This is a genomic window from Thiorhodovibrio frisius (genome assembly GCF_033954835.1).
GTDB lineage: Bacteria > Pseudomonadota > Gammaproteobacteria > Chromatiales > Chromatiaceae > Thiorhodovibrio > Thiorhodovibrio frisius.
The window spans coordinates 5,261,723-5,317,883 of record NZ_CP121471.1 but is presented as its reverse complement, the minus strand read 5'-3'; the positions used below and the strand labels follow the sequence as shown (position 1 = coordinate 5,317,883).

56 protein-coding genes and 1 pseudogene (2 of these 57 cut by a window edge) are annotated in these 56,161 nt (G+C 61.6%); 36 read left to right on the top strand and 21 right to left on the bottom strand.

Annotated elements, in window-relative coordinates:
- From Thiofri_RS24975 to Thiofri_RS24150, 3 genes and pseudogenes are all read right to left on the bottom strand, one after another.
- Positions 1-262, bottom strand: a pseudogene (locus Thiofri_RS24975) (ATP-binding cassette domain-containing protein); its annotated part reaches 1,457 nt to the left of the window's first position; the annotation flags it as partial.
- A 125-nt stretch (positions 263-387) separates the two neighbouring features.
- Positions 388-1,482, bottom strand: a complete 1,095-nt coding sequence (locus Thiofri_RS24155; RefSeq protein ID WP_009149269.1) for an HlyD family secretion protein — start codon at positions 1,480-1,482, stop codon at positions 388-390.
- A gap of 114 nt (positions 1,483-1,596) precedes the next feature.
- Positions 1,597-1,728, bottom strand: coding sequence for a hypothetical protein (locus Thiofri_RS24150; RefSeq protein ID WP_390166150.1), 132 nt, complete (start codon positions 1,726-1,728; stop codon positions 1,597-1,599).
- A 172-nt stretch (positions 1,729-1,900) separates the two neighbouring features.
- Here Thiofri_RS24150 and Thiofri_RS24145 point away from each other — a divergent pair, with 172 nt between their 5' ends.
- Positions 1,901-3,082: a Fic family protein gene (locus tag Thiofri_RS24145; RefSeq protein WP_009149267.1), complete on the top strand. Its 1,182-nt coding sequence runs from the start codon at positions 1,901-1,903 to the stop codon at positions 3,080-3,082.
- A gap of 60 nt (positions 3,083-3,142) precedes the next feature.
- On the opposite strand, the gene Thiofri_RS24140 is transcribed toward Thiofri_RS24145, so the two are convergent.
- From Thiofri_RS24140 to Thiofri_RS24130, 3 genes are read right to left on the bottom strand one after another with little or no spacing between them, the layout of a single operon-like run.
- Complete coding sequence (locus tag Thiofri_RS24140) at positions 3,143-4,384, bottom strand: cation:proton antiporter (protein ID WP_009149266.1); 1,242 nt, start codon at positions 4,382-4,384, stop codon at positions 3,143-3,145.
- 22 nt (positions 4,385-4,406) lie between these two features.
- The gene (locus tag Thiofri_RS24135) at positions 4,407-4,709 is read right to left on the bottom strand and encodes a HigA family addiction module antitoxin (protein ID WP_009149264.1); all 303 of its coding nucleotides are present in this window, start codon (positions 4,707-4,709) and stop codon (positions 4,407-4,409) included.
- A 12-nt stretch (positions 4,710-4,721) separates the two neighbouring features.
- Positions 4,722-5,000, bottom strand: coding sequence for a type II toxin-antitoxin system RelE/ParE family toxin (locus tag Thiofri_RS24130; protein ID WP_009149263.1), 279 nt, complete (start codon positions 4,998-5,000; stop codon positions 4,722-4,724).
- Positions 5,001-5,210: 210 nt separating this feature from the next.
- On the opposite strand from Thiofri_RS24130, the gene Thiofri_RS24125 reads away from it, so the two are divergent.
- From Thiofri_RS24125 to Thiofri_RS24915, 3 genes are read left to right on the top strand one after another with little or no spacing between them, the layout of a single operon-like run.
- Positions 5,211-5,441 carry a DUF433 domain-containing protein gene (locus tag Thiofri_RS24125; protein WP_009149262.1) on the top strand — a complete coding sequence of 77 codons (231 nt, stop codon included), beginning with the start codon at positions 5,211-5,213 and terminating at the stop codon, positions 5,439-5,441.
- The gene (locus Thiofri_RS24920; RefSeq protein WP_223296741.1) at positions 5,438-5,719 is read left to right on the top strand and encodes a DUF5615 family PIN-like protein; all 282 of its coding nucleotides are present in this window, start codon (positions 5,438-5,440) and stop codon (positions 5,717-5,719) included. Before Thiofri_RS24125 ends, Thiofri_RS24920 begins: the two co-directional genes overlap by 4 nt.
- Positions 5,719-5,913 carry a hypothetical protein gene (locus Thiofri_RS24915; protein WP_223296740.1) on the top strand — a complete coding sequence of 65 codons (195 nt, stop codon included), beginning with the start codon at positions 5,719-5,721 and terminating at the stop codon, positions 5,911-5,913. The genes Thiofri_RS24920 and Thiofri_RS24915 overlap by 1 nt, the downstream gene beginning before the upstream one ends.
- Before the next feature lie 109 nt (positions 5,914-6,022).
- On the opposite strand, the gene Thiofri_RS24115 is transcribed toward Thiofri_RS24915, so the two are convergent.
- The 3 genes from Thiofri_RS24115 to Thiofri_RS24105 all read right to left on the bottom strand — a co-directional run bounded on the left by Thiofri_RS24115 (position 6,023) and on the right by Thiofri_RS24105 (position 7,844).
- The gene (locus Thiofri_RS24115; RefSeq protein WP_009149259.1) at positions 6,023-6,550 is read right to left on the bottom strand and encodes a restriction endonuclease; all 528 of its coding nucleotides are present in this window, start codon (positions 6,548-6,550) and stop codon (positions 6,023-6,025) included.
- Positions 6,531-6,785 (bottom strand): hypothetical protein, encoded by a 255-nt coding sequence (locus tag Thiofri_RS24110; RefSeq protein WP_051023872.1) that lies wholly within the window; start codon positions 6,783-6,785, stop codon positions 6,531-6,533. The genes Thiofri_RS24115 and Thiofri_RS24110 overlap by 20 nt, the downstream gene beginning before the upstream one ends.
- Before the next feature lie 78 nt (positions 6,786-6,863).
- Complete coding sequence (locus Thiofri_RS24105; RefSeq protein WP_040855933.1) at positions 6,864-7,844, bottom strand: MarR family transcriptional regulator; 981 nt, start codon at positions 7,842-7,844, stop codon at positions 6,864-6,866.
- A 440-nt stretch (positions 7,845-8,284) separates the two neighbouring features.
- Here Thiofri_RS24105 and Thiofri_RS24100 point away from each other — a divergent pair, with 440 nt between their 5' ends.
- The 15 genes from Thiofri_RS24100 to Thiofri_RS24025 all read left to right on the top strand — a co-directional run bounded on the left by Thiofri_RS24100 (position 8,285) and on the right by Thiofri_RS24025 (position 25,501).
- Positions 8,285-9,898: an N-6 DNA methylase gene (locus Thiofri_RS24100; RefSeq protein ID WP_453888768.1), complete on the top strand. Its 1,614-nt coding sequence runs from the start codon at positions 8,285-8,287 to the stop codon at positions 9,896-9,898.
- Positions 9,895-10,077, top strand: coding sequence for a hypothetical protein (locus tag Thiofri_RS24090; RefSeq protein ID WP_009149256.1), 183 nt, complete (start codon positions 9,895-9,897; stop codon positions 10,075-10,077). Before Thiofri_RS24100 ends, Thiofri_RS24090 begins: the two co-directional genes overlap by 4 nt.
- A gap of 190 nt (positions 10,078-10,267) precedes the next feature.
- Positions 10,268-10,660: a hypothetical protein gene (locus Thiofri_RS24085; RefSeq protein ID WP_009149250.1), complete on the top strand. Its 393-nt coding sequence runs from the start codon at positions 10,268-10,270 to the stop codon at positions 10,658-10,660.
- Positions 10,647-12,206 carry a type I restriction-modification system subunit M gene (locus Thiofri_RS24080; protein WP_009149248.1) on the top strand — a complete coding sequence of 520 codons (1,560 nt, stop codon included), beginning with the start codon at positions 10,647-10,649 and terminating at the stop codon, positions 12,204-12,206. The genes Thiofri_RS24085 and Thiofri_RS24080 overlap by 14 nt, the downstream gene beginning before the upstream one ends.
- Positions 12,203-13,759: an ATP-binding protein gene (locus tag Thiofri_RS24075; protein WP_009149246.1), complete on the top strand. Its 1,557-nt coding sequence runs from the start codon at positions 12,203-12,205 to the stop codon at positions 13,757-13,759. Before Thiofri_RS24080 ends, Thiofri_RS24075 begins: the two co-directional genes overlap by 4 nt.
- Positions 13,760-14,225: 466 nt before the next feature.
- A complete protein-coding gene (locus Thiofri_RS24070; protein ID WP_009149245.1) occupies positions 14,226-14,612 on the top strand; it encodes a KilA-N domain-containing protein in 387 nt (128 codons plus the stop codon).
- A gap of 81 nt (positions 14,613-14,693) precedes the next feature.
- Complete coding sequence (locus Thiofri_RS24065) at positions 14,694-15,959, top strand: restriction endonuclease subunit S (protein ID WP_009149244.1); 1,266 nt, start codon at positions 14,694-14,696, stop codon at positions 15,957-15,959.
- A gap of 16 nt (positions 15,960-15,975) precedes the next feature.
- Entirely contained in the window at positions 15,976-18,510 is a 2,535-nt protein-coding gene (locus Thiofri_RS24060; protein WP_009149243.1) for an AAA family ATPase, read from the top strand.
- 382 nt (positions 18,511-18,892) lie between these two features.
- Entirely contained in the window at positions 18,893-19,093 is a 201-nt protein-coding gene (locus Thiofri_RS24055; protein WP_009149242.1) for a hypothetical protein, read from the top strand.
- A complete protein-coding gene (locus Thiofri_RS24050; protein ID WP_009149241.1) occupies positions 19,080-19,598 on the top strand; it encodes a DNA-binding protein in 519 nt (172 codons plus the stop codon). The genes Thiofri_RS24055 and Thiofri_RS24050 overlap by 14 nt, the downstream gene beginning before the upstream one ends.
- Positions 19,599-19,603: 5 nt before the next feature.
- Positions 19,604-22,540, top strand: coding sequence for a type I restriction endonuclease subunit R (locus tag Thiofri_RS24045; RefSeq protein WP_009149240.1), 2,937 nt, complete (start codon positions 19,604-19,606; stop codon positions 22,538-22,540).
- Positions 22,541-22,544: 4 nt separating this feature from the next.
- Positions 22,545-22,868, top strand: a complete 324-nt coding sequence (locus Thiofri_RS24040) for a M48 metallopeptidase family protein (RefSeq protein WP_009149239.1) — start codon at positions 22,545-22,547, stop codon at positions 22,866-22,868.
- 86 nt (positions 22,869-22,954) lie between these two features.
- Positions 22,955-24,286, top strand: coding sequence for a glucoamylase family protein (locus tag Thiofri_RS24035; protein WP_040855923.1), 1,332 nt, complete (start codon positions 22,955-22,957; stop codon positions 24,284-24,286).
- Positions 24,287-24,389: 103 nt separating this feature from the next.
- Positions 24,390-25,139, top strand: coding sequence for a Crp/Fnr family transcriptional regulator (locus Thiofri_RS24030; protein WP_040856941.1), 750 nt, complete (start codon positions 24,390-24,392; stop codon positions 25,137-25,139).
- 107 nt (positions 25,140-25,246) lie between these two features.
- Positions 25,247-25,501 carry a hypothetical protein gene (locus Thiofri_RS24025; RefSeq protein WP_009149236.1) on the top strand — a complete coding sequence of 85 codons (255 nt, stop codon included), beginning with the start codon at positions 25,247-25,249 and terminating at the stop codon, positions 25,499-25,501.
- On the opposite strand, the gene Thiofri_RS24020 is transcribed toward Thiofri_RS24025, so the two are convergent.
- A complete protein-coding gene (locus tag Thiofri_RS24020) occupies positions 25,494-25,712 on the bottom strand; it encodes a YgaP family membrane protein (protein ID WP_009149235.1) in 219 nt (72 codons plus the stop codon). The genes Thiofri_RS24025 and Thiofri_RS24020 overlap by 8 nt on opposite strands.
- A gap of 111 nt (positions 25,713-25,823) precedes the next feature.
- A complete protein-coding gene (locus Thiofri_RS24015) occupies positions 25,824-26,237 on the bottom strand; it encodes a DUF1523 family protein (RefSeq protein ID WP_009149226.1) in 414 nt (137 codons plus the stop codon).
- A 650-nt stretch (positions 26,238-26,887) separates the two neighbouring features.
- Here Thiofri_RS24015 and hypB point away from each other — a divergent pair.
- The 12 genes from hypB to Thiofri_RS23955 all read left to right on the top strand — a co-directional run bounded on the left by hypB (position 26,888) and on the right by Thiofri_RS23955 (position 38,523).
- Complete coding sequence (gene hypB, locus Thiofri_RS24010; protein ID WP_009149220.1) at positions 26,888-27,787, top strand: hydrogenase nickel incorporation protein HypB; 900 nt, start codon at positions 26,888-26,890, stop codon at positions 27,785-27,787.
- On the top strand, positions 27,780-28,358 hold the full coding sequence (locus tag Thiofri_RS24005; RefSeq protein ID WP_223296739.1) for a DUF302 domain-containing protein: 579 nt from the start codon (positions 27,780-27,782) through the stop codon (positions 28,356-28,358). The genes hypB and Thiofri_RS24005 overlap by 8 nt, the downstream gene beginning before the upstream one ends.
- A 251-nt stretch (positions 28,359-28,609) precedes the next feature.
- On the top strand, positions 28,610-29,377 hold the full coding sequence (locus Thiofri_RS24000; RefSeq protein WP_009149218.1) for an MlaA family lipoprotein: 768 nt from the start codon (positions 28,610-28,612) through the stop codon (positions 29,375-29,377).
- 119 nt (positions 29,378-29,496) lie between these two features.
- On the top strand, positions 29,497-29,814 hold the full coding sequence (locus Thiofri_RS23995; protein ID WP_009149217.1) for a hypothetical protein: 318 nt from the start codon (positions 29,497-29,499) through the stop codon (positions 29,812-29,814).
- A gap of 46 nt (positions 29,815-29,860) precedes the next feature.
- Positions 29,861-30,928, top strand: a complete 1,068-nt coding sequence (locus tag Thiofri_RS23990; protein WP_009149216.1) for a V0D/AC39 family V-type ATPase subunit — start codon at positions 29,861-29,863, stop codon at positions 30,926-30,928.
- 205 nt (positions 30,929-31,133) lie between these two features.
- On the top strand, positions 31,134-33,014 hold the full coding sequence (locus tag Thiofri_RS23985) for a V-type ATP synthase subunit I (protein ID WP_040856933.1): 1,881 nt from the start codon (positions 31,134-31,136) through the stop codon (positions 33,012-33,014).
- 102 nt (positions 33,015-33,116) lie between these two features.
- Positions 33,117-33,563, top strand: coding sequence for an ATP synthase subunit C (locus Thiofri_RS23980; protein WP_009149213.1), 447 nt, complete (start codon positions 33,117-33,119; stop codon positions 33,561-33,563).
- A gap of 66 nt (positions 33,564-33,629) precedes the next feature.
- Complete coding sequence (locus Thiofri_RS23975; protein WP_009149211.1) at positions 33,630-33,971, top strand: V-type ATP synthase subunit F; 342 nt, start codon at positions 33,630-33,632, stop codon at positions 33,969-33,971.
- Positions 33,972-34,035: 64 nt separating this feature from the next.
- Entirely contained in the window at positions 34,036-34,677 is a 642-nt protein-coding gene (locus Thiofri_RS23970; protein ID WP_009149210.1) for a V-type ATP synthase subunit E, read from the top strand.
- 4 nt (positions 34,678-34,681) lie between these two features.
- Entirely contained in the window at positions 34,682-36,496 is a 1,815-nt protein-coding gene (locus tag Thiofri_RS23965) for a V-type ATP synthase subunit A (protein WP_009149208.1), read from the top strand.
- Positions 36,493-37,872, top strand: coding sequence for a V-type ATP synthase subunit B (locus tag Thiofri_RS23960; RefSeq protein ID WP_009149206.1), 1,380 nt, complete (start codon positions 36,493-36,495; stop codon positions 37,870-37,872). The genes Thiofri_RS23965 and Thiofri_RS23960 overlap by 4 nt, the downstream gene beginning before the upstream one ends.
- Before the next feature lie 30 nt (positions 37,873-37,902).
- Positions 37,903-38,523: a V-type ATP synthase subunit D gene (locus Thiofri_RS23955; protein WP_009149205.1), complete on the top strand. Its 621-nt coding sequence runs from the start codon at positions 37,903-37,905 to the stop codon at positions 38,521-38,523.
- A gap of 71 nt (positions 38,524-38,594) precedes the next feature.
- On the opposite strand, the gene Thiofri_RS23950 is transcribed toward Thiofri_RS23955, so the two are convergent.
- From Thiofri_RS23950 to Thiofri_RS23910, 9 genes are all read right to left on the bottom strand, one after another.
- Positions 38,595-38,837, bottom strand: a complete 243-nt coding sequence (locus Thiofri_RS23950) for a hypothetical protein (RefSeq protein ID WP_009149204.1) — start codon at positions 38,835-38,837, stop codon at positions 38,595-38,597.
- 146 nt (positions 38,838-38,983) lie between these two features.
- Positions 38,984-40,342 carry a peptide-methionine (S)-S-oxide reductase MsrA gene (msrA, locus tag Thiofri_RS23945; RefSeq protein ID WP_009149203.1) on the bottom strand — a complete coding sequence of 453 codons (1,359 nt, stop codon included), beginning with the start codon at positions 40,340-40,342 and terminating at the stop codon, positions 38,984-38,986.
- A gap of 236 nt (positions 40,343-40,578) precedes the next feature.
- The gene (locus Thiofri_RS23940; protein WP_051023871.1) at positions 40,579-41,310 is read right to left on the bottom strand and encodes an endonuclease/exonuclease/phosphatase family protein; all 732 of its coding nucleotides are present in this window, start codon (positions 41,308-41,310) and stop codon (positions 40,579-40,581) included.
- Complete coding sequence (locus Thiofri_RS23935) at positions 41,303-43,441, bottom strand: VTT domain-containing protein (RefSeq protein WP_009149201.1); 2,139 nt, start codon at positions 43,439-43,441, stop codon at positions 41,303-41,305. The genes Thiofri_RS23940 and Thiofri_RS23935 overlap by 8 nt, the downstream gene beginning before the upstream one ends.
- Entirely contained in the window at positions 43,438-43,671 is a 234-nt protein-coding gene (locus tag Thiofri_RS23930; RefSeq protein ID WP_009149200.1) for a response regulator, read from the bottom strand. Before Thiofri_RS23930 ends, Thiofri_RS23935 begins: the two co-directional genes overlap by 4 nt.
- Before the next feature lie 90 nt (positions 43,672-43,761).
- A complete protein-coding gene (locus tag Thiofri_RS23925; protein WP_040855918.1) occupies positions 43,762-44,172 on the bottom strand; it encodes a DUF1523 family protein in 411 nt (136 codons plus the stop codon).
- A gap of 114 nt (positions 44,173-44,286) precedes the next feature.
- A complete protein-coding gene (locus tag Thiofri_RS23920) occupies positions 44,287-44,778 on the bottom strand; it encodes a sll1863 family stress response protein (protein WP_009149198.1) in 492 nt (163 codons plus the stop codon).
- Positions 44,779-44,873: 95 nt separating this feature from the next.
- Positions 44,874-45,158, bottom strand: a complete 285-nt coding sequence (locus Thiofri_RS23915) for a sll1863 family stress response protein (RefSeq protein ID WP_009149197.1) — start codon at positions 45,156-45,158, stop codon at positions 44,874-44,876.
- 369 nt (positions 45,159-45,527) lie between these two features.
- Positions 45,528-45,737: a YhjD/YihY/BrkB family envelope integrity protein gene (locus tag Thiofri_RS23910; RefSeq protein WP_040855915.1), complete on the bottom strand. Its 210-nt coding sequence runs from the start codon at positions 45,735-45,737 to the stop codon at positions 45,528-45,530.
- 32 nt (positions 45,738-45,769) lie between these two features.
- Between Thiofri_RS23910 and Thiofri_RS23905 the strand changes: the two genes are divergently transcribed.
- On the top strand, positions 45,770-45,904 hold the full coding sequence (locus tag Thiofri_RS23905) for a BON domain-containing protein (RefSeq protein ID WP_083848476.1): 135 nt from the start codon (positions 45,770-45,772) through the stop codon (positions 45,902-45,904).
- A 7-nt stretch (positions 45,905-45,911) separates the two neighbouring features.
- On the opposite strand, the gene Thiofri_RS23900 is transcribed toward Thiofri_RS23905, so the two are convergent.
- Positions 45,912-47,915 carry a hybrid sensor histidine kinase/response regulator gene (locus Thiofri_RS23900; protein WP_009149194.1) on the bottom strand — a complete coding sequence of 668 codons (2,004 nt, stop codon included), beginning with the start codon at positions 47,913-47,915 and terminating at the stop codon, positions 45,912-45,914.
- A gap of 475 nt (positions 47,916-48,390) precedes the next feature.
- Here Thiofri_RS23900 and Thiofri_RS23895 point away from each other — a divergent pair, with 475 nt between their 5' ends.
- The 4 genes from Thiofri_RS23895 to Thiofri_RS23880 all read left to right on the top strand — a co-directional run.
- Positions 48,391-51,210: a type I restriction-modification system subunit M gene (locus Thiofri_RS23895; RefSeq protein ID WP_009149193.1), complete on the top strand. Its 2,820-nt coding sequence runs from the start codon at positions 48,391-48,393 to the stop codon at positions 51,208-51,210.
- A complete protein-coding gene (locus tag Thiofri_RS23890) occupies positions 51,210-52,550 on the top strand; it encodes a restriction endonuclease subunit S (protein ID WP_009149192.1) in 1,341 nt (446 codons plus the stop codon). The genes Thiofri_RS23895 and Thiofri_RS23890 overlap by 1 nt, the downstream gene beginning before the upstream one ends.
- A gap of 128 nt (positions 52,551-52,678) precedes the next feature.
- A complete protein-coding gene (locus Thiofri_RS23885) occupies positions 52,679-54,070 on the top strand; it encodes a Fic family protein (protein ID WP_009149190.1) in 1,392 nt (463 codons plus the stop codon).
- A gap of 124 nt (positions 54,071-54,194) precedes the next feature.
- Positions 54,195-56,161, top strand: partial view of a type I restriction endonuclease subunit R gene (locus Thiofri_RS23880; protein WP_009149188.1) — the 5' portion only. 1,615 nt of this gene lie beyond the right edge of the window; 1,967 of the gene's 3,582 nt are visible here — the first part of the coding sequence; the start codon lies at positions 54,195-54,197; its stop codon lies beyond the right edge, outside the window.

Here is a 56,161-nt window from a genome sequence, read left to right as displayed (position 1 = left end):
AGAACTGCAGGTTCTCCTCCACCGACAGGGTCGGATAGAGGTTTTTTCCCAGGCCCTGGGGCATGTAAGCGATATGCGGACAGACGCGGCGGCGATGACGGCGGCTGCCCATGTCACCGCCCAGGGCCTGCACCCTACCCTGCTGAACGGCACGCGCCCCGGCGAGCAGCGCCAGGAGGCTCGATTTGCCCACGCCGTCCGGGCCGAGCAGTCCGACTATGCGCCCGGCGGGGATGTCGAGCTTGATGTCGGCCAGCGCCACGACCTTGCCGTAACGCAGACTGACGTCGACCAGACTGGCCACTGGTTCGAGCGCATCCCGTCCCGGTTGATCGATCAGGGGCAGCACGGGCGGACTTGCGCTCAGTCTGGTGCTCAATCCGGCACTCAATCCGGAACCTTGATCGCCAGATCAGCCGGCCACGCCGCCTGCGTGTCGAGCTTGAGCCAGGCCATGCCGGGCAGGCCGGTCTTGACCAGCTTCAAATGACGTTGCAGCAGCGCAGGGTCGATCTGCGCCTTGACGCGGAACATCAGCTTCTGCCGCTCGCTGGCCGTCTCCACCGTCTTGGGCGTGAACTGGGCGGTGCTGGCGACATAGGACACCCGCGCCGGAATCAGATACTGCGGCGCGGCATCGAGCACGATATGCACCTCGCTGCCCAGCGCTACCCGACCGACCACCGTCTCGGGCAGGAAGAAAGTCATATAGACATCGCTCAAGTCGACCAGGTTGAGCACCTTGCCGCCGCTGGCCAGCACCTCGCCCGGCTGCGCGATGCGGTACTGCACGCGCCCGGCGCGCGGGGACTTGAGCAGACTGTCCTCGATATCGGCCTCGACGCGGGCAACCGTCGCCTCGCTCGCCTCGACGCCGGAATTGGCGCCGACGACCGCGGCCTGCGCGGCCGTGATCGCCGCCTGGGTGGCGGTCACCTGGGCCTCCGCACCGGCCAGCGTGGCCTCGGCGCCATGCACGCTGGCGCGGTCATCATCGAGCACCTGGCGGGTCGTCATCCCCGTCCCGGACAGCGTCTCGGAACGCGCATAGCGCCGCTGCGCCGCATCCAGTTCGCTCTCGCGCTGCCCCACCAGGGCCTGCGCAGCGAGCGTATCGCTCTCGCGCACGGCAACCTGCGCCTTGGCGCTGGCGACGGCGGTAACGGCCTGACGGGACAGTGCCATGGCCTCGTCATGTTGCGCGTCGAGCACCGCGATGCGCATCTGCGCCAGCGGCTGGCCCACCTCCACGAAATCGCCCTCGTTGACCATGATCTCCTGCACCCGCCCGGCGAGCTTGGTGGCGACGTCGATCTCGGTGGCCTCGATGCGACCGTTGCCCTTGACGAAGCCGACCCCTGGGCCAGAAGGCTGCAAGGCCACCCAGGCGAAGACGGTGATCGCCGCGAGAGCGGCCACGGCGCCCGCTAAGAGCAGCCGCTTTTTGATGTTGGGCGAAGCGATGGATGGTGTGTCAGTCATCCGTCGAGCGTACCGCGCGCAGGGCATCGCGTCCGTGCGGTGGCGAACATTGCGATGACCGGCGTCGCTTCATTAGCAGCGGATCGATCGCCGACCCCGGCAGGAGTCGCGAGATCAAGAAAAGTGAGTCGCGGGTGCGACGAGCATCAGGTTCTGCACCTGCTCCGGCATGCTCGCGCGCGCGGTCGCGTTGCCTGAGAGCAACGGAAGCAGAATCAGCAACGCGAGCATGCCGAACTGCGGCATCGGGCGCGCCCGCATAGCTATCAAGATGCCAGTGGCAGCGATAAGCGTGAGGCGCGCTCGACAGGTTGCGCCCGTCGTATCGCTCCCTATTTAAGAGCGCTTACTTTAGCTTGCCTCCTATTTAAGCCAAGTGGTCATTGCTTAAATAGGGTCGGGGCGTTATGTTGGGGGCATGGCTGAACCTCCGCCCAATTCCCGGCTAGGCCGCTTTGTCGAAACGCCCATTGCGGGCGAGATGGTGCGCGCCTTTGTGCCGCCGCCCTTGCCGCCGGAACCGTCGATCGACGTGCTGGCCCTGCTGGAACAGCTGAGTTTGGCAGAACGTGCCTTGGGGCGTCTGGACGGTATCACCATGTTGCTCCCGCGCGAAGAATTATTCCTCTACATGTATGTACGGAAGGAAGCCGTCCTCTCGTCGCAGATCGAAGGCACGCAATCGACCCTTTCGGACTTGCTCCGCTTCGAGACCGAGGCGCGAGCCGGGCAGCCTATCGACGACATTCGCGAAGTCTCGAACTACGTCGATGCCATGATCTATGGCCTGGAGAGGCTGGAAGATCTGCCCCTGTCATTACGTCTTATCCGCGAGATGCACGCGCGGCTGCTGCAAAGCGGGCGTGGCGGTACGAAGAACCCCGGCGAGTTTCGGCGTTCGCAGAACTGGATTGGCGGCACACGTCCGGGCAACGCGCTTTTCGTGCCACCACCGCCGACCGAGATGGATGCCTGTCTTGATGCGCTTGAGCGCTTCATGCACGAGGATGGCTCGCGCCTGCCCGCCCTGATCAAGGCCGGCCTGCTGCACGTTCAGTTCGAGACCATTCATCCGTTTTTGGATGGCAACGGGAGGATCGGTCGTTTGCTGGTCACGCTCTATCTCTGCGTCAACGGCGTGCTGCGCAAGCCGCTGCTCTATCTAAGCCTTTACCTCAAGACCCATCGCGCCGACTACTACCGCCTGCTTCAGGAAGTGCGCGAGCATGGCGCGTGGGAAGCCTGGCTCAACTTCTTCCTCACGGGCGTCGCGGATACCGCCAATCAAGCGTTCAACGCCGCCACCCGGATCATCGATCTGTTTAAGGAAGACCGCGAACGCATCACAGCGGAGAGCGATCGGGCGGGCTCGGCACTGCGAATTCACGATTTGTTTCAGCAGAACCCCTATCTGACGGCCAACCAACTCGTCCAACAAACCGGGCTTTCGGCCCCCACGGTCAATGCGGCGCTCGCCGGTCTGGAACGCTCCGGCATTGTCGAGGAGGTCACCGGCCGAAAACGGGGCCGCGTTTTCAGTTACCGGGGGTATCTCGCAATCCTCAGCGAGGGCACCGACCCGCTCCCCACTGCCGCTTGACGGAAGCAAGCCATGGGTGGCGGACAAGCGCAGCAGATTCAAGCAGATGAGTCCTGTATGTCAGTGCTGTTGAGTCACGGCCTTGCGCACCACCCAGCCGATGGTCAGCCCCTGGCAGAGGATGGAGAACACGACGATGCAATAGGTCAGCGTGAGCACGATGTCGCGCTCGGAGCCCAGTGGCAGCGATAGGGCCAGTGCCACCGAGATGCCGCCGCGCAGGCCGCCCCAGGTCAGTACCCACCCGGAGCCCTTGGGCAGCCGGAACACACCCGGCAGCATGGCCACCGGCAGGCCAACTGTAAGTGCGCGCGCCGCCAGGGTGACGCTCATGGCCAAGACTGCGGCGACCAGGGTGCTCGCCGAGAAGGTCACCAGCATAATCTCCAGGCCGATCAGCACAAAGAGCACGGCATTCAGAATCTCGTCGATCAACTCCCAGAACAGATCGACATAGTGTCGCGTGGTGTCAGACATCGCCAGCCGGCGCCCGCCGTTGCCGATGATCAGCCCGGCCACCACCATCGCCAGCGGCCCCGACACATGCAGCCGACTGGCAAGCGCGTAGCCGCCGGTGACTGCGGCCAGGGTCAGCAACACCTCGACCTGATAGCTGTCCACGCTCTTGAGCGCCCGAAAGGTGATGTAGCCGAGCGCCAGCCCGAACAGCAAACCGCCGCCTGCTTCATGCAGCAGCATCAGCAGACCTTCGCCCACGGACGGCATGGCGCCGCTCGCCAGCATGCCCAGCAACAGCGAGAAGATCACGACGCCGACGCCGTCGTTGAACAGCGATTCGCCCGCGATCACCAACTCCAGCCTTTTCGGCGCGCCCGCGGTCTTGAGGATACCCATCACCGCGATCGGGTCGGTTGGCGAGATCAGGGCACCGAATAACAGGCAGAACACCAACGGCAGCTCCAGCCCGACCCAGGACAGCGCGAACCAGGTCCCGAAGCCCACTGCCAGCGTAGATAGCGTGGTGGACAGCACTGCCAGCAGCCCTACCTGCCAGCGGTAGGCCCGCAGCTCGCTCAAGTCGACGTGCAAGGCCCCGGCGAACAGCAGCAGCGACAACATGCCCTGCATCAGGACATTGGAGAAGTCGATCGAGCGCAGCAGCGACTCCTCATACTGCCGCAGCCCGAAGTCGATACCGGCCAAGTCCAGCCCAATAAGGGCCAGGGACAACAGCAGCGCGGCCGCCATGACCCCGATGGTGATCGGCAGACCGATGAAGCGCTGGTTCAGGTACGCCAGCAGGGCGGTCAGGACGAGGAAGACAGAAGCAATTTCGAACATTTCGACCCCTTCGGCATCACCGCTAGGCTGCGCGCGGACTGACCTCGCTGGCGATCACCGCCCCGCGATCCCGCTCGGCCACCTTTAGGTCATAGCTGGCCTGGAGGTTCAGCCAAGATTGTGCATCGCCGCCAAAGTAGTGTGACAGACGCAATGCCGTATCCGGCGTCACGGCCCGCCGCTCCTTGATGATCTCATGTAGACGGGTAGCCGGTACGCGCAGGCACTGCGCCACCGCGTTGACGCTCAGATTCAAGGGTACCAAGAAATCTTCGCGCAGGATTTCGCCCGGATGGACCGGACGCATGTCATTCACTGCTGACATGGAATAGCCTCCTTAGTGGAAATCGACGATCTCGACCGCGTGTGCATCGCCGTTGTGCCAAGCGAAGCAAAGTCGCCATTGTGCGTTGATCCGGATACTGTAGCAGCCGGCCCGGTCGCCGCTCAGGACTTCCAGGCGGTTGCCCGGCGGGCGTCGCGCGCCCGGCGTCACGCGATCACGATCAACAGGGGGCGAAAACGCATGAACACCACACGGGCATTGCATCACCTGCACTTCGGCTTCGATGCGGCCCATGTGGTCGCTACGGCCTGGCAGCAGTTCGCCCGGCATGGCCCGAAGGCGCCCGCTTGAGCACCCGCATCAGTCCACTCGCCGGCCAACCGGTGCTGACATCGCTGCTCATCGACGTCGACCAACTCGTGGCGGCGTATTTTTTGGAGCCCGCGTAGGTTGGGGTGAGGAACGAACCCCAAAACTTCCCGCTTGCAGTCGATGAGTGGTAAGTTTGCGAAAAAACCACCTTTTAGCGAGACCCAATCCATGAGCGATCAGCGACTCGCGCGCATTACGCTTGAACCCGGCAAGTGTGGCGGAAGCCCTTGTATCCGCGGATACCGCCTGCGCGTCAGTGACATCCTGAGCCTCCTCGGTTCCGGCGCCTCCCTCAGCGAGATTCTGGAAGATTACACGTTTCTGGAAGAAGAGGATATTTTTGCGGCCCTCGAATACGCTGCCGTTCAGTTGAGCCACCCAGTTCTGATCGCAGCATGAACCTGCTGGTGGATAACCAGTTGCCGGCAGCGCTGGCGCGGTATTTGGTAGACCATGGATTCGCCTGTCGTCATGTCTTGGACCTCGGCATGGAGGCGAGCGATGATCGTGAGATTTGGCAATTGGCGAAGGACGAGCAATTGGTGATCGTCACGAAGGACGAGGATTTCGCCCTGATGGCGGATCGCGAGGGCGAGGTCCAGTCCGAATCGTCTTCTGACTCCTCGTCGCGCTCTCGCTTGCGCTCCTCAAGCGCCTTGACCGACTGCTCCACTTGATGCCGCACTTCATTGATCAGGTCGGCGGCGGCGGAATCGACGCCCATTGCTTCTGCGCAATCAAGCAGGCCGAGCAGCTTCTTGAAATGACTGTCGGGCTCTTCGTCCAAGTCAGCGTCTGCGGCGATCTCATCAATGCGGTCGTCGAGCGATGGCAAAACGGTAGTCCGCAGCGCCAGACCCAGGCCGACTAGGCGTAACGGCGGTATCAGCGCGAGCATGTCCTCTTGGTCGAAGAAGGACACATCGAGATCGCTGCACGCAGCGGATTCGAGATTGTCCGCAGCCTCCATGCGCAGGTCATCAGACTTGGGGGACCAGTGCCCGCAATTTTGCGCTGCTCCTGATGACCCGAACAATATACTGGCGGCCAAGAATGTGCGGCTTGCGCACGCCGAGCGCGCCCAGCTTCGCTCGCATAGCGGCTGCGATAGGGGCGTCCACGCTCATGTTGGTCATGAAGACATAGGTATCCGCTTGACGGGCTTTGACCAAGGTCTCAACATGATCGAGTTCTGCCGTGAGGTCGCTAACCTTTAACGCCTTGGCGGCCTCGGACGTATGTTTGCACTGGACGGTGCCAATCGGCGGCATGTCAGTCCCCGAAGGGATCAGGAAAACTGCGTCCTGGCCACCATCCTGCGCTTCGCGGAAGATTTCGACAGGACGATCGAGCACGACCTCGCACAGCTGGGAACATAGATCTTGGAAGGCGCGCCAGCCGATGGTGTGCAGCGCCAGATCGCCCCAAGGGCCGTGGGCGCGACGGTCGCGCGGCGCCGCGGGTATGGTCTGAACATATCCCCAGCCGTCATGCGGCGGCAATTCCATAGATGGTGCGCAGTCGCGCGGTTTGTGCGGCCGCGTCACCCGGAAGGCCAATAGTTTTCGGCTGGAAATCCCCATCCGCATCGACTTTTGCGGCAAAGCTCGCCTTGTCCGCAGCAATTGCCTCCGGCAACACGACTCGCTCATCCTCGGGCAGCAGCTGCAACAGACGGAAAACGTCTGCGCGATGCTTACGGACGTTCTTCTGATCGATCTTCTCGCCTTTATCGCTCCGCATGGCAAGGTCGAGATGCGCTTTGGAGGAAATAGTGGTGCGAGAGGCCTTCGAAATGCCGCCTGAAGATGTCGAGCCCCTTCACAAACTCACCTGCCTCAACAGCTCTTCCTTGGCGGCCTCGATGCGATCATCGGTGCTGTCGGGTAGGCTTAAATAAAGCGATATGGTATCCACGAGGTTATCTTCTCCCAGCAGCAAGGGGTCATAGGTCCAGGTTTCGAGTTCGATGACCGGCTCGTCCCAGTTCACCGGCTGATCAAGCTCGTAGCGTGTCGCAAACGCCTTCCATTTGGTCGCTGCCATCGCCCGTGTTTCTATGCGCGGGTGCGACAAGTCAGTCTTTTCGGCGAGTGCTGTCTCTCCCGCCAAGGGCAAGGCGAGACATTGCGGCGGACGTCTGACACGTCGGCGTTTGCGCACGGGTGAACGCAAATGCGGAAGTGCGCGACTCCATAGCGCCTCACCTGGCAGCCTGAAGCGTACATGTCGGAAACGACCAGCAACCTCAGTATCGGCCAACTCGAACGCCTCTATTTCGGTGATCGCCCGGCTCATGCTCATCGCGCTATAGTGAAACTGCGATGCGAGTTCTGAGGGCGTTGTCTCTGGTCCAATCCGGCCTATCAACACTGCCAGCAGGATCAACTGCGCTGCCGGGGTCAGACCGTCAGCGGGCGTATCTCGTTCGCTGCGAAAATGCTCACGCAGATCCACGGCCAGTTCGGGCACGAAGAGCTGATTGCCAGGCACGATGAACGGGACATGCTGCGAAATGAGGCGGTGGCGATTGTGATTGCTCAGGCGTTCGATCACGAGAATGACCACCCGCCCCGGCGATTGCCTGCGTATAACATCACGATGCTTAGCAATAGTGGCCGGCGTGTCGTCATGGAGACGCGTTCCGAGCATCAGGATGCACGGTCGACCGAGGATTTCGCCCTCGACCAAGACATAGCGCTGCGTCAAGAACGCCGGCAGCTTCGCGCTGGCAGCGGGTCCATCAACAATCAGCGGCGCCTGCAGTACATGCTCGACATGGCTCGTTGCGGTCGCGAGCAACGCCTTCTCACTATCTGTCAATATCGGTAACATCGTAGCGCACACTAACACTAGCTCTGTTACCGTGCAATCTTGCGTTAGAGTCTTCGATTTCTCAATTTGGCCGAGCCTCGTGCAAAGGGGGAGCGGAAGGCACCGCGACCTGATCCGAATATGGGAAACAGGCTGTTTCCCGGCCCCTTCGGCATCACCGCTAGGCTGCGCGCGGGCTGACCTCGCTGGCGATCACCGCCATTGGACAAGGATCAAGCATACAATTAGTCACATGACCGGGATACAGTTGGACGCCACGTCGAAGTGCAATTGGACGCGCTGACAGGTTGAGCGCGCTTGTCTAACCCCTGCTCCTGGGCGAAACTGAAGGCCCAGAACAGGCTCACCGGACGCGCCCCGCGCGCACGAAAAGGACCCGCAAGAAAAGGATGAGGAAACAAGCCCCCGTGACGCCGACCAACGCCAAATCCCTCGAATCCTGGATCTGGAACGCCGCATGCTCCATCCGTGGCGCCAAGGACGCGCCGAAATACAAGGACTACATCCTCCCGCTGATCTTCACCAAGCGCCTCTGCGACGTCTTCGACGATGAGCTAAACCGCATCGCCGCCGAGGTCGGCTCGCGCAGGAAAGCCTTCGCACTCGCTAAGGCCGACCACAAACTGGTGCGCTTCTACCTGCCGCTGGTTCCGGCTGACCCCGAGCAACCCGTCTGGTCCGTCATCCGCAAACTTTCCGACCGGATCGGCGAAGGCGTCACCACCCAGATGCGCGCCATCGCTCGGGATAACCCGCTGCTGCAGGGCATCATCGACCGCGTCGACTTCAACGCCACCACCCACGGCCAGCGCGACCTCGACGACGACCGCCTGTCCAATCTGATTGAAGCGATCAGCACCAAGCGCCTGGGCCTGGACGACGTCGAGGCCGACATCATCGGCAAGAGCTACGAATACCTGATCATCCACGACTTCGAAGGCGAGATCGAGATCGGCGACACCTTCAAGCACCCCAAATTCCGCTGGCGCGGCCGGCTGCGCACCTTCGACCGCGTCGTCGCCAATCCCATGTGGAACCAGAACTGGTTCACCGAGGCCGACTACGACAACGACGAGCTCGACCGCTTCCCCGCCGGCGCCGGCTTCCCCGGCAAATCCTCCGCCGACTGGGGCTGGGTGCAGCACATGCACGCCAGCCTCAACGACAAAGGCCGCGCCGCCGTGGTCCTCGACACCGGCGCAGCCTCTCGCGGCTCGGGCAATGCCGGCACCAACAAGGAAAAGACCGTCCGCCAGTGGTTCGTCGACCACGACCTGATCGAAAGCGTGCTCTACCTGCCCGAGAACCTCTTCTACAACACCACCGCGCCCGGCATCGTCCTGTTCCTGAACAAGGCCAAGCCAGAGGCACGGCGGGGTAAGGTCTTCCTTGTCAACGCCAGCCAGATCTTCGAAAAGGGCGACCCAAGAACTTTATCCCCATTGCTAGCATCCAGCGCATCGCCGACACCCTCATCGGCTGGAAGGAAGAGGAAAAGCTCAGCCGCATCGTCGATCACGCCGAGCTTGCGAAGAACGACTACAACATCTCCCCCAGCCGCTGCATCCACACCAGCGACGCTGAGACCTATCGACCACTGGCGGAGATCGTCGCCGAACTGGATGCGGCGGAGGCCGAGGCGCGCGAGGCCGATGCTGCGCTGCGGGAGATTCTGCGGAAGATTGGGATATGAGCATGGTTCAGTTCGCCGAGGCATTTCCGGATACGGAAATTGTCGCCGCACTGCGGCGACAATTGGGGTGGACCCATTTTCGAACCCTCATCCCGCTGAAAGACCCACTCAAGCGGGAGTTCTACGCCGAAAAGTTCCGCGCAACGGCCCTTGGGCCAGACCAACTCGGAGACGTGGTACGTCCCCTATTTTCCCCGAGTCCGTGATCCGCCGTCGATTTGTCGCCGGCTGGTATCATTTCGAGCATCTCTATCGCCCCCGTCTTGATGCCTGGCGGGTTTACGACAACTCCGGCGAGGAGGCGACTCTCTTGGAGGAAGCGCCATGAAGAACGAAAGCAACAAAGCACCCGATCATGACTTGGTCCAAAGCGCAATCGCCTTGCGGCGAGCCGCCCAGCAAGCACGCCGGGATGCCCAACGCACCCATACCCCGCTCGTCACCTTCGAGAACGGAGCGGTCAAGAAGCAGATGGTGGTGGGGGAGAGACCCAGCGCAGAGCAATAGCGATGCTCGAAGGGCCGGAAAAGAAGTTTCAGAAGCTACGCAGGTGCGAGAATGACGCTGGCCTCGGCGACCCGATCGATCCCGGAGCCCTTCGACAGGAGCCGATCCGGCGGGATACCGAGTCGGCATCCAACATTCAGCCGCCGACCGGGCAGACGATTGGACGAGGATCCAGCATACACTTAGCCGCATGACCGGCATACAATCGGAAGCAACACTGGAATATAATCGGACGGGCTATCATCATGCGTTTGGACAAATCCGGCTATCGACGCGCAGCATCCGCGCAGCCGTCGTGAGCGACCTGACCCCACTCCGCGACCTCTGCCAGCAACTAGAGCGCGTCCAGGCCCAAGCTGCGGCGTTGGGACTCTTTGTTGGCAACCGCGATCTCCTCGATTGCCCCAACTGCAAACTCTTCGAAGATGTCACGGCTGAAGGACTTCTCATTACCTCCCGCGAGCTGGCCACCCCACCCATCGACACAGGCTTGCGGTTTAGCCAGGTTTCTTCCAATACATTCCAGTGCCCGGCCTGTGCCGAGGTCATCAACCTCGACGAAGAAGTCCATGGCGAAGACTAAGCCCGAAAACGCCAAGTCCCTCGAATCCTGGATCTGGAACGCCGCATGCTCCATCCGTGGCGCCAAGGACGCGCCGAAATATAAGGACTACATCCTCCCGCTGATCTTCACCAAACGCCTCTGCGACGTCTTCGACGATGAGCTGAACCGCATCGCCGCCGAGGTCGGATCGCGCCGATCGGCCTTCGCACTCGTCAAGGCCGACCACAAGCTGGTGCGCTTCTACCTGCCGCTGGTTCCGGATGACCCCGAGCAATCCGTCTGGTCCGTCATCCGCAAGCTCGCGGACAGAATCGGCGAAGGCGTCACCACCCAGATGCGCGCCATCGCGCGCGAAAACCCGCTGCTGCAGGGCATCATCGACCGCGTCGACTTCAACGCCACCACCCACGGCCAGCGCGACCTCGACGACGACCGCCTGTCCAACCTGATCGAAGCGATCAGCACCAAGCGCCTGGGCCTGGACGATGTCGAGGCCGACATCATCGGCAAGAGCTACGAATACCTGATCCGCAAGTTCGCCGAGGGCGGCGGCCAGAGCGCCGGCGAGTTCTACACCCCGCCCGAGGTCGGCACCATCATGTCCCGCGTGCTCGCGCCAGAGCCGGGCATGGAGATCTACGACCCCTGCTGCGGCTCCGGCGGCCTCCTGATTAAGTGCGAGATCGCGATGGAGGAGTCGGCGAAGAGCGAACAGCCTGCCCCGCTCAAGCTCTACGGCCAGGAGTACATCGCCGACACCTGGGCCATGGCCAACATGAACCTGATCATCCACGACTTCGAGGGCGAGATCGAGATCGGCGACACCTTCAAGCACCCCAAATTCCGCTGGCGCGGCAGGCTGCGCACCTTCGACCGCGTCGTCGCCAATCCCATGTGGAACCAGAACTGGTTCACCGAGGCCGACTACGACAACGACGAGCTCGACCGCTTCCCCGCCGGCGCCGGCTTCCCCGGCAAATCCTCCGCCGACTGGGGCTGGGTGCAGCACATGCACGCCAGCCTCAATGACAAAGGCCGCGCCGCCGTCGTCCTCGACACCGGCGCCGCCTCCCGCGGCTCCGGCAATGCCGGCACCAACAAGGAAAAGACCGTCCGCCAGTGGTTCGTCGACCACGATCTCATCGAGAGCGTCCTCTACCTGCCCGAGAACCTCTTCTACAACACCACCGCGCCCGGCATTGTGCTTTTCTTGAACAAGGCCAAGCCCGCGCGGCGCCGGGGTAAGGTCTTCCTCGTCAACGCCAGCCAGGTCTTCGAAAAGGGCGACCCCAAGAACTTCATCCCCGAGGCAGGCATCGCGCGCATCGCCGACACCCTCATCGGCTGGAAGGAAGCGGAAAAACTCAGCCGTGTCGTCGATCTCGCCGAGTTGAAGAAAAACGACTACAACATCTCCCCCAGCCGCTACATCCACACCAGCGACGCCGAGACCTATCGGCCGCTGGCGGAAATCGTCGAGGAACTGAAGGGCATCGAGGCCGAGGCCAAAGAAAGCGGCCAGGCTCTCGACAGAATTCTCAAACAACTCGGAATCGGCGCATGAGGATCTTCATCAGCAGCGTCCAAAAGGAATTCGCCGCCGAGCGCAAGGCGCTTGCCGAATACCTTTCCGGCGACCCGTTGCTGCGTCGTTTCTTCGAGACGTTTATCTTCGAGCGCGATGTCCCCGCTTCCGACCGTCGGCCCGACGCCGTCTATTTCGATGAAGTCCGGAACTGTGATCTCTACCTCGGTCTCTTTGGAGATGACTACGGCTGGGAAAACCAGGACGGCCTCTCGCCCACCCACCTTGAATTCAACGAGGCCACCCGGCAGGGCAAGACCCGCCTGATCTTCATCAAGGGCGCGGACGATGATGCCAAGCACCCGAAAATGCGCGCATTGATCCGCGACGCCGGGGACCACCTCGTCCGGCGGCGTTTCAATTCCGCCGAAGAACTTGTCGCTGCCGTCTATGCGAGCCTGGTCCGGATTCTTGAAGAGCGCGAGCTGATCCGTTTTGGGCCCTTCGATGCCACATTCTGCCGAAACGCCGCTCTCGACGACCTGGACCAGGACAAGATTAGCCGCTTTCTCGGGCTGGCTCGCCGTGGGCGCAATTTCCCATTGCCGGAGGACACGCCGCCCCATGAAGTGTTGGCCCACCTCAACCTGCTCGACAAGGGGCGGCCGACCCATGCCGCCATCCTGTTGTTCGGCAAACAGCCGCAACGCTTCCTGATCACCTCCGAGGTGAAGTGCGCCCACTTCCACGGCTATGAAGTGGCCAAGCCCATCCCTTCTTATCAGGTGTACAAAGGTACGGTCTTCGACCTCGTTGACCAGGCCAAGGACTTCGTACTTTCCAAAATTGATCTCTGGGTCGGCACCCGCGAGCATGGCACCCAGGCACCCACGAAATACGAAATACCGCAAGAGGTTGTCGCCGAGGCCATCGTCAACGCCGTCGTGCATCGCGACTACACCAGCAACGCCAGCGTGCAGGTCATGCTCTTCAAGGACCGGCTGGAAATTTGGAACCCCGGTTCCCTGCCGCCCACCCTGACCCTGGAAAAACTGCGTGGCCCGCACGCCTCCGTCCCGCACAACCCGCTGCTCGCCGAGCCCATGTATCTCACCAAATACATTGAGCGAATGGGCACCGGCATCCGCGACATGATCCACCGCTGCCGCAAAGCCGGGCTTCCCGAACCTGAAATCCGGCTGGATAGCGGTTCGTTCGTACTGACTGTCCGCAGACCGGCCACTGGATCGGCGCCCCAGTCCGGGCCAGGTCAGGACCAGGGCGGACAGCTAGAGTCACGGCTAGAGTCACGGCTAGAGTCACGGCTAGAGTCACGGCTAGAGTCGGCTTTGGCCGCCAAGGTCATGCTGGCCATCCGCCCGCAGCCACTCGGCAAAGCCGCCATTGCGCCGATTCTCGGACACCAAACGGTCTCCGGCGAACTTCACAAGCAGATCAAGCGCATGGTGGATCGTGGCCTCATCGAGCCCACCATCCCCGAAAAACCCACCAGTCGCCTCCAGAAATACCGGCTCACCGAAAAGGGCCAGGCGTTGCTGGCAGAGTTGGAAAAGCCGGGGGGCAAGCCGTGAACTCGATAGGGAACAAGCGGAGCGCGGTTGACCTTCAAGAAAGGGTCAAAGCTTGAAAATGAAGCCAGACAACAAGCAAGCCTCAATCACGCGCCCCTCCGCCGCCGTATACCTCACTTTCGTCGCTGCACAGGGTCAAGGCCATACCTTTACCCAGAAGTCCTGCGGCCATGGTTAAGACGCGGTCCAAGTGGCTGTTTCATCATCGCCCACCACGGCGGCACACCCAACGGGCCAGCTTGGTTACCCTCTGACTGGGAAGTAAGGACAGACTTATGGGTAATGGCATGGGTCAAGGCGGCGTCGAGGTGGTTTATGCCGACGAGGACATCTGGCTGACTCAAATAATGATAGGCGTTCTCTACGATATGCCCCCCACCATCAACTAAAACCTGGTGCGTGGTTCAGTTGTCCAAGATTTTCGGATAACTGCCGCAGGTGACAGAACGCAGAAGGGACTTTCGGTATGACGAAAAAAGCGACCACCGCGAAAATCAGCGTCCAGCGCACCGACATCACCGTCATACACCATCTCGGCGACGACTTCATCTCCCTGACCGACATGGTGCGACACTTCGACGGTGGTCCCGCCCTGATCGAGCAATGGCTCAAAAACAAGGACACCGTTCTCTTTCTCGGTGTTTGGGAGCAGATCAACAACCCGAATTTTAAAACCCCCGAATTCGAGGGAATTAGACATGAGGCCGGACGGAACAGCTTCTACCTCTCCGCCAAGAAATGGTCGCAGACCACAGATGCCATCGGCTTGATCGCCAAGGCGGGTCGCTACGGCGCCAGGCCCTCACCGCGCGGACCGCAAAGGAGTTTAAGGGAGACGAAGAATGCACGCTAAAAGGAACGCGGACATTCCTGTCCGCGAATCGAATTCCAACGCCGGTTCGAAACTCCGCGCTCCTTCGCGGAAGATCGGGGTATGAGCTTGGAAGTTCAAAAAAGCGAAATCGGCGATTTCCCAGCTTCGTGGGATGTCGACCGTGTCGACTCGGCGTTTGACATCCAGCAGGGCAAACAGGTCTCCAAGAAGAATCGCGACGGGGAGCATCAACGTCCGTTTCTCCGGACCAAAAACGTGTTTTGGAACCGGCTCGATCTAGCGGACCTGGATCATATGCACTTCAGCGCGGCGGAGCAGGCCCGTCTCGAACTTCGCGCCGACGATCTGCTCGTCTGCGAAGGCGGTTCCATTGGCAGAACTGCGCTTTGGGACAACGAGGTCGATGGATGCCTTTATCAGAACCATCTTCACCGCCTCCGGGCAAAGGGAACGAAGGCTGACCCCCAGTTCGCCGTGTATTGGTTTTGGTATGCCTTCGACGTGGCGAAACTCTACTTTGGGCGAGGCAACGTCACCACGATCCCGAACCTTTCGCAGTCGAAGCTGGCGGAGTTGCCCATGGCTCTCCCCCCGCTCTCCGAGCAGAAGAAGATCGCGCACATCCTTTCGACGGTTCAGCGGGCGATCAAAGCACAGGAGCGGATCATTCAGACCACCACCGAGCTGAAAAAGGCTCTCATGCACAAGCTCTTCACCGAAGGCCTCCGCAACGAACCCCTAAAACAAAGCGAAATCGGCCCCGTCCCCGAAAGCTGGGAGGTAGTGCCGGTCGGAAACATCTGTCGGAGCATCGTTCCAGGGCGCAACAAACCCAAAATTTTTGATGGGGATATCCCGTGGCTCACTACACCTAACATCAAGGGCCTCGATTACATCAACGCCGATGTGGATGGACTTAGAGTGAGCTCGGATGAGTTAAGGTCCTCCGGAGGGCGCCTAATTCCAGAGAAGAGCGTCATCATGTCGTGTGTGGGCGAGTTTGGCGTCAGCGCAGTGACAAACATCGAAATCGTCATTAACCAGCAACTTCACGCTTTCATCTGCCCCGCGAAGCTGAATCCGGTCTTTCTGTGCAATCAACTCCGCTACCGGAAGCCCTACATGCAGAGCATCGCTGCGATCACAACGATTCCTTACCTCAACAAGAGTAAGTGTGAATCCGTGCCAATCGCACTTCCGGGGCGCGAAGAACAGGATGAGGTTGCGGTGATTTTTGACACGTTGGACTCAAAGCGAAACCAACACATCGCACACCGACATGCCCTCCAAGATCTCTTCCGCACGCTTCTTCACGAACTCATGACCGCGAAGACCCGCGTTCAAGACGTCAAGCTTGAGATTTAAGCAGAGCCTTTCCGCCATGCCCACACACCCTGATGCAATTGGATACATTCGAGACCTCGGGCACACCGAGGGCATCCCATGGCTAGAAATGATCTGTGATCTAGCCGCTTCCGGAACGACAACTCTGAGTCCTATTGATCTGGAGACCCTCGTTCAGCTTTTCACAAAACAGGCAAGCTACTTTCGGCAGCCTGCGCCCCCAGCAGCCGCCGCCCCAACAGGCGTCGCCGCTCCAGCGCCTGAGCGGCTTGAAGCGATCGGTCCGTTCAATGGCTTCAAACGCCTAAATAATTCACTAGCTGCATCGTTTCCGAAACGAGCAACAATCGTTTTCGGGGCGAATGGAAGCGGGAAATCCAGTCTGTGCGAAGCATTACAGATTCTAGCGTCTAGCGATGCGCCTAGGCGACCGCTGAATGACGTTCGCGCTACCGGGGCAGCCTCTCCATCATTCAGCTTCAGGTTCACTTCGGATGCAGCCGTTCAGAATTGGACATCAACGGTTGCCTACGGAGTCCGCTCAAGCGTAGTGAAATACTTCGACTCGGGCATTGCTATCCACAACATCACCAACTCTGTCCAGCCCGGACGTATTATCGAGCTTTCGCCGTTTAAGTTGGATGTATTTGGAACGGTGAAAAAGCACTGCGAGGAACTCCGTACAGAGCTGCAAAGAAGGCAGGGTGAGAACGTAACTCTGCTTTCTGGACTCGCTGATCAGATCCGCACAAAGTTCGAGTCTTTCGACGGCTCTGTGCTTGCTGGTTTGAATACTCCGACACTCGCGGCTCTCCAATCCGAGATAAACCTGGGTGAGGCATATACTGAAGACAGTGAACTTCCAGAAAAGCTCAAAAAGAAGGATGAGCTCGAGAAGGCTATTTCTGAAGAGGGCCTCAAACTACTCAAGGGGGAGGCTGCTGCGATGAAAAGTCTGCACGGAGAGATCCAACCGATCTTAAGTGCAGCTGAGAAGCTCGTTGAAATCGATCCGGTTGCTCAGGCCAGAGTCCTAAAGGCAAAAGAAGAGGAGCTAGAGATTCTGGCTAAAGCACTTATTCCATCAGGTGCGACTCTAGACAAACTAATGGCTCTCATTCGGCCTGCGAACGAAGTACGCAATCTCCATTCGCCAGAGCCTCAAGAGTGCCCCCTTTGTAAGCAAGCCTTGCGCGAAAGTGAGCTGGAGCTGTTCAAGAAGTATTCCGATCTTCTCACAGGAGAACTTGATTCGCTGATTACCGAACTTCGGAAGCAGATCGAAACAGCCGAGAAGAATCTTAAAGTGATCTCAGACTCTGAGCCTGATGAATGGGCAAAAGATTCCGTCTTGGCTGAGGAAACGATAGATGCGGTCAAAATGTCTGGAAAAGCAATCCTGACCCGCTTCAAGGCAGGAGAAGAAATTGATCAAGTCTGCAAGGATTCAGTCATGGCGATTCGAAAACTCAGCGATGGTCTTTTAGCTCAATCAGAGGAGAAATCTGAACTCATCGCTCAGGCCCTAAAAGACCGGGCAGAGCTTCTAAAGCAACTTGAGCAAGTCGCTAAAGAGTGCCAGGCGTTGCTTTACGCGAAAGAGATTTTCGAGAATATTGATCTTTTAAAGGATACACGTCGGAGAATGCGAATCGCGACTTTCTGGGACGGCTCGATCCCAAATTTTTCAAACGTTCTGCGCAAGGTGACATCAACTGCGAAGAAGGCTCATAAGGAGCTTGTCGTAGATGATTTCAAGAACCGATTGAACGCAGAATATATCGCGCTTGCTGAGAAAAATATGAGAGCATTCGGAGTTGAGCTTAAGGACGTCGGCGGTGACGGGGCTGTCACTGTAGATCATCATGTCGCGGGCCAGAGAATTGATTCGGTTCTGAGCGAAGGTGAGCAACGAGTCCACGCGCTTGCCCTTTTCTTCGCAGAACTCGAGACCTGCCAACAACAAGTCATCGTGTTCGATGATCCCATTTCCAGTTTCGACTACAACTACATCGGCAACTACTGCAATCGGCTTCGCGACTTAATTCAAGCGCATCCGAATCGTCAGATAATTATTTTTACGCATAACTGGGAATTTTTCGTTCAGATTCAGACGACTTTGAACGCGTCTGCGCTTAACCCCCATATGGCCGTACACGTCATCGAGAGTTGCACCGCCATTGACGCCTACAGCGAGAACATCGAGGAGCTGAAGGCTGACATCGATTCAGTCTTAGCTGTCGCGGGCGAGCCAACGAAGGCGCAGAAAGAGAAAATGGCGGGCAAAATGCGCCGACTAATCGAGGCGGTAGTCAATACCCACGTCTTCAACAAGCAACGGCATCAATATAAGCAGAAGAGCCAGCAAGTCTCTGCCTTCAATGATTTCACCAAGGTAGTTCCTCTTCTTCCCGCCGAAGCACAGACGCTGAAGGATCTCTTCGCGAAACTAAGCATTTCCGAGCACGACGACCCTCGAAATGCCTACATCAACACCGACAAGGCAATGTTTCAGACTCGGTACGATGCAATTAAGATGATCGAGACGGCGATAATTGGAAGAAAAATATAGCATGCCTACACGCCGAGAACACATAACCGTCCAAGCCCGGATACTCGAATACCCCGAGGCCATGGTTTGGACGATTGTGTCGCGCGAGAAGGCCGAGCGCCGGTGCGGGTTTGATCTGGACGCGCCGCCCGCCGACCGCGCCAACAAAACCGTTCGCTCTTCTCCGACGACCTGCTCGACGCCAAGGTGCGGGAATTCAACCCGCGCTAGACCGAGGCCGAGGGCGCTTTGCCCGGGCAGTTTCGCTATCTCGACACCGACATCTACGGCAACCGGGAGTTCGTCGAGCACCTGCGCAACCGCGGCAGGTTCTTCGACTACCGCGCGGATGTTCGCCCGCGGTTGTCAAACCGCACACATGTTGCACTTCGGACTAAAACCCATGAACAACACCTTGATCGAGGCTGAACTCCCTGCGGAGCTTGCGGCTCAGGCCCGAGCATTCGTCGCGGAAGGCTGGGCGACGGACTTCAATGACCTGCTGGCGGAGGCGCTAAGGCGATTTCTGGAGTCCCACGAGGCGTCGCTGACCGAATCCTTTATCAAGGAAGATGTAGAGTGGGGTCTTCGTGGACGAGACTGACCAGCGTCCGCCGCTGGTCGTCTGTGATGCGGGACCGCTCATTCACCTGGACGAACTCGGGTGCCTGGACCTGTTGGCTGACTTCCCTGTTGTCTTGGTACCGGAGGAGGTTTGGCGCGAAGTGCAGCGGCACCGGCCGAGGGTGCTGGGCCAGTCTGTTGTGGTTCTGCGGCAGCTCACACCCACGCAACCCGTGCCGCCCGCACTCGCCGCCATGGCCCGGCTCCTTTCCCTGCATGCAGGGGAAATGGAGGCGCTTCGGGTTGCGCTGGAGCATGATCCCGCTTTGTTGTTGACCGATGACACGGCGGCGCGCCTGGCAGCTCGCAATCTCTCGATCAGGGCGCATGGAACACTTGGCATTCTGCTGCGCGCAATCCGTCGCGGCCAGCGTTCGAGGGACGAACTGATCGAGGTTCTGAGGGTGTTACCCGAAAAATCGACCCTGCACCTGAAGCGCAGTCTCCTGGACGATGTGATCTGCGAAGCCGAAAGACTCCCCTGATACCTATGCCAACCCCCGGCGAGCACAAGACTGTTCAGTCCCGCATTCTGGAATACGCCCAGGCCATCGGTTGGACCTTTGTGTCTCGCGAGGAGACCGAGCATCGGCGCGGGTTTGACCCTGACGTACCAGTTGCCGACCGCGCCAAGAACCGTTCGCTGTTTTTTGATGACTTGCTCGCCGCCAAGATTCGGGAATTCAACCCGCGCTATGCCGAGGCCGGGGGCGCGCTGCTCGGACAGTTCCGCCATCTTCACACCGACATTTACGGCAACCGGGAGTTCGTCGAGCATCTGCGCAACCGGGGCAAGTTTTTCGACGTTGATGCGAAGCGCGAGCGCGACCTGATCCTGATCGATTACGAGCATCCCGAAAACAACGTCTACGAGGTCACCGAGGAGTGGGCCTTTCACAACGGCCACTACGGAACGCGGCAAGACATCGTCTTTCTCATCAACGGCATCCCGGTGCTGGTGATCGAGTGCAAGAACGCCAACAAGGACGAGGCGATTGCGCTGGGGGTTGACCAGATCCGGCGCTATCACCGCGAAACGCCCGAGCTGTTCGTGTCGCAGCAGCTCTTCACCGCCACAGATGCCATTGGCTTTTGCTACGGGGTGAGCTGGAACACGGTGCGGCGGAACATTTTCAACTGGAAGGATGCGGAGGTCGGCAAGCTGGAGGCCAAGGTGAAGGGCTTCTGCGCCATCCCGCAGGTGCTCGGCTTCCTGAAGGACTACATCGTCTTTGCCGAAAAGGACGAGGAGCTGAACAAGTACATCCTGCGCCAGCATCAGACCGGCGCGGTGGAGGCGGCGGTCCGCCGCGCCCTTGATTCCCTGCGCACCCGCGGTCTGGTCTGGCATACCCAGGGCAGCGGCAAGACTTTCACCATGATCAAGGCGGCGGAGCGGCTGTTCCGCGCGCCGGAGGCGGACAAGCCCACCGTGCTGCTGATGATCGACCGCAACGAGCTGGAAGATCAGATGCTTAAGAACCTCGCGGCGCTGGGCTTGGGCAACCTGGAGCACGCCAGCAGCATCGCCCGGCTCAACCAGCTGTTGCGCGACGACTATCGGGGCATCATCGTGACGATGATCCACAAGTTCCGCGACATGCCGGCGAACCTCAACACGCGCTCGAACATCTACGTGCTCATCGACGAGGCCCACCGGACCACCGGCGGCGATCTCGGCAACTTTTTGATGGCCGGCCTGCCGAATGCGACCTTCATCGGCTTCACCGGCACCCCGGTAGACAAGACGGTCTACGGCAAGGGCACCTTCAAGACCTTCGGCTGCGAGGACGACCAAGGGTATCTGCACAAGTATTCCATCGCCGACAGCATCGAGGACGGCACGACGCTGCCGCTCTACTACCAGCTCGCCCCGAACGAGATGCTGGTCCCGCACGAGACGCTGGACAAGGAGTTCCTGTCGCTGGCCGAGGCCGAGGGAGTGGCGGACATCGAGGAGCTGAATAGGATCCTCGATCGGGCGGTGAATCTGAAGAACTTCCTCAAGGGCAAGGAGCGGATTCAGAAGGTGGCGCAGTTTGTCGCCAGCCACTACCGCGAGAACGTCGAGCCGCTCGGCTACAAGGCCTTCCTAGTCGGCGTGGACCGCGAGGCCTGCGCCCACTACAAGCACGCGCTGGATGCTGTGTTCATGGAGATGGGCCTGCCGCCCGAGTATTCCGAGGTCGTCTACACCGGCAGCAACAACGACTCGAAGCTGCTCAAGGAATTCCATCTCGACCCGAAGCGAGAGCGGCAGATCCGCAAAAGCTTCGGCAAGCTCGACCAGCAGCCCAAGATCCTCATCGTCACCGAGAAGCTGCTCACCGGCTTCGACGCGCCGGTGCTCTACGCCATGTATCTCGACAAGCCGATGCGGGACCACACACTGCTGCAGGCCATCGCCCGCGTGAACCGTCCCTATGAGAACGAGGCCCAGGAGATGGTGAAGCCCCACGGCTTCGTCTTTGACTTCGTCGGCATTTTCGACAACCTGGAAAAGGCGCTGGCCTTCGACAGCGACGAGATCAACGCCATCGTCAAGGACCTGAAGCTGCTGAAGGTCCTGTTCAAAAACAAGATGGAGTCCAAGGCCCCGGCCTACCTCGGCCTGATCGAGCGCAACTTCAACGACAAGGACGTGGACACCCTCATCGAGCATTTCCGCGACCCCGAGCGGCGCAAGGCGTTCTTCAAGGAGTACAAGGAGATCGAGATGCTCTATGAGATCATCTCGCCGGATGCCTTCCTGCGGCCCTTCATGGACGACTACGGCACTCTGTCCGCCATCTACGCGGTCGTCCGCCAGGCTTACAGCAGGCGCGTGCAGGTGGATCGTGAGTTCCAGCGCAAGACCAACCTGCTGGTCCAGGAGCAGGTCGGCACCTACGAGGTTCGACCTGTCGATGGGCTGGTCGAGATCAACGCCGAGACCATCGCGCTGATCAAGCAGCGCCAGGGCGGCGACGCCACCAAGGTGATCAACCTGGTGAAGGGCATCGAGCGCAAGGCCGAGGAGGAGAGCGAGGACCCCTACCTTATCGCCATGGCCGAGCGTGCGCGGGCGGTGCAGGATGCCTTCGAAAGCCGCCAGCTCGACACGGCGGAGGCCCTGGCGGCGCTGCTGCGGGAGGTCGAGTCGAACGAGACCAGAAAGCAGGAGCAGTCCGAGAAGTCCTTCGACGGCCTGACCTATTTCGTCTACCGCACCCTGTTGGATGCCGGGATCGGCAACCCCGAGGCAGTCAGCCGCAAGATCCGGCTGGCCTTTGGGAAATTCCCCAACTGGAAGCGAAGCGAGAACGCCCTGCGCGAGCTGCGCAAGCGGGTGACCTTCGCGATCTTCGCCGAGACGGAGGATCTGGACCGGGTCACGGCACTGGTGGATGAGTTGTTCACATTGCTGGACAAGGCGCAGCGGATCTAACGGGATGGCCGATGCCGCACGCAAGCAGGCCTTCAAGGCGCGAGTTCGCCACTGGGCGCAGCGGTTGGAGGTGCGGGTGGTCCAGCTCAGCGTCCGCCCCATGCGCAGGAAGTGGGCGTCCTGCTCCACCAACGGTCGGCTGAATTTCAACGACGAATTGCTCGCGCTGGATACCGAGCTGTGGGACTACGTCATTGTGCATGAGATGCTGCACTTCTCGGTGCCCAACCACGGCAAGCTCTGGAAGAGCCTGATGCAGGCGCATCTGGGGGATTACGAGGCGATGGAGGAAAGGTTGGCGGACATGGATAGCTCGGCGCGGGGTTGACCCATTGCTTTGCTACGAGGCGGGCCCATGATGACGTTGCCATCAGAACAGGCAATTCCAGCGGGCAAGACATCGCTGACGCCATCGTGACGCAGACGCCCGCACTTCCTCCCGCGGCAGACGCCGAGCCCCTGTCGCTGGCCGACGAAGCCATGCTGGACGGCTTGCAGCGCGCCGCCTTCGATTACTTCGTCCGGCACACCAACCGCGACAATGGCCTGGTGGCCGATACCTCGCGACCGGGCTCACATGCGAGCATCGCGGTCGTTGGCTTTGCCCTCTCGGCCTACCCGGTCGGCGTCGAGCGCGGCTGGATGACGCGCGCCGAGGCCCTGCAGCGCAGCCTGACCGCGCTGCGCTTCTTCCGGGACAGCGACCAGAGCGGCACGCCGGAATCGACCGGGTACCGCGGCTTCTACTTCCACTTTTTGCACCAGGACAGCGGCACGCGGGCCCGGCGCTGCGAGGTCTCGCTGATCGACACCGCGCTGTTGCTGGCCGGCATGCTGACGGCGGCGGCCTATTTCACTGCCGCCACGGCGGACGAGACCGAGCTGCGCGCGCTGGCCGACAGGCTTTACCGCCGCGTGGACTGGTGCTGGGCCCAGCGCAAAGGCGCCGCCCTCGTGATGGGCTGGAAGCCCAAGAGCGGCTTTCTCAACTATGGCTGGGAGGGCTACAGCGAGGCCCTCCTGCTCTACACGCTCGGCCTGGGCTCGCCGACCCATCCGCTGAGCGAGGCCAGCTTCCCGGCCTGGACCAGCACCTACCAGTGGGAGAATCTGTACGGCATCGACTTCCTCTATGCCGGGCCGCTGTTCATCCACCAGTTCTCGCACGCCTGGATCGACTTTCGGGACATCCGCGACGACTTCATGCGCGAGAAACACTGCGACTACTTCGAGAACAGCCGCCGCGCCACCTACGTGCAGCGCGAGTACGCGATCCGTAACCCGCGTGGCTTCGTCGGCTACGGCGAGGACGGCTGGGGCCTGTCGGCCGGCGACGGTCCCAAGACCCCACGGCAACGCATCGCCGGACGCCGACAGTCATTCTACGGTTATGCGGCGCGCGGCGTGCCCTACGGCCTCGACGACGGCACCCTCTCCGGCCCCTCGGTGCTGGCCTCCCTGGTCTTTGCCCCCGAGATCGCGCTGCCAGCCATCCGGCGGATGCTCGCGCGCGGGTCCGCCACCGATGACCGCGCCGCACGCGCCAGCGGCTACAACGACACCGTGCACGATGGCTGGATCTCCGAAGGTACCTTCGGGCTCGACCAGGGCCTGATCGTGCTGATGATCGAGAACTTCCGCTCCGGCCTGCTGTGGCGACTGCTGCGCGGCTCCAAGCCGATCCGCACGGGCCTGCACCGCGCCGGCTTCCGTGGTGGTTGGCTGGCCGAGGGCGGGCAGCCATGACCCCCAGCGGAGCGAATCAGTCTTGACAGCTTGCTGACGTCAGCCGTCAAATTCACGCAGTCCGATCCTGGACCGTCAATCATGGAGGTGTCGCATGCCTGACATGCCCAGCATGCCCAACCTACCGCCCCCAAGCCCGCGCCAAAACCATCTGCTCGCCGCCCTGCCCGAGGATGAGTACGCGATCCTGAGTCAGGAACTGGAGCTGGTTCCCTTGCCGCTCGGGATGGCCATCTACGAGTCCGGGGAGGTTTTGAACCATGTCTATTTTCCCACCACCGCCATCGTCTCCTTGCTGTACGTCATGGAGGATGGCGCATCGGCCGAAATTGCTGTGGTCGGCAACGAGGGCATCGTCGGCATCGCGTTGTTCATGGGCGGTGCCACCGTGCCGAATCGGGCCGTGGTGCAGAGCGCAGGCCACGCCTATCGCCTGAAGGAGCGTGTGCTCAAGCATGAATTCGACCGCTTCGGCGGTCGCCGCCAAGGAAGCTTGCAGCCGCTGCTGCTGCGCTACACCATGGCCTTGCTGGCCCAGATGGCACAGACCGCTGTCTGCAATCGTAACCATACGGTGGACCAACAACTCTGCCGCTGGCTGCTCCTCAGCCTGGATCGGCTGCCCTCCAACGAGTTGCACATGACCCAGGAGTTGATCGCCAACATGCTCGGGGTGCGGCGAGAGGGGGTGACCGAGGCCGCCGGGCGGTTGCAGAAGGCCGGGCTGATCGACTACAGCCGTGGCCGAATCACTGTGGTGGATCGACCGGGCCTGGAAGAACGCGTGTGCGAATGCTATGAGGTGGTCAGAAAGGAGTTCGATCGACTGCTTCCGGAAGAGCCCCGAAAATAGCTCGCGCAAGCAAGCCTTTCCTATCTCTCGCCTTTCCTTTCTCTCTTTGGTAGCGGTCGCTGACCGGCTGCGCGACCACTTGCATCCGCACTCCCATCAGGGCGCTTATGTGCGGCAGCGCACCGATAACCATCGCCATGACGCCTATAAAGCTGATCACAAGGTTTCAGTTGGGCGCTGCTGATGCGCGTTTTGACCATGCAATGTATGAGCCTGTGATCAAAGTGTCGCCTGGAAAAGGCTTCAAACTGAGCAACTGCGAGACGAAGGTGAAGTCCTTCTACAAGTCGAAGAAGCATTATCACAAACGGCTCGATAAGGGCATTGAGGCCCGGTCGGTTGGTGGTCCGGTCGCTATTTGACCAAGGGGACCTCAGTCTTTTCGGTACTGAAACCGAACAGCGCGTAGGCCGGGCAGAACCGGAACCAGGCGGTGGCGAGCAGTACCGCGCCGATCAGTCCGACAATCCAGTGAGTGCCGAAGAAGACGCCGACGATCAACATAACGCCGAGTACTGCGCGGACCAGGCGATCAATAGTGCCAATATTATGCTTAGTGAAATCAAGATTCATGATCAGTGCTCCAGTGGTTGAGGATCGGTCTTGGGCCTCCATGCCCTTTGTTCCCGAAAATAAGACGGGCACGCAAAAAGGCTGAGAGCCGCAAGGGCGCAAAGGCCCGCTTCACTCACCTTGAATCGCCGCTGGCCCCTCTTTGGATGGCGCATCAATACAGCGCTTTGGTGCGTCGATCGAGATGACATTCGGGAACATATCCAAAAACGCGATGCGCATACCGTAACCATGCAGCGTCACGGGTTCTTGCGGGCAGTCTTGTGTGATACGGCTCGCGAGCGCCTGAAGATCTGCGGAATCGAACTTAAAGTACGGAGGCATGAACCCGGCGTCCTCGTTGCGGAAAATCTGCGTGTCAGCGGTGCCTGTGCGGACGGTCTCGATGCGATACTGGATATTGCGACCATCGCCGGTCACGCCCGAGATCTGAACGTTCCAGGTATCCGCACCCCAGAACAGCCAGAGAACGGCGATCACGATGGCGATGACAACACCGAAGATGATAGTGAATTTCTTTTTCATGAGGTCGTTACTCCATATCGGTCAGAGGTTTGGATTGGGCCGCAGCCACCGTCACTCATGCCTCCAGCAGACGTTCCAGCACCACCCGAAAAGCCTCCGCGCTGCGGTCGCGAAAGGCTTGCGCCGAGCCCCAGAGATACAGCCGGAAACGCCGGTAGAGCGTCTCGCCCCAGTCGCCTGGCGATCATGCGTGTCGCCTGGTCAGCGCAGCCAAGTGAGCATCGTTGAATTTCCTTCCATCGAGAGTTTGATCGAAGTGTCCGGGGGCTGTCGGTTCGGTAGCGCACAAAGAATGCTTTTGTCTATGTGTGCTACCGAACCGACGGCCAGCCGCCTTGCGCATAAATAGACAAGGCTTGGCCAACAGGAGACACTCAGCCTCGGTAGGGGCCCCATGAACCACACGGACAATCTCGATGGCATTGTGCTTCATGCACCCTCGGTTTCCGTGGCATGCGCTGCAACAAGCTGCCGCCGTGCCTCGGCCTTAATCGCCGCCAAAGTGGCGTGCAGCGTACCTCTGTCCTGACCGGGCACCGCTGGCTGATGGCACCCGCCCGGTCCAAGGGGGTTGTCGACGCCAGTGGATCAGGCTAGGCTTTGAGCTACTTTCGCACGGCCAACCACCTAATTCAGGGAGAATCCAACCCATGTGCGATACCTGCGGTTGTAATGTAACGCCCGGCAATGCGCATCTGGTGACCGGAAATGGTCCTTATGCACACACGGCGGATGGCCAGGCGAGCGTCGAGGTACTGAGCAATCTGCTCGGCGAGAACAATCATCAGGCGGGGCATAACCGTCAGCACTTCGCCGCCCATGGCGTGCTGGCTATCAATTTGATGTCCTCGCCCGGTGCCGGCAAAACCAGCCTGCTCGAAGCCACCATTGACGCGCTCGGCGATGAGGTGCGCATCGCCGTGATTGAGGGCGATCTGGAAACCGAAAACGACGCGGAACGCATCCGCGCCCACGGCGTGCCGGCGGTGCAGATCGCCACCGGCAGCGCATGCCATCTTGATGCGCATCTGGTGCATGATGCGCTGCATGAACTCGACCTCGAGCAGATTGATCTGCTGTTCATTGAGAACGTCGGCAACCTGGTCTGCCCGGCCAGCTTCGATCTTGGTCAGCATCGCCATGTCGCCCTGCTGTCGGTGCCCGAGGGTGACGACAAGCCGGCAAAATATCCGGTGATGTTCCGCACTGCCGAGTTGGTGCTACTGACCAAGACTGATCTGCTGCCGGTGCTGACGGACTTCTCGCCCGAGCGGGCCGAGCGCTATTTGCGCCAACTCGCCAGCGAGGTGCCCTTCCTGCACACGGCGGCGCGCGGCGAGGGGGTCGGTATCGGCGCTTGGCTTGACTGGCTGCGCGCGGAGTTGGTTCAGACTAAGGCCCGGGCGACAGAGGAGCCCGGCCTCCACCCGGATCACCACCACCACCATCATCATCATCATCACCCGCATCACCCGCATCACTCGCATCACCCGGGGCAGATGCATCAAGGGGCCCATCACCATTCACATGGGCACTCGCACCATGGCTGAGGCAGCCTTGATGCCGCTCAGACCCTGGGTTTCGCGCCTGACAGGGCCAGGCGCAAAGCAACAGCAGCCTTTGTCACGCGCCCGGCTGTTCTTGCTCGCCCTGTTGCTGATGACGCTCAGCGCGGGAGCATTCGCGGCGGATGATGCGCAACCGGGCCAGGCCGGGCAGAATGCGGCGGCGGTTTACGTCAGCGACAGCGCCTTTGCCGATGTGATGGACGGCCTGCGCCTAGCGATCGAAGAACGCGGGTTTATCATCAACAAGGTGATGCACATGAACGAGATGCTTGAGCGCACTGGCGCCGATCTCGGCATGGATGAGGCGCTGTTTGGCGAGGCACAATCGGTTGAGTTCTGTAGCTCGGCGCTGTCGCGGCGGATGATGGCCGAAGATCCCTCGCGCATCGTCAACTGCCCTTTTATTATCGCTGTTTACACCCTGCCGGATGAGCCGGGAAAAACCCTGGTTGCACATCGGCGTTTTAGCGCCGGAGAGGTTGCGAGCAGCGCTGTGATGCAAGAAGTCGCCAGCACGCTTGAGAGCATCGCCGAGCAGGCGGTGAGTTGGTAGCAGGCGCGCGCCTTTCTCTGAGCTCCGCCGGGACAGCTTTTCGTAATCCCGACACCGGTCGCGGCTGTGCTAACATAATCTTATCGGCACAAAAACATGGTGTCTGTGACGTCATTGCGAATATCACCATTTCCGTGAAGCCATGAGGACAGGCGCGCCGGCAAGCAGGCCGCTGCGGTGCATTCCAGTCGGCAAAACCAGCTGCGGCGACGCTGTCGCCGGGATGATTGAGAAACCGGGAGAAACAGGGCATGAAGGCAAGCGAATACCGACTTATTGTGACCAAACCAGGCGCGCTGTTTGCCGCTTGTCTTATGGTCATATTCGCCGCCGGCTGTGCCTCGGTTCCTCCAGAATATCGCGATCCGCGCGACCCCTGGCAGCCCTACAACAGGGCCATGTTCAAGTTCAACACCGACTTTGACAACGCCTTTATCAAACCTACCGCCGAGGCGTATCAGGCAATCACACCCGAGCCGGTCAATCGCAGCGTGACCAACTTTTTTGGCAATGTCGCCGACCTAACCTCGGCTGTGAACAATCTGCTCCAGTTCAAGCTTTCGCGCACCGGCAGCGATATCAGCCGGGTGCTGGTCAATACCACAGTGGGCGTGCTTGGCCTGTTTGATGTCGCCACTAACGTGGGCATCCCCAGCTACAAAGAAGACTTTGGCCAGACGCTCGGCTACTGGGGCTTTGCCAACGGACCCTACTTCATCATGCCCATCATCGGCCCCAGCACGGTTCGCGATACTTTTGGCTTTGCCGGCGATGTGGTCATCGACCCCTGCTTTAGCGTCAACAGAGATGAAATTTACTGGGGCTTCATCGGTTTGCGGGTCATCGACAAGCGTGCAGGCCTGTTGACAGCGGGGGAAATCTTCGAAGAGGCCGCGATCGACCGTTACAGCTTCGTCCGCGACGCTTATCTGCAAAAGCGTGACAATGACGTCCATGATGGCGACCCGGCCGACGATGCCATTGACGACAACGTCTGGGATCTCGGCGTTGTTGAGTGACAGGGCGCACTCAGGCTCATAGCCCCGGCCACCTCGGAGCATGAATCTGCTGTTTCACGATAAAGCCTGCCAAGGCTTGCGCAAACTAGCACCCCGTAACCGGTGAGAACGAGAACGCAATGGATGACACCCTAAAACGCCTGCTCGACGCCGAGGTGCGTGCCGAGAAAATCGCCCAGGAGGCCGAGCAAGGGCAGGAACGCGTGATCCAGCAGGCGATGCAGGACGCGCGCGTTGCCGAGGAGCGCTTCCGTGCATCTATCCCGGAACTCCACCTCAGCCAGATCGACAAAGCCGATGAGCGCGCCGGACAGACGGTGGCTGAACTGCGCCGCCGCTACGACGAGCGCCACATCCAACTGCGCGACATGGCCGAGCAGCGCGAGGACCAGGCGCTGGATGCGGCCTTTGCGCTGCTGATCGACACGCGCCTATGAACCTCTCACCACCGAACCTCTCCCCACTCGCACTGCCGCCGCCTGCATGAGCGCCGCCGCGCACGCCTATCTCAACACCCGGGTCTCGGTAATGAGCACCCGGCTGTTAGACCCCGAGCGGGCTAAGGCCCTGCTTGAGCTCGGCCTGCCGGAACTGGCCGAGCAACTGGAGTTGCAGTCGGTGATTGAGGATCAACTCTCGGCCCATGCCAAGGTGCGCGCGGTTGAGCAGGCGCTCATTGCGACCTTGCTCGCTGATGTCGCCGTGCTGATTCGCCCGATGAACCCGGCTGAACGCGCACTGCTGCTGAGCTGGGCGCGCCGTTATGCGCTCTTTAATCTCAAGACCCTGATCCGCGGCAAGCTCTACGATCTCGACCCGACAACCATCCGCAACGACCTCTACGACCTGCCGCCCGGCCTGCGTCTGGCGCGCGATGAACTCTTCCGCACCGAGAATGTCCTGGAGTTGCTGCGGGTGCTCGAGCGCGGGCCTTTCAGCCTGCTCGCCCGCCAGGCACGCGAGGTCTATGAACAAAAGCGCGAGCCCTTCGCGCTCGAGGCCGCCATCGACCAGCAGTACTACAGCGACCTGGTGCGCCAGACCATGCGCTTTCAGGGCGACAGCCTGCAACCCCTGCGCCGACTGATGGGTGCGCTGCTTGATCGCATCGACGTAATGTGGATGCTGCGCTTCCGCTTTGCCTATGGCTTCTCGCCGAGTGAGACCTTCTATCAGCTGGTGCCCTCGCCGCGTCTGCTGCATCGCGAGCGCCTGCTTGATCTGGTCAACCGCGAGACACTGCGCCAACTGCTCGATGCCCTGCCCGAGCCACTGGCTGCGCGCATGGCCGATGCCGAAGATGTGCTGGAAGTCCAGCGCCGAGCCGCCGCCCATCAGGCCGAGGAGACCCGCCGCATCCTCACCCAAAGCGCCTCAGGCGTGGCCCGGGCACTGGCTTATTTGATGCTGCGCGAAATGGATCTGATGTTACTCTTCGCACTCTTGCAGGGTGGGCTGCTGGGGCTGCCGCCGGATGTGATCAAAAGCGCCGTCGACCCCCATGCCTTTGGGGCTGCCAATGGCGGCGGCGCACTGGCCGCAGCGGCCTGAGACCGGAGACTTCCATGGCCCGGCTATTCCCCATCAGAACCCGCGCGGACAACCCAAGATGCGCCTGAATTTCCCAGCGACCAACTCCGCCGCCAACTCCGCTACCAAGCTGAGCCTGCGTCTGCGCGAAGAGCTATCCCGGCTGTGGCAGCTCATCCGCGGGGAGGTCGAAGACGACACCCGCCCACGCTTGCTGCCGCTGCCGATGCAGCATGTGCGCCTGATGCTGATGACCGAGGATCTGCCACGCGCCTCCCTGGCACTGGCCGAGACCGGACAGTTCCATCCCGATACCCGCCCGCCGGAAGAACCGGCGCTGTCCAATCTCCCCGGCCACGACTACCGCGAGACCTTTGTCCAGGCACGCTCGCGCCTGGATAAGATCGTCCGCATTGCCGAGCTTGAGGACAGCCCGATCCTGGGGCAAGCGCAAGTCATCGACCATCAAGTGCTGGACGCGCTCAACCAAAAACTCGGCACCCTGTGGGAAGACGCCTCCCATCTGGAAGAAGACTTTCGTGGCCTCGATGAGGAAGAGCGGGTACTGCGCGAGCAAGAGGCGGCGCTTGAGAACTTTGCCAATCTCAAGGTCGACCTGGGCGTGCTCAAGCGCAAAACGCGCTTTCTTGATTTCTACATCGGCCTGGTACCGCGCGAGAATGTCAGCCGACTCGAAGGCGCGGTGGCCCTGGCCGGGCATCTGCTGCTCAACTATTTGCAGCGCGACAATCACGCCCATGTGGTCATCATCGGCCCGTGCGGCGAGCGCGAGAATCAACTGGCCTCGGTACTGAGTTCCGCCGGCTTTCAGGCGCTGCCAATTCCCGACGGCATCACCGACAAAACCACCGAAGAACTCGAGGCCGATTTTCGCGCCCGCCATCAGGCGCTCGAAGCGCGCCGTGCCGCGCTCGAGCAACAACTGACCGACTGGCGCGACAAACACCGCGAACAACTGCTCGACGCGCGCCGGGTGCTGCTACTGGCGGAGCCGCTGGTGACCCTGGACCCCTCTATTCATGGAGTGAAAAGCCTGGCGGTACTGTGCGGCTGGGTGCCAACGCGCGCTATCGACCGACTGCGCAAAAGCCTGAACGCGCATCTGCAACTCCCCTTCGCGCTCGAAACCCGCCGCCCCACCGCTGCCGAGCGCCCGCTGGTGCCGACCGTGCCGACGCACAACCAGGTGCTCGCGCCCTTCTCGACCCTGGTCAAGCAGTATGGCATCCCGCAGTACGGGGAGATTGACCCCACGCCGCTCTTTGCCGTCACCTTCCTGCTCATGTTCGGCATGATGTTCGGCGACGTTGGCCATGGTGCCGTGATCGCGCTGGCCGCTTATCTGGCGCGCAACAAGCTCAAGAGCTTCGCCGCTTTTGGCATCGCCGCTGGTGTTTCTTCCATGCTGTTCGGCTTCGTCTTCGGCAGCATTTTCGGCGTCGAGCACTGGCTGCCGGCGCTGTGGATGCCACCGCTGGAAGACCCTATCACCATGCTCAAGGTGGCACTCGTCTGGGGCATTGTTTTTATCATCGCCGCCTGTTCGCTTGGCATCTACAACCGAATCGCTGTCGGCAACATTCAGGGAGCGCTACTCGCCCCGCATGGCCTGGTCAATCTGCTGTTTTATTTTGGCTTTCTCGCCGGTGGCTGGAATCTTGCCAGCAGCGGCGGCTTTGGCCTCTGGCCGGGGCTGATCGTGCTGGGCTCGCTGGCGACCCTGGCGGTGCATCAATGGCGACATCTGTCCGGGCCGGTCGGGGAGAAAATCCTGGTGGTTTTCATCGAGACCCTGGACACTGTGATCGTCTATCTGTCGAACACCCTGTCGTTTTTGCGCGTTTCCGCCTTCAGCCTGAACCATGCCGCGCTCGCCATCGCCATTTTCACGCTCGCCGACATGCTCGGCGCCTTTGGTACCATAGTGACCCTGATCCTCGGCAACCTCTTCATCCTGGTGCTGGAAGGCGGTATTGTGATGATCCAGGTGATGCGTTTGCAGTATTACGAAGGCTTTTCGCGCTATTTTTCTGGCGATGGCCATGAATTTGCACCCTTGCGCTTGCGTTTTGGGGAGAGCCCTTAGGGCGAATTTTTTCGCTGGGTCGGTTTGGTTGAATTTGTTGTTGCATTCTTTCTTGGCTGATTTAGTCACTCTCTTTATTCACTCTTAAACGGAGTCGCCCACATGTACTGGCTTGTTGTTCTGATGTCCCTGGCCATCTTCTCGCTGGTGGCGAGCGGCCTCTATCTGGAGTTTCGCCCGGCACAGGCGGTGCGCACCCGTGCCTGGTTCAAGCCTGTGCTCAGCACCCAGTTGCTCGGTTTCTTTGGCGCCCTGATTGGCATTCTGGTCCTGGGCGTGGGTGATGTCATGGCCGAGGCCGGCGAAGCCGCGACCCAGGCGGTCGAGATTTCCACCGGCATGGGCCTCGCCATTCTTGGCGTCGGCATCCCTACCGGACTCTCCACCATCGGGGCTGGCATCGCTGTTGGCCCGATCGGCGCTGCCTCCTTGGCCGCCGTGATGGAGCGTCCCGAGGCGCTTGGTCGCAGCCTGATCTTCCTCGGCCTGGCCGAGGGTATCGCCATCTACGGTCTGGTCATGAGTATCCTGCTGCTCAATCGCATCTGATAGCCGCCAAATAACCGGCGGACAATCGACCATGTCATTGATACCTTTGCGGTTCGGACACCTCTCATGAGCGAGACAGCCGCGCTCGGCGATCCGACGCTCATGCTTTTCCTTGGCGACCAGGCATTGGCAGACGGCTTTCGGCTAATCGGCTTCGAGACCCATCCCGATCCCTCGCCGGAAGAAGTTGACAAGCGCCTGCGCGAATTAGTGCGCGAGCGCGCTCGTGCCTTCGTGATTGTCGACGATGACCTGATGCAAGCCGACATCCCGGCTTTGCAGCAGGTGCGTCGCGAGGGCGGGCGCATCGTGGTGATCGCGGTGCCCAAGCTGCAGGCCGATCCGCAACTGCACAGCGATGTCGCCGCGCGCCTCAGCGCCATGTTCGGCGGTTCGCAGTTCCGTTAGGCCCAGGCCCCGAAAGCTCGACCAACCTCGACTCAATTGACCACTGCCCCAAACAGGCTCCACCGTGAACCAAGCACAAGATCTGGAACAGGCCATACTCGCGCGCGCTGAGCGCCTGGCGCAGGAATACCGTGATCGCGGCCAACGCTCGCGCGATGCCATTCTGCGCGAGGCAGCTGAAAAGCTGCGCCTGCGTGAGGAGCGCGAGGACAGCATCGCCAAGTCTCTTGGCGAGCGCACCTTCCGCCAGCAGGTGCAGGCGCAGGAACTCAAAATGCAGAGCGACCTCGACCAAACGCGCTGGAATCTGGTGCGCAACGTCGAGGCGCGACTGACCGAGCGCATGTTCACCCACGCCGATGATGAATCGGCCTATCTCGACACCCTGGCGGGCTTCATCAGCGCCGCTGCGCGCGAGATCGAGCACCAGGAGATGGTCGTGCAGGCCAACGCGCGCGACCTCAAACGTCTGAAGGCGCACTGGGAGCGCATCGCCAGCTCGGCACCTGCCGGCGCTCAGCTGAGCCTTGCCAGCGACCCCATCGACACCCTGGCCGGGGTGCTGGTCATCAGCGCGGATCGGCGTATCCGAGTCGATAACACCTTCGAGGGTCGCCTCGCTCGCCTCGGTACCCGCGTCCAGCAGACCATTCTCGAACGCCTGCTGCCGAGCGGCTTCGATACCGGCAACATCTTCGGTGGCTGAAACCATGACAGAGACTCAACGCAGTGGCCGGGTGCGCGAAATCAACGGCCCTATCGTCACCATCGACCTGCCGGGCGCGCGCAGCGGCGAGCAGATCAAAATCGGCGAACTGGGGCTGATCGGCGAGGTCATCTCCCTGAGCGGCGAGCAGGCCGTGGTGCAAACTTACGAAAGCACCGACGGCGTGCGCCCCGGCGAGCCTGCCATCGGCCTTGGCTGGCCACTGTCGGCTGAGCTCGGCCCCGGGCTGCTTGGCGGCATTTTCGACGGCGTGCAGCGACCACTTGAGAAGATCGCCATGGAGTCCGGCGACTATATTCGCCGTGGCCTGGCGCTGCCGGCGCTGGATCGCGCGAAGCTTTGGGAGTTCGAGCCCAACAAAAAACTGGAGCTGGGGACGCGCATTGGTCCCGGTACCGTGCTTGGCACCGTTCAGGAAACCGCAACCATCCTCCACAAGATTCTGGTGCCACCGGGCATCCGCGGCGAGCTGATCGAGCTGGCCCCGGCTGGCGGCTATGACATCGAATCCACCGTCGCCCAGGTGCGCATACCCGGGCAGGGGCCTAATCAGCCCGGGCGCAGCCATCGCCTGAGCCTCTATCACCGCTGGCCAGTGCGCCGCCCGCGTCCTTACAGCAAACGCGACGATGGCATCTCCCCGCTGATCACCGGCCAACGCGTCATCGACAGCTTCTTTCCGCAGCTTAAAGGTGGCAAGGGCGCGGTTCCCGGGCCCTTCGGTGCCGGCAAGACGGTGGTACAGCAGCAGGTGGCACGCTGGTCGAATGCCGACATCGTGGTTTATGTCGGCTGCGGCGAGCGCGGGAACGAGCTGGTCGATGTGCTCGAAACCTTCCCCCAGCTTGAGGACCCCTACACCGGGCGCAAGCTGATGGAAAAGACCCTGCTGGTCGCCAACACCTCCAATATGCCGGTGGTGGCGCGCGAGGCGTCCATCTACATCGGCCTGACCATGGCCGAGTACTATCGCGACATGGGCTATGACGTGGTCATGCTGGCGGACTCCACCAGCCGCTGGGCCGAGGCGCTGCGCGAAGTGTCCGGGCGCCTGGGGCAGATGCCGGTTGAGGAAGGCTATCCGGCCTATCTGGCCTCGCGCCTGGCCGCAGTGTATGAGCGCGCCGGACGAGTCGAGACCTATGACGCCGGCTCCGGCTCGGTCACGCTGATCGGTGCCGTCTCGCCGCCGGGTGGCGACTTCTCCGAGCCGGTCACCAGCCATACCAAGGACATCATCGAAACTTTCTGGGCCTTGTCCAAAGAGCTGGCCGACGCGCGCCATTATCCGAGCATCGACTGGGTCACCAGCTTCTCCGCCCATGTGCATACCGCCGCCGAGTGGTGGCACAAAGAAGTCGATCCCGCCTGGGAACAGCGCCGCGCGCAAGCTTTGGGGTTATTGGCCCGCGATGCCGAACTCTCGCGCATCGTCAACCTGGTCGGCCCCGAGGCATTGTCCGACACCCAGCGCTGGGAGCTCGAGGGTGCCTCCCTGGTGAAGGAAGGCGTCCTGCAACAGAGTGCGCTCGATGAGATCGATACCTTCTGCTCACCACAAAAGCAATTTGCCCTGCTTGATCTGGTACTGTCGATTTATGACAAGGGCGCCGACTTGATCGCGCTCGGCGTTCCGGTCAGTGAGTTGCAGAACATGCCACAACTGGCCAAGGTGCGCCGCTGCAAATCCATGTACAACAGCGACCAGGTCGATAGCATTCGCGCCCTTGGGCGTGAGGCCGAGCAGGCGTTTGAAGCCATCCGACTGGAATACGCCAAACAGGCGGAACACTCATGAGTATCAAGGAATACCGCACTGCCAGCCAAGCGAGCGGCGGCCTGATTGTTGTGCGCGACACCCCCGGGATTGCCTTTGGTGATCGCGTGCGCATCACCGACGAGCGCGGCGAGACGCGCGACGGCCAGGTGATTCGCGCGGCGGATGACGAGGTTTTGATTCTGGTGTTCGAGGGCACCGATGATCTGGACCTGTCCGGCATCTGGGTGCGCTTTCTCGACCAGCCGGTGGAAATCGCCCTGTCGCCGGAGCTGCTCGGGCGTGAATTTAACGGCCTGGGCGAACCGCGCGACGGGCGCCCGCCGGTGCTGTCGAACCTGCGCCGCGCAGTGGGCGGCTCAGCCATCAACCCGGCGGCGCGCACCTATCCGCGCGAATTTATCCAGACCGGCGTCTCCACCATCGACGGACTGAACTCGCTGGTGCGGGGCCAGAAGCTGCCGATCTTCTCCGGCTCTGGCCTGCCGCACAACCGGCTCGCGGCCCAGATCGTGCGCCAGGCCAAGCTGAAGGATCAGGACTCCAGCTTCTCAATCGTCTTTGCGGCCATGGGCGTGTCCTACGCCGATGCCAAGTTCTTCCGCGACGAATTCGCCAGCTCAGGCGTGCTGCGCAATGTGGTGATGTTCGTCAACCTCGCCGATGATCCGCCGGTTGAGCGCCTGACCCTGCCGCGCACCGCGCTGACGGCGGCTGAGTATCTGGCCTACGAACTCGACCGCCATGTGCTGGTGGTGATGACCGACATGACCTACTACGCCGAGGCGCTGCGCGAGGTGGCCACCGCCAAGGGCGACGTACCGGCACGTAAAGGCTATCCGGGGTATTTGTATTCCGACCTCGCCGAGATCTACGAGCGTTGCGGGCGCATTCACAACCGCCATGGCTCCATCACCATGGTGCCGGTGGTGTCCATGCCCTCGGATGACATCACCCACCCGATCCCCGACCTGACCGGCTACATCACCGAAGGCCAGATCGTGCTCTCGCGCGAGCTGCACAACCAGGGCGTCTACCCGCCGGTGCATATCTCGCCGAGCCTGTCGCGCCTGATGAAGGACGGCATCGGCAAGGATGACACCCGCGAGGATCACCCCCATGTCGCCGCCCAGCTCTATGCGCTCTATGCCCGGGCGCTGGAGACGCGCAACCTGGCTTCTATCATTGGCGCCGATGAGCTGTCCGAGCGCGACCGGCGCTATTTGAAATTTGCCGATGATTTCGACAAGCAATTCGTCGGTCAGGGTGAATCCGAAGACCGCTCGATCGAGGCCACGCTCAACCTGGCCTGGGAGCTGATGAGCAAATTCCCGCGCGACATGCTCACGCGGATGTCCGAGACCGAGGTCGCCAAGTACTACCAGGGCTCGGCCTGAAGCTTGGTAGTTAAGCTTGGTTGCTAATTAATGGCTCAACAAATCCTCAGGGTTCCGCCGACCAAAAATACGCTGCTGTCGCTCAAGAAGCAGACGAAATTTCTGGAAGATGGCCATGATCTGCTCGAGCGCAAGCGCGAGCTGCTGACCCGCTTGGTCTACGAGCGCATCGGCGAGTATCGCCAATTGCGGGAACAGGCCGAGGCCAAGCTCAAGGAGGCCTATCGTTCGCTCGGTATCACCCACCTGCGCATGGGCAACCGCGCCATGCATCAGGCTGCGCTTGGTGCGAGCCCTGCACTGAATGTCAACATCCTGCCGCGCCGCAGCCTAGGGGTGGAATATCCATCGGTACAAGCCTCGCCATTGCCGCTGAAACCGGCCGGGCTGTTGGGCACGGATGCCAGCTTCGACGCCACCTGTCGCCAGCTTGCCGAGGCCGCTGCCGTACTGGCCAATCTGGCCGAGGTGGAAATTGCCCTTCACCGCCTGATGGAGGAGCAGCGCAAGGCACAGAAGCGGGTCAATGCACTCAAATACAACATCATCCCGCTCTATCGGCGAACACTGCACTTCATTCAGTCAACACTCGAAGAAGAAGAGCGCAACACGCTATTTCAGGTAAAGATTCTGCGAGAACGAGCAGGCTGAGCGCGGTGCCCACCGTGGACGCCCCTCGACCAAAACAAAAAACCAGTTTGCGATTGGACTATCAGCAACGCCTAGGGTTGCTCTTGCTCTTGCTCTTGTCGTTCCGCAGTTGTGCGCAGAAAAGTCGCAATCAGAATAAATGGCACGAACAGCAGCAAAAGACCTCCAAGCGCCTGAATCAGGATATCGAGGAATGCCACCTGGGGAACCAGTGTCTTGCCAATCACCATCATAATGACGCCGGCGGCCATGAAAATGCTGCCAACCACGACGGCGTCGTTCATGGTCTTGCAGCCAATGCGGTGTTTAGACATTGCGGATACCTCTGCTGCTTCAGCGCCGTGAGAATCTGGCGCACATCCAACGAACATAGCAGATTTGACCATCACCCTGGGCCTTGGGTTGATGATCTGCGGGAGTTCGCGCTGTCCTGCCGGCGTCTATTCGCCCCGCTCAGCCCTCACAGCGGTTGGTCGGGAATGAAACGCAATACACCGCTATTGATGCAGTATCGCTTGCCGGTTGGCGGCGGCCCGTCATTGAACACATGGCCTAGATGAATGCCAGAGCTCGCGCTGCGCACCTCAATGCGGCGCATGCCATGGCTTGCATCCTCGTGCATGGTCACCGCACCCTCCAGGGGTTGGAAAAAACTCGGCCAACCGGTGCCGCTGGTGAATTTGGCATCGCTTCGGAACAGCGCAACGCCGGTCACCGGATCAACATAGGTACCGGGGCGGTGATTATCGAGCAACGAGCCGGTGAAAGGCGCCTCTGTCGCCTGGCCGTAGGCAATCTCGAAGGCCTCCGGGCTCAGGGTCTGCTGCGCGAGCCATCGCCAGAAGCCGGCGGCATCGCCACTGTAGCCGGTATGGCGAGCGCTTTCCTGGCCTTCCTCGAACAGCACGATGGTCGGGGTGGCCCAGAGTGGCTCGGCCAGCGTCCAGTCGCTCGGCGGCAGCGCAGAAAGAGTGGTACGAACTGGCACCGGAGATTGCCAGTGGGCAAGGACCTCTTTCTTAAACAGGGCGCAGTAAGCGCAGCCTTCGGCCTCAAAAACAATCAACTGACGCTCGGCCACGAGGTCGTTTGCACTCAGGGGTGGGGCTCCCTGCTCTTGCTTGGCCGCAGCGGCTGACTGCCCGTTTTCCAGCGGGTAGCGGACACCTGTCCCACCAAGACCGCAATAGCCGTTTGGATGCTTTTGCAAGTAGTCTTGGTGCTCCTCCTCGGCGGGATAAAAGGTCCTAAGCGGCGCGATCTCGGTGGTGATGGTGCCACGACCGGCGGCGTTCAGGGCTTGTTGATACCGCGCTTTTGTGCGCCGCGCGGCGGCTTCCTGTGCGGGCCCGCTGAAGTAAATCGCACTGCGGTAATTCGAGCCAACATCATTGCCCTGACGGTCGCCCTGGGTCGGGTCATGGTTCTCCCAGAAACCTGCCAATATCCGCTCCAAGCTGGTCTGAGCCGGGTCGAAAGTTACCCGTACCACCTCGGCATGATTGGCTTGCTCACCGCTACGCTCGTCGGCCAGAATCTGCCGGTAACTCGGGTCGGCGCGTTCGCCACCGGCATAGCCGCTGACCACCTCAAGCACACCCGGCAGTTCGGACATGCGCTTCTCGGCACCCCAGAAGCAACCCATGCCCAGGACAATCTGTTGTGTGTCGCCAGCCGCAGCGCCATCCTGCGCCCGCGCCCATCCTGAGATGAGCAGCACCGAACCCAGGGCGATGCTACCGATGACTCGCACAACCTGGCTCGCAAGGGCTCTGGCATCCCGGCTTGCGGGATTTTGGGTGATGGTCCAGTTTGTCATCAGGGTGGTCCTCATCAGTGATTGCCGTGAAATAGCAGCTTCATCCGCTAGAGTGGCCAGGGACAGGAGCCTTATCGGAAAAACGCCAGATTCAGTCTCCGGGAAGGCCGGGGGCCATGAACCGAAGACGCAAGCAGCATTCGTCAGTTTGCAAGAATATGATGCGAGCATTCCAACCAAACCCAAGTGCTGGAGTCGGGCTTAAAGGTAGGTAGGCCTCAAAGATGCGTCGCACATCAAGCAAAATGCGCCCACACCGGCCGATGATCCGAGGCTTGGCGACTGGTCGAACTGCGCTCGACGCCCCCAGCCTTAAGCTGCAGTCCCGTGTAGAACACCCGATCTAGCGTCAGCAGCGGCCAGCGTGCTGGATAGGTCGCTCGTGCGGGTGCCGCGGACAGGCGCTGGCGCAGGGGCTTAAGTCCCGGCGACCAGGCGAAGCCGTGATTGAAGTCGCCGAGCAGCACCAGCGGCGGAGGCGACGGCTGTGACTGCCAGCGATCGATCCGCGCGGCCAGTTGGGCCACCTGCGCGCGCCGCTCGCGCATGCCGAGTCCAAGATGGGTCGCCATCACCACGACCCGCTGCCCGTGCTGTTCCAGTTCGGCTTCGATCAGCCCGCGCGGCTCACGGCCCGGCACGCTGAGGTCGAGCAGATGGCGCGTCTTGATCGGCCAACGGCTGAGCAGCAGGTTGCCATAGTCGTTGTAGTCCCTGCGCAGCGTCGGGCCGAGCAGTGGCTCATAGCCAAGCGCGGTCAAGCGCGGCAGCAGCGCCAGGGTGGCGGCGGCGGGCGCGGGTTCGGTGGGAGTTTCGACCTCCTGCAGGGCGATCACATCAACATTGAGCGCGCGGATCACCTCAAGAATACGCCCCCAGTTGCGCCGGCGATCAGCGCCGATGCCGCGATGGATGTTGTAGCTGGCCAGGCTAAACAGTTCACCATCGGGCATGTCACCCTCAGCCATCACGCGTGTCCTTGAGCAGACGCCGCCCCACCCAGGCCAGACCGGCCAGCGCCAGGATGCCGACCAGCAGCAATGCCAGCGCACGCGGGTCGGCGCGACCGAGCACTGCGATCAGTCCCTCGGCAAAGACGGTCAGGGCGAGAATGCCGGGCAGCATGCCGAGCAGGGTCCCGAGCAGATAGTCGCGCCAGCGCAGCGGCAGCACCCCGGCGACCAGGTTGAGCACGGCGAAGGGCGCTACCGGCACAATGCGCACCGTCAGGATGGTCAGCAAGCCCCGCTGCCCCAGCCGATGCGCGATGCGCGACACCGTCGAGCCGCCCAGGCGATCAAGCAGGCCGCGCCCGAGCCAGGCACCCAGCAGGCGGCCCGCCGCCGCCGACAGGGTCGATCCCGTCAGTGCCACCAGTATGCCGGTCAGCGGATCAAACAGCAGCGCGCTGGCCAGAATGAGTAAGGTGACCGGCACCGCCGCCAGACTCGCGATGACGAATCCGATCGTCGCCAGCGGCGGCCCCCAGAGGGTACCTGAGAGGCGCCCGGCCGCATCGGCTAGTGCCTGCGGATCGAGCCAGGCACCGAGCGGGGTCCAGCGCCACAGGGCTGCCAAGGTCAGAAACACCCCAAGCAGCCCGAGCGCCAGGGCCAGCCGGCGACGTACCGGGGTGGCCTTGTGGTCCTCGGCCAGCAGGGTGGTCACCTGGGCGGGATCGAGCGGGCGATCGGGATCGACTAGGCGCTCGTCGGGCAATTGGCGCTGCCAGTCCGGGTCAACCGCGCCGTCGAGTTCGGCTAGACGCGGTGCTGAGGCAGCTTGCCCTTGGGAGCGCAGATGCTCAATGGTGGCGATCAGGCCTCCACCCTGAGCCTGAATCGCTTGCTCCCGCGCGCCGATCTCGGCTGGGGCCAAGCCGAGCCAGGGTGCCAGCAGGCGGTGGCGCAAGGCGGCGATGGCGGATACCTCGGCATCATCGCGCGCGGTCACGGACAGATCGCATTCACTGTCCAGGCCCATCGAGCGGTTACTGAGATTCGCCGAGCCGACCCGCAAGATCCGATCATCGGCGATCAGCAACTTGGCATGCACCATGGGCGTACCGGCGGTCAGGCCGGGGACCTGCGGACAATAGACTTTAAAACGCCCATGTCGGTCGGCCCGGCGCAGGCTCGCCAGCCGTCGCGCGCGCATCACGTCCATGGTGCGCTGTTGCAGCCAACTGCCGGTTTGTTCTGGCAGCAGCAGCACGATCTCCGGGCCTTGGCGCCGCCGCAATGAGCGGCACAGCTCAGCCACCACCGTGCGCGCGCTCAGGTATTGGTTTTCAAGGTACAGAAACCGCTGCGCTGAGGCGATCTGTTCGCGATAGAGCTGCTCGACCTCGCGCACCTCGGGGCGACCCTGGTAGCTTGGGACGGTGAGGGCAATGGTCACGGGGATGTCGCGCAACAGCGGCGCGACACCTGAGGGCCAGGGGTCCTCATCTGTCGGTCCCGCTGCGCAGGCATTGGCCAGCGCCGAGCCGCCGCCGGCGCTTTGCCAGCGTTCAACCAGCAGCCGTTCAAGCGCGCCGGCGGCCTCGGCATCGACCAGCAGTTGCACATCATGAAAGGGCGGATAGGGCTCACCGCTCGGGTCGCGCCGATGCGGGTCGTCAGCCCGGTGCGCGGAGGTATCCCAACGCCATTGCCCGAGATCGAAACCGCCGCAGTAGGCGATGCGCCCGTCGATGGCGACCAGCTTTTGATGCTGACTGGCCGCCAGCGGATGGGCGGAATCCTTGCAAAAATGCTGGCGCGGATGCTGCTGCCAGGGGTCATGGCCGAAGAACAAGGGCTCGCGCTCCAGCGCATAGATAGGCGCATAGTCCCACAGCAGGATAAACACCTCGAGTTCGGGCGCGCGCTCAAGCTGGTGGATCAGCAGCGCCCCGAGCTCGCGCGGATGGCCGTCGTCGCGACCGCCGCGCTTGAGCTCGATACGGCTGTGGATATCCCAGGCGGCGATGATGATCCGCCGCCGGGCACGCAGGATGGAGGCGCGTACGGTGGCGAAGTAGTCCTCGCCGTCGACCAGCGCGGCGAGGCGCTCGGTGCCGGCTTGCTGTGGTCTGTCGTTGTTCGAAGATTTCATCGGCATGCAGTCAGGATGGCATATCCGCTGGCACGCACGCGCACCGGGTCGGTGACCCCGCCATAGCCGGTGAACAGGATCCACTCGCGCGGCACCCCACGCCCGCGTACCTCCTCGAACAGATCGAGCGAATTGCCATCGGGCAGGCTCATGTCGGCGAGAATGACTAGGGGTTCGAAGGCGTCGCCGAGCAGGGTCTCGTCTTCGAGGATCAGCAGTGGGTTGGACATGCGCGTTGTCAGAGGAGAGCGTGAACAGAAGCGGCAAAAGAGGGAGGAGAATCACCCCCTCCTCGAGACTCTTTGCTCACCACTCGCCCACTATGAGGCAGCATGCGCCCCCCGGTTTTTGGTCGGCGCCTCGCGACAGCGTTTAGGCGCATCAATGGACACGGCATTCGGAAACATGTCAAGCCAAGTGATACGCAAGCCATAGCCGTGCACGGTCACCGCCTCCTGCGGACATTCGCGGGTCACCCGACTGGCGATGGCTTGCAGCGTCGCGGAGTCGAACTTGAAATAAGGCGGCGTGAAGCCGGCATCGGCGTTCTTGAAAATCAGCGTGTCGGCGGTGCCGGCCTCGACGGTCTCGATGCGATACTGTACATCGCGCCCGTCACCGGTGACACCCGTAATCTGCACCTGCCAGGAATCCGGTCCCCAGCGCAGCCACAGGAAGCCGATAATCAAGACGCCGACGGTCGCGGCACCGATGCTAAGTTTTCGTTTCATAGTCATAAGTTTGTCCTCCTGATGTGTTTGAGGGCTGGTCGTGACAGCGTGCCCGCCGCCGGCGCAGCAGGTCGCGCACGCGGGTGGTCGGGCGGGCCAAGGGCGAACGGGGCACTAGGACCCGTTGTCCTCGGGGAAGAGCGCTTGCATGCTGTCATCCCAGGCGTCACCAAGGGCTTGGTAGGCGCCGACGAAGCCTTCTTTCATCGACTCCCAGGCCGTTTCGGAGCTGGTTTTCATGCTGCCGTAGGATTCGGCCACCTGGGTGCGACGTGCGCGCAGCGCATCCATGCTGGCACGGGCCTGCTCACGCGCGGCTTGGCTCATGTCGGACCAGTTTTCATCGAGCCAATCCTGCATCGCGTCGATCCGCTGGTCGGCCTTGTCCAGCGCGGCCTGGGACGCAGCGACAGCCTCGTCACGCTGCTCGGCGCCATAGGCTTGCAGGTCTTTTAGCAGTTCCTGCGTCTCCTGGCGGACCTCGGCGGCCGAGCCAACAGGATTGGACGTGGTCTGGGTGGCATCGGCCTCAGAGGCCGCAAACACAGGCGTGCTAGCCAGTGCCAGCGCCAAGGCTGGCGTCGTGAGCTGTTGTATCAATCGCATGGTGATCTCCTGATTAAGAGTGAATGTGAGGGGTTCTGATTGACTGGCGCGCCGCAGCACTGGGGCCGGGGTGCGCGCCAACGGTGGCGCTAGAACTAGAAGCGCTCGCGTGCCGCGCGCAGGGACTCCCCAAGCGCTTCGCTTGCGCGCTGGGCGCCGGCTTGGAGATCCTGCCAGGCTTCCTGGCTGGATTCGCGCAAACGATCCAGGCGTGAATGCGCCTCGCCGCGCTGCTCCTTAAGCTTGCCGATCTGCTCATGCAGATTCGCCCGCGTCTCGGCACCGGCACTGCGGGCCTTGGCCTCAAGCTCGTCGATTTGGGCGTCCCATTGATCGAGCTTGGCTTTGAATTGGTCGATCACGGCTTGACGATCGGTCATGTGAACCTCCGATTGGTTGATTGATATTTGAGGGCTTGGACAGGCGCTCGGCTTTCACACACCAGCGCAATGGCACCGTGCGGACGGCGCAACCGATGCGCCAGCTACTGCGCCTGCTCGGCCACCAGCGCCTAGCATTGCCCCGTGTGCTGGTGGACTGTGGCGACCGGTCGGCGTCATCGTGCTTTGCTCTCACCGTGAATTCAGCAAAGACAATGCCAGAACGGCTGACAGACTCAATCCTCGGCCCAGGAAGCCGCCTCAGCGCGGGTTGTCAGGCTCGGCGAGCGCCTGACCCCTTCACGAGCGGCCTACCCAAGCGGTCTACTCAACTGAATCAGATCGGTTTAAATGCACCGCAACCGGGGCTTATGCACCCACACCCGCCGAGCCGACCGTGCTGTCCCGGGCTGTTTGCCGCTCGGTCTCAGCATTGACGCAGGCCCCGAAGATGATCGCCACCGCCGACAGATAAAGCCACAAAGGCAAAACAATGGCCCCCAGCGAGCCATCGGTGGCGTTGTAGGCGCCGCAGTTGGCGACATAGAAGGAAAACAGCCCCGAAGCCCCCAGCCACACGATGCCTCCTTCAACCGCACCCGCGAGCGACGGTGCGCGAGGGCACGGCCATTCTCAAAGGCCAGGTGGAAACCGAAGCCCAACGCGAGCAGGCAAGCTCAATCGCCAGCAGTCTGATTGGTGTAAACAGCGTCGATAATCGGCTACTGGTAGAGCCACAGGTCTAAAGCCGCGTTACTCGACCGCCAGCACCCGCTCGAAATCCTGACGACCCGCGGGCTTGAGCAGTTGGTCATCGAATAGCTCGGTTGCCTCGGGCTGTTCAACCAAACTGTATCCCGACACAGCGACCAACCGCAGTCCCCGACGCTGGGGCCAGTTGGCGAGATGTCTAGCCAGCTCAAGGCCGTCCATGTCGGGCAGGCCGACATCCAGGAAGACGATTTCGGGGGCGTCGGTGCCGATGCGCTCAAGCGCCTCGGCGCCGGTGGCGGCAGTCTGCACCTGATGGCCAAGCGCGCGCAGCAATACAGCGGTCGCTTCAAGAATCTCAGGTTCATCATCGACCACCATGACCCGACGCGCGCGCAGCGCGGGTTGGCCGGACAGTTCCGGCGCGGTGTCACGCTGGGATTCGGGGGGCTCGGTGCCGTTTGGCGCGTCTGAGGCGACCTCGGCCACCGGCAACCAGACGTTGAAGGTGGCGCCGCAGCCCACCCCGGCGCTATGCGCCTCGACGCGGCCCTGATGCAATTCCACCAACTGGCGCACCAACGCAAGGCCAATCCCGAGACCGCTTTCGCGGCCAACGCGGTCCTCGGCGCCACGGGTGAAGGCGTCGAACAGCCAGTGTTGATCTTCGGCGGCGATACCCTGGCCGGTGTCGGTGATGCTGAGACACACTTGCCCGTCCTGACAGTTCAACGAGAGGTGAATCTGACCGCCGGGCTCGGTGTATTTGATGGCGTTGTCGAGCAAGTTGGTGAGGACTTGCACCAGGCGGGTAGCATCGCCCTGGACCCAAACGGGATCATTCGGCAGTTCAAGCTCCAAACGATGTGCGCGCTCGGCCAGCGGATTGGCCAGAGCTTCCACAGTCTCGCGCGCCAGGGCGGCGAGATCCTCGGATTGCCGGCGCAGGACGATGGCGCTGCGGTTGATGCGCGCGGCATCGAGCAGGTCTTGCACCAAGCGCTCAAGGTGACGCATCTGGCGGTCGATGCGGCAGACGGCCTGCTTATAAGTGGACGAATCGGGCTGGGGCGTGAGGGCCAGCGCGTCCAGGGTGCTGCGCACGGGTGCCAAGGGGTTGCGCAGTTCGTGCCCCAGCAGGGCCAGAAAGGCGTTTTTGCGTCTGTCCGCTTCGGCTAGGCGGGCGGTGGTGTTGCGCAGGTTGTCCTCAAGTGCCTGGCGCTCGGTGACATCCACCACCAGGGACAGAATGGAGACCAACTGGCCGGCGCTGTCGTGCAAGGCCGAGTTGTACCATTCGCACCAGATCATCCGCCCATCGGCGCGGCGGTTGCGCACGGGGATGCGATTGTGCTCGAATTCACCACGAAAAAGCGCTTCGCGCACGCTGCGCATGTGATCGCGGTCGGCGGCATGAACCAGGCAGAGTTCTTCAAGCGTCTGTCCGATGACCGCTTGCTCGTTCCAGCCCAAGATGCGTTCGGCCGCCGGCGACCAGCCGAGCAGCCGGCCCTTGATGTCCCATTCCATGGAGGCGACCGGGCTGTTGTCCATGTGCCGCTTGAGGCGACCGAGGGTTTCGCGATAGCGCTGCTCGGCCAGGCGCGAGGCGGTGCAGTCGCTGAAGCTAGCCACCACGCCAGCGATGGGCTCCGAGGGGGTGCGGTAGGGGCGCAGGCGCAGTGAAAACCAGCGTCCGTTGTCGGTTGCGACTTCGCGCGCGGCGGGTGACTGGCCGGCCAGCACGGCACAGGCATCGGCGAGCAAACCGGCGCTGTCGAAGCGCGCTTGCAGGTCGCTGACCGGCCGGCCGATGGCCGTTGGGCCGAGATCGAAGAGCGCGTCACTCGCCGGAGTGAAACGGCGCAGACGCAGCTCGGGATCGAGAAACAGGGTGGCGACTTCACTGCTGAGCAGCAGGTTGTTGAGGTCGTTGTTGACGGACTCAAGCTCGCGCACTTTGTCCTGCAACGCCTGGTTGAGGCGATTGAGCGCGCGATTGTCCGCAGCCAGGGTCTCGGGCTTGAAATTGGTGATTTTGGTCATTGCCGAAGTGATTGAATCGCATACCCCCAGGCGCGGATTGCTCGGGACAAGCCGCACGGTTGTTTTCACTCGACGACCACAGCCTGATTGGTCTTGGCCGCCATCACGAAATCGTTGCGGTGCAGCCCAACGAAGCCGAGACTCTCGGCGCATCGACGCGGCACGCCTCGCAGGATTCATGGCTTAGTATCGCCAAGACAGGCGCCTTCGTGTCAACAGGATTCTTGGTTCAGTATCGCCAAGACAGGCTCCTTCGTGTCAATCGGGTTGGATCGGCTTGTGGCTCAGGGCGTTCCCTTTGCTGAAAACCGCATCACCAAGGGCGCCCGCGCCTCCCGGGGTGCTCGATCAGGTGCCTTTTCGGCGTTGACCACCCCGCTCACGACCGCTAATCTGTGCTCGAAACGGCGAAAAGTGCCGCAGGCCGCCGCACGGATCGCATCAGCTGGCCCAACCTTAAACCACTCTCAGCCTCATGCCCAAGCTCTCCCTCGCCAAGCTCGAACGCCATCTGCTCTCCGCCGCTGATCGGCTGCGCCAGGAGGGGTTGGATGCCGCGACTTACAAGGACTACATCTTTGGCATGTTGTTTTTGAAGCGCTGCTCGGATCAATACGACGCCGAGCGTGAGCGCATCGTCAACCGCAAGATAGCGCAAGGGATCGTTCAGGACATTGCGGAAGAGCGTTATGGTGAGAACCCGGATTACTACGATACCTTCTTCGTGCCGGAAAGGGCGCGCTGGTCCTACCTGCAATCCAAACTCAACGATGCCAGCAAGCCCTTTGGCAGCCGGCTCGACGAGGCGCTCGCGGCACTCACCGAGCACAACGACTCCCTCACCCATGTGCTCGACCACATCCAGTTCCAGCGCATGCAGGGCAACAAGCGCGTGGTGAGCGACGATGCCTGTGCCGATCTGGTGCGCCACTTCAGCAAGCACCGGTTGCGCAACGAAGACTTCCAGTTCTCGGACCTGCTCGGCAGCGCCTATGAATACCTGATCAACATGTTCGCCGAGTCCGCTGGCAAGAAGGGCGGCGACTTCTACACCCCGCGCGATCTGATCCGGCTGATGGTACGCATCCTTAAGCCCGCCGCTGGCATGCGCGTCTATGACCCCACCTGTGGCTCCGGCGGCATGTTGATCATCAGTCGCGAATACGTTGAGCAATCTGGTGGTGACCCGCGCGATCTGGTGCTCGCCGGCCAGGTCAACGATGCCTCCGCCTGGTCCATCTGCAAGCTGAACATGCTGCTGCACGGTGTCGAGGGCGCCGACATCCAGCTTGAGGACACCCTGCTGCATCCGCAGCACCGCGAGGCCGGCGAGTTGGAGCGCTTCGACCGCGTCATCGCCAATCCGCCCTTCAGTCAGAATTACAGTCGCACCAACATGGAGTACCCCGAGCGCTTCCGCTGGGGCTGGTGCCCGACCACCGGCAAGAAGGCCGATCTGATGTTCGCCCAGCACATGCTCGCCGTCTGCCGGCCCCAGGGCATGGTCGCCACGGTGATGCCCCATGGCGTGTTGTTCCGCGCCGGCGCCGAGCGCGAGATCCGCCAGAAGCTGCTGCAACAGGACCTGATCGAGGCCGTCATCGGCCTGCCGCCGAACCTCTTCTACGGCGCCGCGATCCCGGCCTGCATCCTGGTGATGCGGCCGAACCTGAGCGGCCAGCCGGAGAATCCCAACAAGCCCGAGGGGCGCCGCGGCCGGGTGCTGTTCATAAACGCCGATGCCGAGTATCACGCCGGGCGCGCGCAGAACGCACTCAGGCCCGAGGACATCGAGAAGATCGTCACCACCTACAAACGCTTCGAGGATCTGCCCGCCTATGCCCGCGTCGTGTCGATCGCCGAGATCGGCGACCCGAGCAACGACTGGAACCTGAACATCCGCCGCTATGTCGACAACGCCCCGCCGCCCGAACCGCAGGATGTGCGCGCACACCTGCACGGCGGCGTGCCCGCGACGGAGATCGACGCCCAGCGTGCCCTGTTCGACGCCATCGGGCTGGACCCGAGCAAGCTCTTCGTCTGCCGCGATGCGCGGTATCCCGCCGCCAAGACAGCCGACAGCGGCCGCCTCCCGCCGCCGCCCAGCGAAACCGCCGAGCCCATCACGGCGGCCCGACAACTGGAGCTTGGGCTTGGCCAGGGCGCCTATCGAGACTTCGCCCCGACCCTGACCGAACGCGCGGCCATCCGACCGCTGATCGAGCAAGACCCCGGCGTTCAGGCCCGCCTCCAGACTGTGCAGGAACAGCTCGCCAGCTGGTGGCGCGAGCATGCCCCCAAGCTCAGCGCGCTGAGCGAGCGTGGCAATCTCAACGCCGTTCGCGCCGAGATGCTGGCCAGCTTCGCCGATGCCCTCGCCCCGCTCGCGGTGTTGGACTACTTCAAGCTCGCCGGCGTGGTCGCGGCTTGGTGGACCGACAGCCTCGCCGATCTCAAGACCCTGATGGAGCGCGGCTTTGCCGGCGTCATCGACGGCTGGATCGACGCCATCGCCGATGCCCTGGACGACGAAGACAACACTGGCCCCGCGTTCGACCCCTTCAGCCACAAGCTGGTACTGGCGACCATGGGCGATTACCTGGAGCGAATCGCCGAGACCCGCGCCGAGGTCGCGCGCCTGAAGGCCGATAAGGCCGCCTTCGAGGCCGACAACGCGCCAGAGGATCTTGAAGAAGAGGAGCTGAACAACTGGAATCAGGCCAAGGACCTTGAACGCCAGGCCAAGGAGCTGCGCGCCGAGCATCACGAGCCGTTGAAGGCGATTGGCAAGCTCGCAACCCAAATCGGACGGTTGAAGACGCAGCTTGAGCAGCCTGTCGCCGACAATGCCCGCGCCCGCACGGCGGCACGCAAGCGTGAAGAACAGCTGAGGGAGGCCGAGGCGCGGCACGGGGCGCTCGAAACGCAACTCGCTCCGGTCCATGCCGAGCTGCAACGAATCAATGCGGCATTGGCGCCTTACCAGCAAACCCTCGACGACCTTGCCAACGCCCGCAAACGCTACCGCGCCCTGCTCGCCGATTTCCTGGAGGAGCTGAAGTCACGCTGCGGGGCGATGAGCGAGGACGTAAAGGAAGAGTTGGTGTTGGCGCTTTTCGCGAAAGACCTGCAAGCAGGGTTGGATGCAGCGCTGGCGGAGCGGCGAGCTGCAGCGGTCGGTTTCGCAGAGAAGACATGGAACAAGTATCGCGTCACTTTGACAAATTTGCGCGAAGACCGCGCCCGCATAGAGGAGCGGATCAATTCCGTCCTAGAGCAATTGGATTACACGTAATGGAAGACAAGTCAAGCCTTGCAAAATTTGGAGCCTCGAAATCCCTAACTGAAGCAGCGGCCTCAGGCAGCGCTCATGGAGTCGACTGCCCGATTACTGATATTTGTTCAGTAAATCCGGAATCCTTAGGCTCTGGCTCTGAACAACCGGCCCAGTTTCGTTACTTGGATATCTCCTCGATCAATCAGGGTGTGATCGACTGGTCCGTTACCAGGGTCTGCTCTAGGGTTAATGCACCAAGTCGAGCCCAGCGCGTGGTTCGATCTGGCGACGTTCTCCTCTCGACCGTCCGACCCGGACTAAAAGCACATGGCATCATTCGCGCCCTCGTCGACCTTCCATTAGTCGCGTCTACCGGCTTTGCTGTACTGCGTCCACATCAAGAGTCAGACAGCGCATATCTGTTCCACCAGTTGTTCGGTAACGCTGTTGCAAGCCAGCTTCGTGCAAGGGAAGTTGGCTCGAACTATCCGGCAGTGAACGAGCGCGATGTGGAAGCGCTTCGCCTGTTCGCCTCCTCAGCGGTCCAACAAGAACGTATCGGTGCTGTCCTGGATCTCCTAGACGAGGCATTTCAACAGTCTGGGGCGGTCATCGCTAAGCTCAAGCAACTCCGCACCGGTCTGCTCCATGATTTGCTGACATGCGGCATCGACGAGAACGGCGAGCTGCGCGATCCACTTCGGAAAAACCACGAATTTCGCAGCTCTCAAATTGGTCTAATCCCAACGAGTTGGGAAGTAGAACGACTTGAGGCGGTAGCATCCGTAGACCGGGGAAAATTTACCTATAGGCCTAGAAATGATCCCAGCTTATATGGCGGCTCTGCCTTATTTATCCAAACTGGAGACGTAACTGAAGCCGCTGGTGAGGTAATTTTCGAATCGACGCAAACTCTAAACCAAAGGGGAATGGCTCACAGTAGAGAATTTCCTGCTGGCACGGTCGCTATTACTATCGCCGCAAACATCGGCGATACCGCAATCCTCGGACGACCAATGTATTTCCCAGATAGCGTTGTTGGTGTAATCGCGAATGATTCGATGTCGGCAAGATGGATAGAACTCTGCCTGAGGCGAGCTAAGGCAAAACTTATGGCTTTAGCGCCTCAATCTGCGCAGCGAAACATTAACCTTCGATTTCTGCGCCCGTTGGAGATACCAATACCTAGCCTTGATGAACAGCAGAGATGTTCGAGCCTCTACGAACTACTGAATCAAGAGCTTCAAGAAGAGCTTCTTTACCTTAACAAGCTTAAGCTAGTGAAAGCTGGCTTGGCCGACAACTTGCTGAATGGCCATGTCCGAGTGCCAGACAGAGCAATGGAAGTTGCATCTTGATCCTACCGCACAGCGAATGATGTACGGTCATTATCAGATGGTCGTCAAGGACACTTTGCAGCGCCCCCTCGTCAAAGACCCGCTAGCGGGTACGTATGGCGCTTCTTCGAGGCCTAGAAACGCCGACCATGCGCTCTATTGACCCGGCAAGCGTCACAGCAGATGAGGTCATCAGCCTGATGGCCGAGGTTGCCGAGCTGCGCCGGATGATCGCCAAGATCCCCGAGGACGACATCATCAGCCGGGGCAGCTTGGGCGCCCGTCTCGCGGTGGTCGAGAAAGATCTGCAGCGCGTCGAGGCAGTCGTTGACACCGAGAAACTGCTGCGCGGCATTCCCTTCAGCGGACGCTTTCAGTACACCGACGCCATGGTTCGCCATCTTGGCCTCATTGAGGCCGCTCGCGCGGTGATCGCGGTGCTGCCTCTGCCGCCGGATCGCGAGCTGCGACTGCGTCAGCAGGCCCGACAACGCGCCACGCGACATTCCACCCGCATCGAGGGCAATACCCTGGGCTCCGAGGAAATCGGTCGAGCCGTGATCGCCTTGGACCGTACCCAGACCGAGATGCAGCAAGAAGTGCGCAACTACTGGCGGGCCTTGGAGTGGATCGAGGAGCAGATCGAGACCAGACGCCAGCCGTCGGAAGAACTGATCCGCGAGCTGCACAGCATCATCCTGGTGCATGGCCTCGGACGGCGGCGACGGCGCAGCGACTATCGCGTCGAGGAATGTCCGGTGTTGGACAGCGCAACCCGCCGCATCGACTACGCGCCGCCCAAGCCGGCAGAGGTGCCAGATTACATGGCCGACCTGGTGGCATGGTGGCAGGGTGAGCGCGCGGCGATGCTGCTCGGACCGGTGCGCGCTGGCCTGCTGGCTCATCGCTTCGTGAGCATTCATCCCTTTACGGACGGCAACGGCCGCACCGCTCGCGCACTCGCAACCTTCGAGCTGTGGCGCAGCGGCTATGAGATGCGCGGTTTCCTGTCGCTGGAAGAGCACTACACCGCGGATCTCGGCGCCTACTATCGCCATCTGCAGATGGGCCTACCGGTCGATTTCTACGATGGGCGCCACAATCCAGATCATAGCCAGTGGCTGGCCTTTTTTCTCAAGACCATGGGCGAGGCGGCGGAGACGCTGCGGCGGGAGGCGGTCTCCTTGTATGCACCGGAGCACCAGCCTCCGGCACCCTGGGCGGCGCTGCATCGGGTCCAGCAGCAGCTGCTGACCCGTCTGCTGATGCGCGGTCAAGAACTCGGCGCCGAGGCGATGACCTTCAGCCCTGGAGATATCGCCGACTGGTTTGGGATCTCCCCAAATACTTCACGTGAATGGCTTGAACGCTGGCGGGACCAAGGCTTCGCGGTGCCCTTGAATCCCGGTGCAAAGCGCGTGAGGCTCTACCGTTTGGATGGCCGCTGGATCGATTTGCTGCGGCAAGCGCTCTCGGGAGCGGGGTTTAGCGCAAGCGTTAACACAAGTAAAAGTCTGGAAAAAAATGGCGCCTCGTCATAAAAACAAGGGCTTAACAGAAAGATGATGCCGATTTAGCACAAGTGCGGCCTGGCGGTTAACGCACTTTTCCAAGCCCAGCCGCCGCGCTTGGTCTGAGCCAACCCGAAATATGGAACGCCCCCTGATGAGCAAGATCGAATGGGAACGGGACTTGGTGGAGCGCCCCTTCTGCCAGCAGCTCCAAGCCATGGGCTGGGACTGGATCGAGGCGGATCCCGACCTGCCCGAGTCCAGCGAGCGAACCAGCTCGCGGGAGGTCTTGCTCAAGGTCCGTCTGGTCGCGGCCCTGCGCACGATCAATCGGCGCGACGGTCAGCCCTGGCTCGACGATGCGCGTATCGAGAAGATGATCCGCAGCCTGGACCAGGTGGCGGGGCATCGGCCGATGGAGGTCAACCAGGCGACCACCGAGCTGCTGTTGAAAGGCACGGTGGTCGAGGGACTGCCGGACTGGGACCAGGGCCGGCCGCAACCGGTGCGCTACATCGACTTTCAGCACTGGGACCAAAACGACTTCCTAGTCATCAATCAGTTCAAGGTCGAGCTGAGCAGCGGACAGGGCCATGTGCTGCCGGATGCGGTGCTGTTCGTCAACGGGATACCGCTGGTGGTGGCCGAGTTCAAGAGTCCGGCCATCGAGAGCCCCATGGCCGCGGCCATCAACCAATTGCTGCGCTATTCCAATCAGCGCCGCGAGGTCTGGCCAACCCTCTACCAAGAGCATGAGGGCGTCGAGCGCCTGTTCCGCACCAATCAGCTGTTGATCGCGAGCAATTTCTTCGAGGCCCGCGCCGGCACCCTTGGCGCGCCGCCCGAGGCCTATCTGGAGTGGGGCGAGACCAGCCCGGTCGCACCCGCGCAGGTGCTGGCCGAGGTCCAACAGGCGCGGGTCGACGCCGAAAACGACGCAGGCAACAACGCGACTGGGACGGTGGATGCCAGCAAGGAACTCGCATCCACCCATGCAACAGGCGCAATGCTCGCCCCGGTGGCCGCCGAGCAGCTTGCGGCGCTCGGCCCCGAGCAAGCCGGGCGGGCCGGCACGCCGCTGTTCTTCCGCGACGAGGATCAGCGGCCGGCGGCACTGCGGGATGCCGCGACGGCGCTGTCGAGCCAGCAACGGCTGGTGGCGGGCATGCTGCGCCCGGCGCACCTGCTCGACCTGATGCGCAATTTCACCGTCTTCGAGCAGGTCGATGGTCGCACGCGCAAGATCGTCGCCCGCTATCAACAGTTTCGCGCGGTGCACAAGATCATTCGCCGCTTGTTGGACGATGGCGCGGCGGGATGGAACGACCTCGCCATCCGCGGCGGCATTGTCTGGCACACCCAAGGCTCCGGCAAGAGCCTGACCATGGTGTTCCTGGTGCGCAAGCTGCGTATGACGCCGGGCTTGCAGCAGTACAAGGTGGTCGTGGTCACCGATCGCACCGACCTCGAAGGTCAGCTCAAGGCGACGGCGCGGCTGTCCGGCGAGACGGTGCGCCCCAATCAGCAGGATCTGGAGCGCCGGCTGACACCAACCGCGCTGACGCAAGCCATCCTCCGCGAGCCCACGCCGGATATCGTCTTTGCCATGCTGCAAAAGTATCAGGAGCGTCGCGAGGACGAGGTCGATCGGGTCGCCATGACCATCCGGCGCAAGGAGAAGAAGCCCGGCCGCGAGCAGCCGGTGGTCGAGAAGGAGATCAGGCTCACGCAAGACGTCAGCGAAGAACGCTTTCCCCTGCTGAACGAATCCCGCGACATCCTGGTGCTGGTCGATGAGGCGCATCGCGGTCACTCGCTAACCTTGCATCGCAATCTGCGCCAGGCGCTGCCGAACGCGGCGATGATCGGCTTCACCGGCACGCCGATTTTGGCCAAGCACAAGAAACGCACGGCGGAGATCTTCGGCGACTTCATCGATTGCTATGTGCTCAAGGACGCCGAGCTGGATGGCGCGACGGTGCCAATCCGCTACGAGGGCCGCACCGCCGACGGATTCATCAAGGACGCGACGACCCTGGATGATCTGTTCCTCGATATGTTCAAGGACTACGAGCCCGAGGAGCTGGCCGTCATCAAGGCCCGCTACGGCACCGACAGCGA

Bases quoted from the DNA above. Each gene is read 5' to 3' on its own strand.
- Thiofri_RS24140 (WP_009149266.1), bottom strand. From the start codon at position 4,384: ATGTTCGAAATTGCTTCTGTCTTCCTCGTCCTGACCGCCCTGCTGGCG.
- Thiofri_RS24030 (WP_040856941.1), top strand. From the start codon at position 24,390: ATGCCCAGCATGCCCAACCTACCGCCCCCAAGCCCGCGCCAAAACCAT.
- Thiofri_RS23975 (WP_009149211.1), top strand. From the start codon at position 33,630: ATGAGCGAGACAGCCGCGCTCGGCGATCCGACGCTCATGCTTTTCCTT.
- Thiofri_RS24115 (WP_009149259.1), bottom strand. From the start codon at position 6,550: ATGGAATTGCCGCCGCATGACGGCTGGGGATATGTTCAGACCATACCC.
- Thiofri_RS24130 (WP_009149263.1), bottom strand. From the start codon at position 5,000: ATGCCGGGCGAACTGCTGCCAGGCCGTAGCGACCACATGGGCCGCATC.
- Thiofri_RS23890 (WP_009149192.1), top strand. From the start codon at position 51,210: ATGGAAGACAAGTCAAGCCTTGCAAAATTTGGAGCCTCGAAATCCCTA.
- Thiofri_RS23990 (WP_009149216.1), top strand. From the start codon at position 29,861: ATGAGCGCCGCCGCGCACGCCTATCTCAACACCCGGGTCTCGGTAATG.
- Thiofri_RS23930 (WP_009149200.1), bottom strand. From the start codon at position 43,671: ATGTCCAACCCACTGCTGATCCTCGAAGACGAGACCCTGCTCGGCGAC.
- Thiofri_RS23960 (WP_009149206.1), top strand. From the start codon at position 36,493: ATGAGTATCAAGGAATACCGCACTGCCAGCCAAGCGAGCGGCGGCCTG.
- Thiofri_RS23985 (WP_040856933.1), top strand. From the start codon at position 31,134: ATGCAGCATGTGCGCCTGATGCTGATGACCGAGGATCTGCCACGCGCC.
- Thiofri_RS24045 (WP_009149240.1), top strand. From the start codon at position 19,604: ATGCCAACCCCCGGCGAGCACAAGACTGTTCAGTCCCGCATTCTGGAA.
- Thiofri_RS24155 (WP_009149269.1), bottom strand. From the start codon at position 1,482: ATGACTGACACACCATCCATCGCTTCGCCCAACATCAAAAAGCGGCTG.
- Thiofri_RS23920 (WP_009149198.1), bottom strand. From the start codon at position 44,778: ATGCGATTGATACAACAGCTCACGACGCCAGCCTTGGCGCTGGCACTG.
- Thiofri_RS24110 (WP_051023872.1), bottom strand. From the start codon at position 6,785: ATGCGGAGCGATAAAGGCGAGAAGATCGATCAGAAGAACGTCCGTAAG.
- Thiofri_RS24150 (WP_390166150.1), bottom strand. From the start codon at position 1,728: ATGCCGCAGTTCGGCATGCTCGCGTTGCTGATTCTGCTTCCGTTGCTC.
- Thiofri_RS24080 (WP_009149248.1), top strand. From the start codon at position 10,647: ATGGCGAAGACTAAGCCCGAAAACGCCAAGTCCCTCGAATCCTGGATC.
- Thiofri_RS23965 (WP_009149208.1), top strand. From the start codon at position 34,682: ATGACAGAGACTCAACGCAGTGGCCGGGTGCGCGAAATCAACGGCCCT.
- Thiofri_RS23925 (WP_040855918.1), bottom strand. From the start codon at position 44,172: ATGAAACGAAAACTTAGCATCGGTGCCGCGACCGTCGGCGTCTTGATT.
- Thiofri_RS23885 (WP_009149190.1), top strand. From the start codon at position 52,679: ATGCGCTCTATTGACCCGGCAAGCGTCACAGCAGATGAGGTCATCAGC.
- Thiofri_RS24915 (WP_223296740.1), top strand. From the start codon at position 5,719: ATGCCGCACTTCATTGATCAGGTCGGCGGCGGCGGAATCGACGCCCAT.
- Thiofri_RS24085 (WP_009149250.1), top strand. From the start codon at position 10,268: ATGACCGGCATACAATCGGAAGCAACACTGGAATATAATCGGACGGGC.
- Thiofri_RS24920 (WP_223296741.1), top strand. From the start codon at position 5,438: ATGAACCTGCTGGTGGATAACCAGTTGCCGGCAGCGCTGGCGCGGTAT.
- Thiofri_RS23955 (WP_009149205.1), top strand. From the start codon at position 37,903: ATGGCTCAACAAATCCTCAGGGTTCCGCCGACCAAAAATACGCTGCTG.
- Thiofri_RS23895 (WP_009149193.1), top strand. From the start codon at position 48,391: ATGCCCAAGCTCTCCCTCGCCAAGCTCGAACGCCATCTGCTCTCCGCC.
- Thiofri_RS23950 (WP_009149204.1), bottom strand. From the start codon at position 38,837: ATGTCTAAACACCGCATTGGCTGCAAGACCATGAACGACGCCGTCGTG.
- Thiofri_RS23900 (WP_009149194.1), bottom strand. From the start codon at position 47,915: ATGACCAAAATCACCAATTTCAAGCCCGAGACCCTGGCTGCGGACAAT.
- Thiofri_RS24135 (WP_009149264.1), bottom strand. From the start codon at position 4,709: ATGTCAGCAGTGAATGACATGCGTCCGGTCCATCCGGGCGAAATCCTG.
- Thiofri_RS24000 (WP_009149218.1), top strand. From the start codon at position 28,610: ATGAAGGCAAGCGAATACCGACTTATTGTGACCAAACCAGGCGCGCTG.
- Thiofri_RS24075 (WP_009149246.1), top strand. From the start codon at position 12,203: ATGAGGATCTTCATCAGCAGCGTCCAAAAGGAATTCGCCGCCGAGCGC.
- Thiofri_RS24065 (WP_009149244.1), top strand. From the start codon at position 14,694: ATGAGCTTGGAAGTTCAAAAAAGCGAAATCGGCGATTTCCCAGCTTCG.
- Thiofri_RS24020 (WP_009149235.1), bottom strand. From the start codon at position 25,712: ATGAATCTTGATTTCACTAAGCATAATATTGGCACTATTGATCGCCTG.
- hypB (WP_009149220.1), top strand. From the start codon at position 26,888: ATGTGCGATACCTGCGGTTGTAATGTAACGCCCGGCAATGCGCATCTG.
- Thiofri_RS24040 (WP_009149239.1), top strand. From the start codon at position 22,545: ATGGCCGATGCCGCACGCAAGCAGGCCTTCAAGGCGCGAGTTCGCCAC.
- Thiofri_RS23940 (WP_051023871.1), bottom strand. From the start codon at position 41,310: ATGGCTGAGGGTGACATGCCCGATGGTGAACTGTTTAGCCTGGCCAGC.
- Thiofri_RS24005 (WP_223296739.1), top strand. From the start codon at position 27,780: ATGGCTGAGGCAGCCTTGATGCCGCTCAGACCCTGGGTTTCGCGCCTG.
- Thiofri_RS24025 (WP_009149236.1), top strand. From the start codon at position 25,247: ATGTGCGGCAGCGCACCGATAACCATCGCCATGACGCCTATAAAGCTG.
- Thiofri_RS24015 (WP_009149226.1), bottom strand. From the start codon at position 26,237: ATGAAAAAGAAATTCACTATCATCTTCGGTGTTGTCATCGCCATCGTG.
- Thiofri_RS24060 (WP_009149243.1), top strand. From the start codon at position 15,976: ATGCCCACACACCCTGATGCAATTGGATACATTCGAGACCTCGGGCAC.
- Thiofri_RS23935 (WP_009149201.1), bottom strand. From the start codon at position 43,441: ATGAAATCTTCGAACAACGACAGACCACAGCAAGCCGGCACCGAGCGC.
- Thiofri_RS24145 (WP_009149267.1), top strand. From the start codon at position 1,901: ATGGCTGAACCTCCGCCCAATTCCCGGCTAGGCCGCTTTGTCGAAACG.
- Thiofri_RS23995 (WP_009149217.1), top strand. From the start codon at position 29,497: ATGGATGACACCCTAAAACGCCTGCTCGACGCCGAGGTGCGTGCCGAG.
- Thiofri_RS23980 (WP_009149213.1), top strand. From the start codon at position 33,117: ATGTACTGGCTTGTTGTTCTGATGTCCCTGGCCATCTTCTCGCTGGTG.
- Thiofri_RS24070 (WP_009149245.1), top strand. From the start codon at position 14,226: ATGACGAAAAAAGCGACCACCGCGAAAATCAGCGTCCAGCGCACCGAC.
- Thiofri_RS24125 (WP_009149262.1), top strand. From the start codon at position 5,211: ATGAGCGATCAGCGACTCGCGCGCATTACGCTTGAACCCGGCAAGTGT.
- msrA (WP_009149203.1), bottom strand. From the start codon at position 40,342: ATGACAAACTGGACCATCACCCAAAATCCCGCAAGCCGGGATGCCAGA.
- Thiofri_RS24055 (WP_009149242.1), top strand. From the start codon at position 18,893: ATGAACAACACCTTGATCGAGGCTGAACTCCCTGCGGAGCTTGCGGCT.
- Thiofri_RS24090 (WP_009149256.1), top strand. From the start codon at position 9,895: ATGAAGAACGAAAGCAACAAAGCACCCGATCATGACTTGGTCCAAAGC.
- Thiofri_RS23915 (WP_009149197.1), bottom strand. From the start codon at position 45,158: ATGACCGATCGTCAAGCCGTGATCGACCAATTCAAAGCCAAGCTCGAT.